This window comes from Streptomyces pimonensis, assembly GCF_041380215.1.
In the GTDB taxonomy this organism is placed as follows: domain Bacteria; phylum Actinomycetota; class Actinomycetes; order Streptomycetales; family Streptomycetaceae; genus Streptomyces; species Streptomyces pimonensis.
Window position 1 is genome coordinate 1 of the sequence record NZ_JAHWZY010000041.1, and the last position, 50,348, is coordinate 50,348.

General features: G+C 72.5%; 46 protein-coding genes and 2 pseudogenes. 23 read left to right on the plus strand and 25 right to left on the minus strand.

What is annotated here, in order from left to right:
• The 5 genes from KYY02_RS28655 to KYY02_RS28675 form a co-directional block, all read right to left on the minus strand.
• Entirely contained in the window at positions 1-657 is a 657-nt protein-coding gene (locus tag KYY02_RS28655) for a hypothetical protein (protein ID WP_371242937.1), read from the minus strand.
• Positions 658-740: 83 nt separating this feature from the next.
• Positions 741-2,216 (minus strand): GntP family permease, encoded by a 1,476-nt coding sequence (locus KYY02_RS28660; RefSeq protein ID WP_371242941.1) that lies wholly within the window; start codon positions 2,214-2,216, stop codon positions 741-743.
• A gap of 124 nt (positions 2,217-2,340) precedes the next feature.
• Positions 2,341-2,751: a RidA family protein gene (locus KYY02_RS28665; protein WP_371242944.1), complete on the minus strand. Its 411-nt coding sequence runs from the start codon at positions 2,749-2,751 to the stop codon at positions 2,341-2,343.
• The gene (locus KYY02_RS28670) at positions 2,748-3,512 is read right to left on the minus strand and encodes an IclR family transcriptional regulator (RefSeq protein ID WP_371242946.1); all 765 of its coding nucleotides are present in this window, start codon (positions 3,510-3,512) and stop codon (positions 2,748-2,750) included. The genes KYY02_RS28665 and KYY02_RS28670 overlap by 4 nt, the downstream gene beginning before the upstream one ends.
• The gene (locus KYY02_RS28675) at positions 3,509-4,753 is read right to left on the minus strand and encodes a sugar kinase (RefSeq protein WP_371242948.1); all 1,245 of its coding nucleotides are present in this window, start codon (positions 4,751-4,753) and stop codon (positions 3,509-3,511) included. Before KYY02_RS28675 ends, KYY02_RS28670 begins: the two co-directional genes overlap by 4 nt.
• Positions 4,754-4,886: 133 nt before the next feature.
• Between KYY02_RS28675 and KYY02_RS28680 the strand changes: the two genes are divergently transcribed.
• A complete protein-coding gene (locus KYY02_RS28680) occupies positions 4,887-6,152 on the plus strand; it encodes an amino acid deaminase (protein ID WP_371242951.1) in 1,266 nt (421 codons plus the stop codon).
• An 11-nt stretch (positions 6,153-6,163) separates the two neighbouring features.
• On the plus strand, positions 6,164-7,774 hold the full coding sequence (locus tag KYY02_RS28685) for an N-acyl-D-amino-acid deacylase family protein (RefSeq protein WP_371242953.1): 1,611 nt from the start codon (positions 6,164-6,166) through the stop codon (positions 7,772-7,774).
• A 25-nt stretch (positions 7,775-7,799) separates the two neighbouring features.
• Here KYY02_RS28685 and KYY02_RS28690 read toward each other — a convergent pair whose 3' ends face one another.
• Positions 7,800-8,714 carry a S1 family peptidase gene (locus tag KYY02_RS28690; RefSeq protein ID WP_371242955.1) on the minus strand — a complete coding sequence of 305 codons (915 nt, stop codon included), beginning with the start codon at positions 8,712-8,714 and terminating at the stop codon, positions 7,800-7,802.
• A 305-nt stretch (positions 8,715-9,019) separates the two neighbouring features.
• Between KYY02_RS28690 and KYY02_RS28695 the strand changes: the two genes are divergently transcribed.
• The 6 genes from KYY02_RS28695 (at position 9,020) to KYY02_RS28720 (ending at position 16,017) form a co-directional block, all read left to right on the plus strand.
• Positions 9,020-10,231, plus strand: coding sequence for a pyridoxal phosphate-dependent aminotransferase (locus tag KYY02_RS28695; protein WP_371242957.1), 1,212 nt, complete (start codon positions 9,020-9,022; stop codon positions 10,229-10,231).
• Between the two features lie 92 nt (positions 10,232-10,323).
• Complete coding sequence (locus tag KYY02_RS28700) at positions 10,324-10,749, plus strand: SCO4983 family protein (protein WP_371242959.1); 426 nt, start codon at positions 10,324-10,326, stop codon at positions 10,747-10,749.
• A gap of 865 nt (positions 10,750-11,614) precedes the next feature.
• Entirely contained in the window at positions 11,615-12,712 is a 1,098-nt protein-coding gene (locus KYY02_RS28705; protein ID WP_371242962.1) for a hypothetical protein, read from the plus strand.
• A complete protein-coding gene (locus KYY02_RS28710) occupies positions 12,709-13,884 on the plus strand; it encodes a toxic anion resistance protein (RefSeq protein WP_371242964.1) in 1,176 nt (391 codons plus the stop codon). Before KYY02_RS28705 ends, KYY02_RS28710 begins: the two co-directional genes overlap by 4 nt.
• Positions 13,881-15,428 carry a substrate-binding and vWA domain-containing protein gene (locus KYY02_RS28715; protein WP_371242967.1) on the plus strand — a complete coding sequence of 516 codons (1,548 nt, stop codon included), beginning with the start codon at positions 13,881-13,883 and terminating at the stop codon, positions 15,426-15,428. Before KYY02_RS28710 ends, KYY02_RS28715 begins: the two co-directional genes overlap by 4 nt.
• On the plus strand, positions 15,415-16,017 hold the full coding sequence (locus KYY02_RS28720) for a hypothetical protein (RefSeq protein ID WP_371242969.1): 603 nt from the start codon (positions 15,415-15,417) through the stop codon (positions 16,015-16,017). Before KYY02_RS28715 ends, KYY02_RS28720 begins: the two co-directional genes overlap by 14 nt.
• Before the next feature lie 184 nt (positions 16,018-16,201).
• Here the strand turns inward: KYY02_RS28720 and KYY02_RS28725 are convergent, their stop codons facing one another.
• Positions 16,202-18,022, minus strand: a complete 1,821-nt coding sequence (locus KYY02_RS28725) for a phosphoenolpyruvate carboxykinase (GTP) (RefSeq protein ID WP_371242973.1) — start codon at positions 18,020-18,022, stop codon at positions 16,202-16,204.
• Positions 18,023-18,347: 325 nt separating this feature from the next.
• Between KYY02_RS28725 and trhA the strand changes: the two genes are divergently transcribed.
• The 4 genes and pseudogenes from trhA (at position 18,348) to KYY02_RS28745 (ending at position 21,214) form a co-directional block, all read left to right on the plus strand.
• A complete protein-coding gene (gene trhA / locus KYY02_RS28730; protein ID WP_371242975.1) occupies positions 18,348-19,061 on the plus strand; it encodes a PAQR family membrane homeostasis protein TrhA in 714 nt (237 codons plus the stop codon).
• Between the two features lie 85 nt (positions 19,062-19,146).
• Positions 19,147-19,808 (plus strand): annotated as a pseudogene (locus KYY02_RS28735) (MFS transporter); the annotation flags it as partial.
• Positions 19,809-19,813: 5 nt separating this feature from the next.
• The gene (locus KYY02_RS28740) at positions 19,814-20,449 is read left to right on the plus strand and encodes a TetR/AcrR family transcriptional regulator (protein WP_442538172.1); all 636 of its coding nucleotides are present in this window, start codon (positions 19,814-19,816) and stop codon (positions 20,447-20,449) included.
• A gap of 33 nt (positions 20,450-20,482) precedes the next feature.
• The gene (locus KYY02_RS28745; protein WP_371242979.1) at positions 20,483-21,214 is read left to right on the plus strand and encodes a Mut7-C RNAse domain-containing protein; all 732 of its coding nucleotides are present in this window, start codon (positions 20,483-20,485) and stop codon (positions 21,212-21,214) included.
• A 279-nt stretch (positions 21,215-21,493) separates the two neighbouring features.
• On the opposite strand, the gene KYY02_RS28750 is transcribed toward KYY02_RS28745, so the two are convergent.
• The 3 genes from KYY02_RS28750 to mca form a co-directional block, all read right to left on the minus strand.
• On the minus strand, positions 21,494-23,527 hold the full coding sequence (locus KYY02_RS28750) for a thioredoxin domain-containing protein (protein ID WP_371242981.1): 2,034 nt from the start codon (positions 23,525-23,527) through the stop codon (positions 21,494-21,496).
• Positions 23,528-24,271: 744 nt separating this feature from the next.
• Positions 24,272-24,520 carry a hypothetical protein gene (locus KYY02_RS28755; protein WP_371242983.1) on the minus strand — a complete coding sequence of 83 codons (249 nt, stop codon included), beginning with the start codon at positions 24,518-24,520 and terminating at the stop codon, positions 24,272-24,274.
• Positions 24,513-25,394 (minus strand): mycothiol conjugate amidase Mca, encoded by an 882-nt coding sequence (mca, locus tag KYY02_RS28760; RefSeq protein WP_371242984.1) that lies wholly within the window; start codon positions 25,392-25,394, stop codon positions 24,513-24,515. Before mca ends, KYY02_RS28755 begins: the two co-directional genes overlap by 8 nt.
• 147 nt (positions 25,395-25,541) lie before the next feature.
• Here mca and KYY02_RS28765 point away from each other — a divergent pair, with 147 nt between their 5' ends.
• Positions 25,542-25,940, plus strand: coding sequence for a DUF4307 domain-containing protein (locus tag KYY02_RS28765; RefSeq protein ID WP_371242986.1), 399 nt, complete (start codon positions 25,542-25,544; stop codon positions 25,938-25,940).
• 169 nt (positions 25,941-26,109) lie between these two features.
• Positions 26,110-26,607, plus strand: a complete 498-nt coding sequence (greA, locus tag KYY02_RS28770; RefSeq protein ID WP_371242988.1) for a transcription elongation factor GreA — start codon at positions 26,110-26,112, stop codon at positions 26,605-26,607.
• Positions 26,608-26,663: 56 nt separating this feature from the next.
• Here greA and KYY02_RS28775 read toward each other — a convergent pair whose 3' ends face one another.
• The 3 genes from KYY02_RS28775 to ilvA form a co-directional block, all read right to left on the minus strand.
• Positions 26,664-27,509: an ABC transporter permease gene (locus KYY02_RS28775; protein WP_371242990.1), complete on the minus strand. Its 846-nt coding sequence runs from the start codon at positions 27,507-27,509 to the stop codon at positions 26,664-26,666.
• Positions 27,506-28,501 (minus strand): ATP-binding cassette domain-containing protein, encoded by a 996-nt coding sequence (locus tag KYY02_RS28780; protein WP_371242992.1) that lies wholly within the window; start codon positions 28,499-28,501, stop codon positions 27,506-27,508. Before KYY02_RS28780 ends, KYY02_RS28775 begins: the two co-directional genes overlap by 4 nt.
• Positions 28,502-28,685: 184 nt before the next feature.
• Positions 28,686-29,915, minus strand: coding sequence for a threonine ammonia-lyase (gene ilvA, locus KYY02_RS28785; RefSeq protein ID WP_371242994.1), 1,230 nt, complete (start codon positions 29,913-29,915; stop codon positions 28,686-28,688).
• Positions 29,916-30,089: 174 nt separating this feature from the next.
• Here ilvA and KYY02_RS28790 point away from each other — a divergent pair, with 174 nt between their 5' ends.
• The 3 genes from KYY02_RS28790 (at position 30,090) to KYY02_RS28800 (ending at position 31,588) form a co-directional block, all read left to right on the plus strand.
• The gene (locus KYY02_RS28790) at positions 30,090-30,578 is read left to right on the plus strand and encodes a MarR family winged helix-turn-helix transcriptional regulator (RefSeq protein WP_371243037.1); all 489 of its coding nucleotides are present in this window, start codon (positions 30,090-30,092) and stop codon (positions 30,576-30,578) included.
• 261 nt (positions 30,579-30,839) lie between these two features.
• Positions 30,840-31,343, plus strand: coding sequence for a sigma factor-like helix-turn-helix DNA-binding protein (locus KYY02_RS28795; RefSeq protein ID WP_371242996.1), 504 nt, complete (start codon positions 30,840-30,842; stop codon positions 31,341-31,343).
• Positions 31,340-31,588: a hypothetical protein gene (locus KYY02_RS28800; protein WP_371242999.1), complete on the plus strand. Its 249-nt coding sequence runs from the start codon at positions 31,340-31,342 to the stop codon at positions 31,586-31,588. The genes KYY02_RS28795 and KYY02_RS28800 overlap by 4 nt, the downstream gene beginning before the upstream one ends.
• A gap of 3 nt (positions 31,589-31,591) precedes the next feature.
• Here the strand turns inward: KYY02_RS28800 and KYY02_RS28805 are convergent, their stop codons facing one another.
• On the minus strand, positions 31,592-32,749 hold the full coding sequence (locus KYY02_RS28805) for a cystathionine gamma-synthase (RefSeq protein WP_371243001.1): 1,158 nt from the start codon (positions 32,747-32,749) through the stop codon (positions 31,592-31,594).
• Positions 32,750-32,892: 143 nt separating this feature from the next.
• On the opposite strand from KYY02_RS28805, the gene KYY02_RS28810 reads away from it, so the two are divergent.
• Entirely contained in the window at positions 32,893-34,011 is a 1,119-nt protein-coding gene (locus tag KYY02_RS28810) for a hypothetical protein (RefSeq protein WP_371243003.1), read from the plus strand.
• Between the two features lie 146 nt (positions 34,012-34,157).
• On the opposite strand, the gene KYY02_RS28815 is transcribed toward KYY02_RS28810, so the two are convergent.
• Positions 34,158-35,201, minus strand: coding sequence for an NAD(P)-dependent alcohol dehydrogenase (locus tag KYY02_RS28815; protein WP_371243006.1), 1,044 nt, complete (start codon positions 35,199-35,201; stop codon positions 34,158-34,160).
• A gap of 174 nt (positions 35,202-35,375) precedes the next feature.
• On the opposite strand from KYY02_RS28815, the gene KYY02_RS28820 reads away from it, so the two are divergent.
• Positions 35,376-36,293 carry a helix-turn-helix domain-containing protein gene (locus KYY02_RS28820; protein WP_371243008.1) on the plus strand — a complete coding sequence of 306 codons (918 nt, stop codon included), beginning with the start codon at positions 35,376-35,378 and terminating at the stop codon, positions 36,291-36,293.
• 69 nt (positions 36,294-36,362) lie between these two features.
• Here the strand turns inward: KYY02_RS28820 and KYY02_RS28825 are convergent.
• The 5 genes and pseudogenes from KYY02_RS28825 to KYY02_RS28845 all read right to left on the minus strand — a co-directional run.
• A pseudogene (locus tag KYY02_RS28825) lies at positions 36,363-36,545 on the minus strand (hypothetical protein); the annotation flags it as partial.
• A gap of 386 nt (positions 36,546-36,931) precedes the next feature.
• Positions 36,932-37,615: an ABC transporter ATP-binding protein gene (locus KYY02_RS28830; RefSeq protein ID WP_371243011.1), complete on the minus strand. Its 684-nt coding sequence runs from the start codon at positions 37,613-37,615 to the stop codon at positions 36,932-36,934.
• A 72-nt stretch (positions 37,616-37,687) separates the two neighbouring features.
• The gene (locus KYY02_RS28835) at positions 37,688-39,154 is read right to left on the minus strand and encodes an ABC transporter permease (protein WP_371243013.1); all 1,467 of its coding nucleotides are present in this window, start codon (positions 39,152-39,154) and stop codon (positions 37,688-37,690) included.
• 151 nt (positions 39,155-39,305) lie between these two features.
• Complete coding sequence (locus KYY02_RS28840; protein WP_371243015.1) at positions 39,306-40,559, minus strand: L,D-transpeptidase; 1,254 nt, start codon at positions 40,557-40,559, stop codon at positions 39,306-39,308.
• 243 nt (positions 40,560-40,802) lie between these two features.
• Complete coding sequence (locus tag KYY02_RS28845) at positions 40,803-41,159, minus strand: hypothetical protein (RefSeq protein ID WP_371243017.1); 357 nt, start codon at positions 41,157-41,159, stop codon at positions 40,803-40,805.
• A gap of 109 nt (positions 41,160-41,268) precedes the next feature.
• On the opposite strand from KYY02_RS28845, the gene KYY02_RS28850 reads away from it, so the two are divergent.
• Entirely contained in the window at positions 41,269-41,583 is a 315-nt protein-coding gene (locus KYY02_RS28850; protein ID WP_371243019.1) for a hypothetical protein, read from the plus strand.
• 45 nt (positions 41,584-41,628) lie between these two features.
• Here the strand turns inward: KYY02_RS28850 and hutH are convergent, their stop codons facing one another.
• The 3 genes from hutH to KYY02_RS28865 all read right to left on the minus strand — a co-directional run bounded on the left by hutH (position 41,629) and on the right by KYY02_RS28865 (position 45,295).
• A complete protein-coding gene (gene hutH, locus KYY02_RS28855) occupies positions 41,629-43,197 on the minus strand; it encodes a histidine ammonia-lyase (protein WP_371243039.1) in 1,569 nt (522 codons plus the stop codon).
• Positions 43,198-43,279: 82 nt separating this feature from the next.
• Positions 43,280-44,428 carry a GGDEF domain-containing protein gene (locus KYY02_RS28860; protein WP_371243021.1) on the minus strand — a complete coding sequence of 383 codons (1,149 nt, stop codon included), beginning with the start codon at positions 44,426-44,428 and terminating at the stop codon, positions 43,280-43,282.
• Positions 44,429-44,494: 66 nt separating this feature from the next.
• Positions 44,495-45,295 carry an enoyl-CoA hydratase/isomerase family protein gene (locus KYY02_RS28865; RefSeq protein WP_371243023.1) on the minus strand — a complete coding sequence of 267 codons (801 nt, stop codon included), beginning with the start codon at positions 45,293-45,295 and terminating at the stop codon, positions 44,495-44,497.
• 216 nt (positions 45,296-45,511) lie between these two features.
• Here KYY02_RS28865 and KYY02_RS28870 point away from each other — a divergent pair, with 216 nt between their 5' ends.
• The gene (locus KYY02_RS28870; RefSeq protein ID WP_371243025.1) at positions 45,512-46,126 is read left to right on the plus strand and encodes a hypothetical protein; all 615 of its coding nucleotides are present in this window, start codon (positions 45,512-45,514) and stop codon (positions 46,124-46,126) included.
• Here KYY02_RS28870 and KYY02_RS28875 read toward each other — a convergent pair.
• Together KYY02_RS28875 and KYY02_RS28880 are read right to left on the minus strand one after the other, a co-directional pair.
• Positions 46,123-47,229, minus strand: a complete 1,107-nt coding sequence (locus KYY02_RS28875) for an adenylate/guanylate cyclase domain-containing protein (protein ID WP_371243028.1) — start codon at positions 47,227-47,229, stop codon at positions 46,123-46,125. The two genes, KYY02_RS28870 and KYY02_RS28875, sit on opposite strands and share 4 nt — an antisense overlap.
• A 139-nt stretch (positions 47,230-47,368) precedes the next feature.
• A complete protein-coding gene (locus KYY02_RS28880; protein ID WP_371243030.1) occupies positions 47,369-48,232 on the minus strand; it encodes a biotin--[acetyl-CoA-carboxylase] ligase in 864 nt (287 codons plus the stop codon).
• Between the two features lie 315 nt (positions 48,233-48,547).
• On the opposite strand from KYY02_RS28880, the gene KYY02_RS28885 reads away from it, so the two are divergent.
• A complete protein-coding gene (locus KYY02_RS28885; RefSeq protein WP_371243033.1) occupies positions 48,548-50,137 on the plus strand; it encodes an acyl-CoA carboxylase subunit beta in 1,590 nt (529 codons plus the stop codon).
• A 9-nt stretch (positions 50,138-50,146) separates the two neighbouring features.
• Positions 50,147-50,348 (plus strand): acyl-CoA carboxylase epsilon subunit (locus tag KYY02_RS28890; RefSeq protein WP_371243035.1); only part of this gene is annotated, 202 nt, incomplete at its 3' end.

Consider the following 50,348-nt stretch of genomic DNA (forward strand, 5'->3'; position numbering starts at 1 on the left):
CTAGCCGCCGGACGCGCGCTGCTCGCCGTCGGCAGCGGTCTTCTCGGTGTCCGTGGCCTTCAGGGCATCCGTGGTCTGCGCGGCTTCGGGGGCGTCGGGGGTTCCGGGGGCGTCGTCGTCCCCGGGCTCGTCGGCGCCCTCGTCGAAGTACGCGTCCAGGACCGCGTCCAGAGCGGTGTCCCACTCGGCGAAGCGGCTCCTGGACGGGGCTTCGATCTCCAGGAAGTACCAGCGGCTGTCGGGGGTGTGGACGGTGACCGTCCAGCGCTTGGCGAAGCGGGCGGTCTCCGTCTCCACCGCGCCGATCTCGTCCCAGCGGAACTCGCACTCCTGGTCGTCCAGGCGCAGTCGTACGCCCCTGTGGTCGGCGACGACCCGGGCGCGGCGGTCGGACGCCTCGAAGACGGGGCCGTCGGGGGCCGCCTCCTCCCCCTCGGGGACGGACTCCCCCCCGGCCCCGGCTGCCGGCTCCGGGGCGGCGGACTCCTCCGGGGCCGTGCCCTCCGGGGCCGTGCCCTCCGGCTCCTCCGGTTCCTCCGGCTTCGCCTTCGCGTCCTCCCCCCGGCCGGACGCGGGCGCGGTGAGCCCGGGGATGAATGCCGGGTCGAACCCGGCGCCTTCCAGGGGCTGGCTGCTCGAACCTATGCGCTGCTCCACACCGCAGGAGTATGGTCGATAAACCTGTGCCGGACACAGCCAGCCCCGACTTCGTTATCGGACGCCTACACGGGCGTCACGGCTCACACCACGAGGCTGAGCGCGGCGGCGACCGCGAACCCGGCCACGGACAGCACGCTCTCCAGCACCGTCCACGTCCTGAGCGTGTCCCGCTCGCTGATGCCGAAGTACTTGGCGACCACCCAGAAGCCGCCGTCGTTGACGTGCGAGGCGAAGATCGAGCCCGCCGAGACGGCCACGATGACGAGCGCCGTGAACGCCTGGGAGTGGTCGCCCTCGGCCAGCAGCGGGGCCACGATGCCCGCCGTCGTCACGATCGCCACCGTCGCCGAGCCCTGCGCGACCCGCAGCACCACGGAGATCAGGTAGGAGAGGACGATCACCGGGAGGCCGACGCCGTTGAAGGTGTCGGACAGCGCCTGGGCGACCCCGCTGGCCTTGAGGACGGCGCCGAAGACGCCGCCCGCGCCGACCACCAGCAGGATGTTGCCGACCGGCTTGAGGGAGGACGTGGAGACGGTCTCCAGGGACCTGCGGGACCAGCCGCGCCGGATGCCCAGCAGGTAGTACGCGAGGAACAGGGCGAGGGTGAGCGCCACGAAGGGGTGGCCGAAGAACTCGACGACCGAGCGGAGGGTGGAGGGGTCCAGCGCGATCGAGGAGAAGGTGGCGGCGAGGATCAGCAGCAGCGGCGTACCGATGATGCCGAGGACCGTGCCGAGCGGCACCGGCGTCTCCCGCGGCTCGGCCCCGGATGCGCGCTGCTCGGCGACGACGGCGTCCTTGGCCTCCTGCGCGGCCTCGACCATGTCCTGCGGTACGGGGACGAAGATCCGCTTGCCGATCCAGGCGGAGTAGACCCAGGCGGCGGCGACGGCCGGCAGACCGCAGACGACGCCCATCAGGATGACCCGGCCCAGGTCCACGTGGAGCAGTCCGGCGGCGGCCACCGGGCCGGGGTGCGGGGGCAGGAAGGCGTGGGTGACCGAGAGACCGGCGAGGAGGGGGAGGCAGTAGAGCAGGATCGACTTGCCGGAGGACTTGGCGGCGGCGTACACGATCGGCGCGAGGACGAAGATGCCGACGTCGAAGAAGACCGGGATGCCGAAGATCAGACCGGTGAGGCCCATCGCGAGGGGCGCCCGCTTCTCGCCGAACAGGCCGAGCAGCCGGCCCGCCAGCACCTCCGCGCCACCGCTGACCTCCAGGATCGCGCCGAGCATCGTGCCCAGACCGATGATGATCGTGACGTGGCCGAGGATGCCGCCCATGCCGGACTCGATGGTGGACACCGCGTCCGAGCGCTGGACCGTGCCGAAGAGTTCGGTGACCGACAGGCCCGCCATCAGGCCGACGGCTATGGAGACGGCGAGCAGCGCGACGAACGGCTGGAGCCGGACCTTGATGATCAGGAAGAGCAGGAGCGCGATACCGAGGGCGGCGACGGTCAGCAGGCCCGCCGTGCCGTCGAGGAGGAGGAGCAGGCCTCCGGTGTGCGGTGGTGCGGAGGCGGCGAGCGGGAGGGACGGGTGGAACATGCGGGGGTCCTCTGGGTAAGGGCATGGGGCTTTCGGGCAGGGGGGATCGCGGCACGGCGGCCCGGGGGACGGGGGGCGCCGTGCCGTGACGACGTACGGTGTGCGGGTGCGGAGGAGGCGCGGGTCAGCCGAGGACGGCGAGCGCGTCGATCTCGATGAGGAGGCCGGCGGGAAGACCGACGTAGACGGTCGTGCGGGCGGCGGGCGGCTGGGTGAGGCCCTGTTCCTCGAAGTAGGCGTCGTAGATCTCGTTCATCTCCGCGAAGTGGTCCACGTCGGTGAGGTAGACGCGGATCATCATCACGTCGTCCCAGCCCGCGCCGCCCTCTTCGAGGATCGCCTTGACGTTGGCGAGGGTCTGGAGGGTCTGCTCGCGCAGGGTCGGGCCGGCGGGGGTGGGGGCCTTGCCCTCCTCGTGCGGGAGGAAGCCCACCTGGCCGGCGACCTGGAGGATGTTGCCCTTGCGGACGCCGTGGGAGAACTGGGCGGGCGGGGTGGTGTGGGTCGCGGGGGTGAGCGCGGTCTTCTCGGTCATGCGGGGGTGTCCTTCGCTGGGGTTCTGCCGGAGTACTCGCCGCTGATCGCGTCCGCCGTACGGCGCACCAGCGGGAGCAGGGTGAGGAGTTCGTCGGCGGTGACGACGACGTTCGGCGCGGAGAGCGACATCGCGGCGACCACCCGGCCGTCGGCGCCGCGGATCGGCGCGGCGACGCAGTTGATGGACTCCTCGTGGCCGCCGAGGTCGGTGGCCCAGCCCTGTTCGCGCACCTTGGCCAGTTCCTGGAGGAACGCGGTGGCGTGGGGCGTCGAACGGGACGTGTACATGGGGTAGTCGAGCTTCTCCGCGAGGGCGTGGCGCTCGTGCTCGGGCAGGTCGGCGAGGAGCAGTTTGGCGACGGCCGCGACGGTGACGGCGACCGGTTTGCCGATCCGTGAGTACATGCGGACCGGGTAGCGGCTCTCCACCTTGTCGATGTAGAGGACCTCGTTCTCCTCGTACACGGCGAGGTGGACGGTGTGTCCGCACTTCTCGTTGAGGCGTACGAGGTGGGGGTGGGCGATCTCGCGGACGTCGAGGTTCTCCATCGCCTCCTGGGCGAGGGCGAAGAGGCGGGCGCCGAGGCGGTAGCGCTGGTCGGACTGGCGGTAGACCAGGCCGTGCTCGTGGAGGGTGCGCAGGAGGCGGAGGGCGGTGGACTTGTGCACGTCCAGGCGGTCGGCGACCTGGCCGAGGTCGGCGGGGCCCTCCGCGAGCAGCGGGAGGATGCTCAGGGCGCGGTCTACGGTCTGGCTCATGGGGTGCGTGCCTCCTCGTCGGCCTCTTCATCGGCTCGGGTCCAGCCGGGGCCGAGTCGCAGTCTCCCCCACGCGGTGTCGTCGAGGGCGGCGAGGCGGTCGGCGTGGGCGCGGGCGGGGGGCGCCGCCAGGTCGCCGGGGGCGGTGAGGGCGGCGGCGGCCATGAGGTGGCCGTGCCTGAGCCGGTCCCGTAGCGACAGGTCGCGCAGGGTCGCGGAGAGGAAGCCCGCGGCGAAGGCGTCGCCGGCGCCGGTGGTGGCGACCACGTCGACGTTCGGAGCGGGTTCGTAGGCGTCCTGTGCCGGTGCCGGGCGGGGGTGGACCGCGCGGTCCGGCGCCTGCGGGGCGCCTCCCCCGCTCCCGGCCTCGCCCGGACGGGAGGCGCCCCCGCCGCCCGCCCTCCCCCGCTCCCGGCTCCGCTCGAGCGGGGGGACCCCCGTCGCCCCGGGGACGCCTGCCAGGCCCCTTCGGGCTCCGGGAGAGGCACGGCTGTCCGCGGGGTGGCGAAGTACGACCGCCCCTCGTGCCCCCTGCTTGACGACCAGGGTCTCCGGCTCGGGCAGTGCCTCCCTGATCCGGGACGGGCCGCCCGTGACGCCCCACGCCTGCTCCGCCTCGTCCTCTCCCACGAAGACGATGTCCGCCCCGCGCGCCAGGTCCAGGAGGACCTCCGGCCCGTGGGGGCCGCGCCACAGGGACGGGCGGTGGTTGACGTCGAAGGAGATCAGGGGGCGGGCGGGGTGGGGGGCGGTCAGTTCCCGTATCAGGGCCAGGCACCCCGCGGAGAGCGCCGGCGTGATGCCGGACAGGTGCAGGACGCGCCCCGCGCGCACCGCCTCCAGGTCGAGATCCGCGGACGTCATCGCGGACGCCGCCGAGCCCGCCCGGTAGTACGCGACCTCGTGGGCGTCCGTGGCGCGGTCGCCGGCCGTGCGGAAGTAGACGCCGGTGGGACGGGCCGGGTCGCGGCGGACGTGCGACACGTCGACGCCGTATCCGCCGATCGCCTCGACGAGGTGGTCGCCGAAGCCGTCGGCGCCGACCCGGCTGATCCACCGGGTGGTGTGGCCCGCCGCCGCGAGCACGCACGCCACGTTGGACTCCGCACCGCCGATGCCCCGGTCGAAGGAGGGGACGTCGGCGAGGCGGCCCGGCCGGGAGGGCAGGAACGTCACCATGGACTCGCCGAGCGCGACGACGTCCACGACGTCGGGGGCGTTGCGGGGTCCCGTGGCGGTCACGATGGCGGGGCTCCTCGTCGGGTGCGGGGGTGCGGTGTCCGTTGACCGCGCGTGGCCGAGATGTTAGACAGCGTTAAGCGATATACGCAACGAGTGTTGCAAGTAATGCAACGCAACTGATCAGGGAGGCTCCATGGTCCTCGACGCTCTCGCCCGCCTCACCGAGGAACGGGTCGACCACCGCTTCAAGGGCCTCCCTCCGGACGCCGAGGGGCTGACCGTCGGCGAGCTGGCCGCACAGCGCCGGAACCTCTTCGCCGACGGCTTCACCACGCCCGTCCTCACGCTCCGCGCGGAGCGTCTGGAGCACAACCTGAAGCTGATGGAGACGTACGCCGCCCGGCACGGGCTCGCCTTCGCGCCGCACGGCAAGACCTCCATGGCCCCGCAGCTCTTCCGGCGTCAGATCGAGCACGGGGCGTGGGGCGTCACGCTGGCCGTTCCGCACCAGGTGCGGGTGGCGCGGGCGTTCGGGATCCAGCGGGTCTTCCTCGCCAACGAGCTGGTCGACGCGGCGGCCCTGCGGTGGATCGCCGCCGAGCTGGACGCCGACCCCGGGTTCCGGTTCGTCTGTTACGCCGACTCCGTACGCGGGGTCGAGCTGATGGACGCGGCGCTGAGCGGGGCCTCCCGCCCCGTGGACGTGGTCGTCGAGCTGGCCGCCGGGGAGGGCGCCCGCACCGGCGTGCGGACGGAGGCCGAGTGCGCCGCCGTCGCCGACGCCGTGGCCGGAGCCCGGTCGCTGCGGCTGGTCGGGGTGGCCGGGTACGAGGGCGAGGTGCCTCGGGCGGACCCGGAGCGGGTGCGCGCCTGGCTGCGGCGGCTGGTGTCGCTCGCCGTGGACTTCGACGGGGCGGGGCGCTTCGCGGGCCTCGACGAGATCGTGGTGAGCGCGGGCGGCAGCGCCTGGTTCGACGCGGTGGCGGACGTGTTCGCCGAGGTCCCCGGACTCTCCGCACCCGTCCTGAAGCTGCTGCGCTCGGGCGCGTACGTCTCGCACGACGACGGCCGCTACCGCGAACTGACCCCCTTCAACCGGATCCCGGAGGAGGGCGCGCTGGAGCCGGCGTTCCGGCTGTGGACGCAGGTGGTCTCCCGCCCGTCCGCCGCGCAGGCGTTCACCAACGCGGGCAAGCGGGACGCGGCCCACGACCTCGACCTGCCGTCCGCCCAGGTGGTGCGCCGGGACGGGGCCGAACGTCCGGCCACCGGGATCTCGGTGACCGGCCTGTCCGACCAGCACGCCTGGCTGCGCACCACCGGGGAGGCCGATCTGGAGGTGGGGGACTGGGTGGGCCTCGGGCTCTCCCACCCGTGCACGTCGTTCGACAAGTGGGTGCTCATCCCCGTGGCGGAGGCGGACGGCACGGTGGTCGACTACATCCGCACCTTCTTCTAGGAGGCCGGACCGTGGAAGAGCTCGTCATCCGGGACGCGGACGTCGTCGACGGCTCCGGCGACCCCTCGTACCGCGCGGACGTCGTGGTGGACGGCGGTCGCGTCGTCTCCGTCGTCAAGGAGGCGGCGGACTCGGGCTGTCAGCGTCCGAAGGCCCGCCGTGAGCTGGACGCCGAGGGCCTGGTGCTGGCCCCCGGCTTCATCGACATGCACGCCCACAGCGATCTGGCGCTGCTGCGCGACCCCGACCACGGCGCCAAGGCCGCGCAGGGCGTCACCCTCGAGGTCCTCGGCCAGGACGGGCTGTCGTACGCGCCGGTCGACGACCGGACGCTGGGCGAGGTGCGCCGGGCGATCGCCGGCTGGAACGGCCCGGGCGACGACATCGACTTCGACTGGCGGTCGGTGGGCGGGTACCTGGACCGGCTCGATGCGGGCGTCGCGGTCAACGCCGCGTACCTGATCCCGCAGGGCACGGTCCGCGCGCTCGCCGTCGGCTGGGAGGACCGGGAGGCCACGCCCGAAGAGCTGGACCGGATGCGGCGGTTGGTCGCGGAGGGTATGGAGCAGGGCGCGGTCGGAATGTCGTCGGGGCTGACGTACACGCCCGGCATGTACGCCGCGGACGCCGAACTCACCGAGCTGTGCCGGGTGGTGGCGTCGTACGGCGGCTACTACTGCCCGCACCACCGCTCGTACGGCGCCGGCGCGCTGGAGGCGTACGAGCAGATGGTGGCGCTGACGCGGGAGGCGGGCTGCCCGCTGCACCTCGCGCACGCCACCATGAACTTCGGCGTGAACAAGGGCCGGGCGCCCGAACTGCTGTCGCTCCTGGACGACGCCCTGGACGCGGGTGCGGACATCAGCCTCGACACCTATCCCTACACCCCCGGCTGCACCACCCTCGTGGCGCTGCTGCCGAGCTGGGCGAGCGAGGGCGGTCCGCAGGAGGTCCTGCGGCGGCTCGCGGACGGGGGGACCGCCGAACGGATCCGGCACCACCTGGAGGTCACCGGCTCGGACGGCTGCCACGGGGTGCCCGTGGAGTGGGAGACCGTCGAGATCTCGGGGGTCGGCGATCCCGCGCTGGGCGAGTACGTGGGCCGTACGGTCCTGGAGTCGGCACGGGCGCGCGGCGAGGCACCCTGGGCGGTCGCCCGGGAGCTGCTGCTGAAGGACAGGCTCGCCCCGACGATCCTCCAGCACGTCGGCCACGAGGGGAACGTCCGGGCGATCATGCGGCACCGGGTGCACACCGGCGGCTCGGACGGCATCCTGCAGGGCGCGAAGCCGCATCCGCGTGCGTACGGGACGTTCCCGCACTACCTCGGGCACTACGTGCGGGAGTTGGGGGTGCTGTCGCTCGAGGAGTGCGTCGCGCACCTGACCGCGCGTCCTGCGGCGCGGCTGCGACTGCCGGACCGGGGACTGGTCCGTGAGGGGTACAGGGCGGACCTGGTGCTGTTCGACCCGGCGACGGTGGCCGCGGGGTCGACCTTCGCCGAACCGCGGACGCTCCCGACGGGCATCCCGTACGTGCTGGTCGACGGGCGGTTCGTGATCGAGGACGGGCGGCGCACGGACGTGCTCGCGGGGCGGGCGGTCCGCAGGACTCCCCGCTGACCGCCCGCCCCCCCTGCCGGGCCCTTCACGGCTTGGGCAGGACGCAGCCGCTCGCGCTCAGGTCGAGCTTGTTGTCCACGCCGAAGCAGGCGGGGAACAGGTGGGTCTGCTGGGCGTAGTTGATGCCCTGGCGGACCGTGACCCGCCCGTTCTCGTCGACCTCGCACGGGTTGTTGACCGTGCAGCGCCCGCCGTCCGTGTTGCCGGTGTTGTTGACGGCGACCACCTGGCCGGTGGCTCCGTCGACGACCGGTGAACCGGAGGTGCCGCCGATGGTGTTGCAGGCGGAGGTGTAACGGACCGAGTCCTTCCAGGTCCAGTCCCCCTCCTTCATGCGGTACGCGAACCCGTCGATGGAGCAGTTGTAGATCCGCTTCCAGTAGCCGGACACCACGCTGATGGACGTGCCGGCCGCCGGGCGGGTGGCGCTCAGGGGCAGGGCGTCGATGCCGTACGCGCTCTTGATCCGCGCGTACGTCGTGCTCAGCCGGTAGATCGCCGCGTCCGTGTCGGTCATGGTCGCGTAGAGGAGCCGGTCGGCACGCAGGGTGGCGACCCTGGAGCCGGCGGAGTTCAGCAGTCCGAAGGTGCGGCTGGACGCCCGGTCGACGAGGACCTGGCCGGGTGCGGGGAAGCCGCTCTCCAGGCAGTGGCCGTTGGTGAGGACGAGCGCCGGGTCGTCGTCCGCCGAGCCGGGCATGCGGACGACGGATCCGGAGCAGTTGCTGAGCGAGACGGCGCCGGCGAAGCCCACCGCGCCCTCCTTCGGCGCGGTGGGTCCGGGCAGGGTGTCCGCCGCGGTCCCGGCCACGCCGTCGACGACGTCCGTCAGCCTGGCCGTGTCCGCGCCCGTGGGGGAAGGCGCGGCGGCGACCGCGGGAGTCGCGCCCGCCCCGGTGAGGGCCAGGGCACAGAGCGCGACGACGAGAGGTTTTCTCATGGGGTCCCCTCTTGCGGCGTCGGGTGGCCGGAGGACCTCCGGCCACCCACGGAATTGTCATGCGCATTCTCATCACAGGGGCGACGAGGGAGCAAGGCTCCGTTTCCGGCCGGTGGCGGGGCGCGGCGAGGCGAGGCGGCCCCCGGGACCGCCCGGACCCGCGGAGGGAACGGGGGCGCGGAGGGGAGGGCCGGCGCGAAGGCGACGAAGGCGCGCCCCCCGGCGGACACAACCACCCGGATCGACGCGTCTCACGTGGCGGAGAACACGGCCCGAGGGACCGCACCGGCCCGTAAGCTCCCAGCATGCAGGTGATCCAGTCGACCAAGCTCGCCAACGTCTGTTACGAGATCCGGGGCCCGGTGCTCGAGGAGGCGATGCGGCTGGAAGCTGCCGGTCACCGCATCCTCAAACTGAACACCGGCAACCCGGCGGCGTTCGGCTTCGAGTGCCCGCCCGAGATCCTGGAGGACATCCTCCGCAACGTGTCGACGGCGCACGGCTACGGCGACGCGAAGGGCCTGCTGGCCGCGCGCCGGGCGGTCGTCATGCACAACCAGACCCTCGGCATCGAGACCGACGTCGAGCACGTCTTCATCGGCAACGGCGTGTCCGAGCTGATCGTGATGGCGATGCAGGGACTGCTGGACGACGGCGACGAGGTGCTCGTGCCCGCGCCCGACTACCCGCTGTGGACGGCGGCCGTCTCGCTCTCCGGCGGCACTGCGGTGCACTACCGCTGCGACGAGCAGTCCGACTGGATGCCGGACCTCGCCGACGTGGAGCGCAAGGTCACCGACCGCACCAAGGCGATCGTCATCATCAACCCGAACAACCCGACCGGCGCCGTCTACGACGAGGCGGTCCTCAAGGGCCTGACGGACATCGCCCGCCGCCACAACCTGCTGGTCTGCTCGGACGAGATCTACGACAAGATCCTCTACGACGACGCGAAGCACGTGCCCACCGCCTCCGTCGCCCCCGATCTGCTCACCCTCACCTTCAACGGCATGTCGAAGGCGTACCGGGTGGCCGGCTACCGGGTGGGCTGGGTGTCGATCTCGGGCCCGCGCGCCCACGCCGACTCCTACATCGAGGGCCTGACGATCCTGGCGAACATGCGCCTGTGCGCGAACATGCCGGGGCAGCACGGCGTGGTCGCGGCGCTCAGCGGACGCCAGACGATCAACGACCTGGTGCTGCCCGGCGGGCGGCTGCACGAGCAGCGGGACACCGCGTACGAACTGCTGACCCGGATCCCCGGCGTGAGCTGTGTGAAGCCGAAGGGGGCGCTGTACCTCTTCCCGCGGCTCGACCCCGACGTCTTCAAGATCAAGGACGACCGGCGGATGGTGCTGGACCTGCTGCGCCGCGAGAAGATCATGGTCGTCCAGGGCACCGGCTTCAACTGGCCGGAGCCGGACCACTTCCGGGTGGTGACCCTGCCGTCGGTCACCGACCTGCGGGACGCGGTCGGGCGGATCGCCCGCTTCCTGGACGGCTACGGCCAGCCCTGAGGCCTTCGCGCGGACGGCTTCCCTGTGAACGACTCAACTTTAGACTGAATCCAAGCTAGGATGGTTTCCTGTTGCACCACAGGAGGCCATCCATGTACGAACCGATCCGTGCCAAGTCGGTCCACAGCACGATGGCCGGCACCCCCCACGACTTCCCCCACCGTTCCCGCGAGGAAGAGCTGGACATCCAGCTCGCGGGTCATCTCGCCGCGCTGCTCGCCGTCACCGACGAGCTGCGCACGGCGGCGCCCTCGGCCGATCTGGACACCGCGGCCGAGCGGCTCGCCGGGGAGGTGGCCCGCCTGCGGGGAGGGCGTGCGCCGGCCCGTGCGTCGGCGGCCACGAGGGGCCGCGAGCCGGACGCGGCGGCCCTGCACCGGCGGGCACACGCGCTCGCCGGCCGCGCCCTGGTCGTCGCCGCCTCCCGCGCCGACACGGCGGCGGCGATCCTCGCCGCCGAGCGGATGGACGCGCACACCGCGGCCCTGGAGCCGCGCACCCTCGCGTCCTCCCACTGAGCCCCCGCGGGGGCTCCCCCGACGGCCCCGGTCCGCGTGCATCCGCAGCGACGCGCGGACCGGGCGCCACACACCCCGCCACCGACGGGGTGCCCCGGGCAACGTGCCCGGAGTGCCCCGTCGGCGTTTCCCGCGCGGTCAGCGCGTGGATCGGGAGAGTGCACCGGCACGTCTCGCACCGCGGCAGGTTTCCGACGGCGTGGCGGCGCGCCGGCCCGCACGCGGGAACGGCGCTGTCAGCGGCCGGCCCCCGGGATCGCCTGCACCTTCGTGGACGGGCACGGTCCGTTCGAAGCGCACCTCGAGGTGGGTGGTACGGCGGCCTGGGCACACTGCCCCGAGCACTGCCGGTGCGTGTGCGGCGCGGAGACGGCGTCCGTCTGCCGGATACCGGCGTACCGGGAGTCCGGTGTCCGCCCCGGGGCCCCGGCGCAGCCCCACGGCGTCCGGGACGACGCCTCCCCCGTCCCCCGGCAACGAGGTCTGCCCCTGCCGGCCTGCCCGAAGCGTTGCGATCCGGCGGCCGTCCTGCGGTGAACCCGCACTGGCCTCTCCGCCTCCGGCACCCGTTCGAAGCAGCTCTCCTCTTCGGCGTGGCCGTCGCCGCCCCGGTCACCGCCACCGGATCCGGGGCGGTCCCGGAGCCTCTGTGCGACAGCCTGCGCACCGTCGACGACCTGGCGGACGTCCGCGCGGTCGCCGGCCTGTTCCACGCCATCCGGCCCGGCTCGCCCCCGGATTCCGGGGACGGACGCACGGGCCGGCTGCGGAGTGACCGGTTCCCGTTGCGTACCGGTATCACGCGGACACCGGCCGTTCACCCGGGCCGCCCTGGAACGTTGGATTCCGCAGGGATGCTCCGGGCGTGAGACGGATTATGGGAATCGTCCTCGCGGTACTGCTGACGGCCGGCGTGGCGGCCGCCGTCGTCGCGGGCCGGGACAGCGGGGAGACGGGCACGGCAACGAAGACCGTGCGCATGGTGATCGGATCGGAGAAGGCGGAGTTCTTCGCCGATCCGGACGTGGTGGAGGCCCTCGCCGCCAAGGGCTACACCGTCGAGGCCGAGACCTCCGGGTCCTGGGCCATGGAAGGGATGGACCTCGCCGGGTACGACCTGGCGTTCCCGTCCAGTCGGGCGCCCGCCGCCGAACTGGCCGAGAAGCACGGGGTGCGGGGGATCCTTCCGCGCCCGTTCTACTCGCCCCTCGTCGTCGTGTCCCGCCGCGGTGCCGCCGAGGTGCTCGCCGCCAACGGGCTGGCCGAGCTCGACGGGAAGAACCCGGGCACGCTGAGGATGGACGCCTACCTCGACGCGGCCGGACGCGACCGCACCTGGCAGCAGCTGAAGGGGGCCGAGGAGTACGGGGAGCTGACCGGCACCCTCTACATCTCCAGCACCGACCCGAAGACCTCCAACTCCGGCGCGCTGTACCTGGCCGCCGCCTCCTACGTCGCCAACGGCGGCAAGGTGGTCGCCAACGACGCCGAGGTCGGGCGCACCGCTCCCCTGCTGCGCAAGCTGGTCGGCGTGCAGGGCGCCCAGCAGTCCAGCACGGACGCGGCGTTCCGGGACTTCGTCAGCGGGGCCGGCAACCCGCTCGTCCTCGTCTACGAGTCCCAGGTGGCCACGCTCCTGGACGAGCAGCAGAACGCGGACGATCTCGCCGTCCTCTACCCGGACACCACGGTCAACAGCGACCACACCGTCGTCCCGCTCACCGAGAACGGCCGAAAAATCGCCGAACTCCTAGGCAGCGACCCGGCGTTGCGCAAGCTGGCCGTCCGGCACGGCTTCCGCCCGCAGGGCGACGTCGCCGAGTTCGCGGCGGCCGCCGTGGGCCGCACCGCCTACCTCAAACAACGACTGACCGGCGTCCGCCAGGCGCCCGTGCCCACCTCCGCGGTGCTGCACGAGCTGGCGCTACGGGCGCACGGACAAGGGGGGAACAGCAGCAGATGAACAGCGCTGACGGAGACTTCGTCCTCACGCCGCCCGAGGCCGTCGCTCCCGTGCCCCGGGAGAAGGCCGGCGGGCTCGTGCCCGTCGACGAGGGCGTGCGCGCCGACATGGCGGCCAGGGCCGCCGCGTACGTCGAGGGGCTGGCCGCCCTCGACGCCCGCTCGCCCGAGTTCGCGGGCAAGGTCGGCGAGATCACCGCACTGGGCGCCGGCGAGATGCGCACCGCCACCGCGCAGTCCAACCGCATGCTGGAGCGCACGGTCCGCAGCCTGCCCGGCAAGGGCCAGGACGCCCAGTCCAAGGTCGCGGGCTCACTCGTGGAACTGCGGCGCGTGGTCGAGGACCTGGATCCGCGCGACCTGCCGGGAAAGAAGGGCCGCACGTTCCTCTCCCGGCTGCCCGGCGGCAACAAGCTGCGCGACCACGTCGCCAAGTACGCGTCCGCGCAGGGCACCCTGAACGGCATCGTGGGCGCGCTGCGCGGTGGGCAGGACGAACTACGCCGCGACAACGCGGCGTTGCAGACGGAGCGGGTCCGGCTGTGGGAGACCATGGGCAAGCTGCAGGAGTACGTCGTCCTGACGGAGTCCCTGGACACGGCCGTGGAGCGGCACATCACGGACGTGGAGGCTGCCGACCCCGCGCAGGCCGACTCGCTCCGTGCCGACGTCCTCTTCCCCGTCCGGCAGAAGCACCAGGACCTGCTGACCCAGCTCGCCGTGTGCGCGCAGGGCTACCTCGCCATGGACGTCGTACGCCGTAACAACGACGAGCTGATCAAGGGCGTGGACCGGGCGGCCACGACGACCGTGTCGGCGCTGCGGATCTCCGTGATGCTGGCGTCCGCGCTCGACCACCAGAAGAAGGTCGTCGAGCAGGTCAACGCGTTGCGCGGGACCACCGAGGAACTGATCCGCGGCAACGCGGAGATGCTGGCGACGCAGAGCGGGGAGATCCAGCGCATCGCCGCCGACCCGGCGGTCGGGGCCGAGACCCTGCGCACCGCGTTCCAGCAGATCTACCGCACCCTCGACGCCATCGACACCTACAAGGCGCGGGCGACCGAGGCGATGGCGGCGACGGTGGAGAACCTGACCTCCGAACTCCAGAACGCCAGTGGTTACTTGGAGCGCAGCCGGTCGCAGGGCGCGCTGGAAGGAGGACTCGGATGAGAAGAGGACGGTCCCTGGCCGCGCTGCTCGCCGCCGGCGCGGCCCTGCTGGGCGCGTGCACCACCGCACCGGAGAAGGAGAAGGAGGCGGACCCGTACGCCGCCGCGCCGGGCACGCTCCGGGTGCTGGCCTCCAGCGAGCTCAGCGACATGGCGCCGGTCCTGGAACGGGTCGAGAAGGACACCGGGGTCACGGTCCGGCCGACCTACATCGGCACGCTCGACGCCGTGGACATGCTGGCCACGGGGAAGACGGACGGCCGGTACGACGCCGTGTGGCTGTCCTCCAACGACTATCTGCGGCTGCGCCCGGAGGCGGCGGAGAAGGTCGTCTCGGAGACGCCCGTGATGTCCAGCCCGGTCGCCATCGGCGTGCGGTCCGCCGTCGTCGAGGAGCTGGGCTGGAACCCCCAGGACGTCACCTGGTCCGCGATCGAGCGGGCCGTCCGGGACGGCGGGCTCACCTACGGCATGACCGACCCGACCCGCTCCAACTCCGGTTTCTCCACGCTGATCTCCGTCGCCTCGGCGCTCTCCGGAGCGCAGTCCGCGCTCACCGACGCCGACGTGACGAAGGCGACGCCGCGGCTGAAGGGGTTCTTCGAGGGACAGAAGCTCACCTCGGGTTCGTCGGGCTGGCTGGCTGGCGCGTACAACCGTCGCGGTGACGTCGACGCGCTCCTCAACTACGAGTCCGTCCTCAAGGGCTTCAAGGGCCTGACGGTGATCCGCCCGAAGGACGGGGTGGTCACCGCCGACTATCCGCTGTCCTCCCTCGCCGCCACCGACGCGGCCACCCGCGACGACGTGCGCCGGGTGGCCGAGGCGCTGCGCTCGGACGCCGTCCAGCGGCTGATCACCGACCACACGCACCGCCGCCCGGTCGTCGCCTCGGTTCCGCCCGCGGCCGGACTGGACACCGGCCGCCGGCGCGAGCTGCCCTTCCCCGGCAGCCGTTCCGTCGCCGACGGGCTGCTCGACGCGTACGAGAACCAGCTGCGCCGCCCCTCCCGGACGGTGTACGTCCTCGACACCTCCGGCTCGATGGAGGGCGAGCGGATCGACCGGCTGAAGCGGGCCCTCACCGACCTCACCGACGACTTCCGCGACCGGGAGGAGGTCACCCTGATGCCGTTCGGCACGGACGTGAAGAGCGTGCGCACCCATGTCGTCCGCCCCGACGACCCGCAGCGGGGGATCGCCGCGATCCGCCGGGACACCGGGAAGCTGCGCGCCGAGGGCGACACCGCGATCTACACGTCCCTGCGGAAGGCATACGACCACCTGGGCGGCGGCGAGGACACGTTCACGTCGATCGTGCTGATGACGGACGGCGAGAACACGGCGGGCGACGAGGCCGGCGACTTCGACGACTTCTACGCGGGGCTGTCCCGCGAGCGGCAGGAGATCCCCGTCTTCTCCATCCTGTTCGGCGACTCCGACCGGGCCGAGCTGGAGCACATCGCCGAGCTGACCGGCGGCCGGCTGTTCGACGGGCAGGGCTCGCTGGACGGGGCGTTCGAGGAGATCCGTGGCTACCAGTAGGGCGATGGCGTACCTGGAGTCCCGCAAGAACCTCGCCGGGTGCGCGGGCGGGCTGGCGGGGCTGGTGCTGACGTTCACGGACGTGGCGGGCCCGTACTGGCCGGTCGTGGTGGCCGGGCTGTACGGGGCGGGCGCACTGGCCGCACCGCCCGAGCGGCCCGCTCCGCCCGCCTTCCCGGACCCGTCCGCGCAGCTCGACGAGGTACGGGCGGACTTCGAGCGGCTGCGGAACTACCTCACGGACGTCGATCTGCCGCCCGCGGCGCGGGGCCGGCTCACCGAGCTGACGGACCTGCTGGCCGCGCTGCTGGACCCCGGGTGGGTGACCGAGATCCTCGCCGAGGACCCGGACGCCGTGCACACCCTGTCCCGGGCCGTGCGGCAGGACGTGCCGGAGGCCGTCGACGTCTACGTACGGACCCGCTGGTGGACGCGGCTGACCCCCGGGCAGGTGCCTCCGGAGCAGCACCTGGTGCGTCAGCTGGAGCTGCTGCACGCGGAGGCGGAGCGGCTGGCGCAGGGCCTGCGGGAGACGGAGGCGCGGCGCCAGGAGTCGCACACCCGGTACCTGGAGGACCGGTCCCCGTGAGCCCGGCACGGGCGAGGGCCCGCCCTCGCCCCTTCCGCCGGGGCGGACGAAAGGGGTGACGACGGGCCCATGGGCCCGCACGCCGTCGTGCGGGCCCCGCCGGTGTGTTCCGCGGCCGGTCGTGACGTGACGATCGCTGGTCAGGGCATCCTCGTACCGACCGGCCGCGGGGTCTGTGCGGGCGTCAGCCCAGGCGCTCCACCAGCGCGTGGTACTGGTCCCACAGCTCCCCCGGCGTGCGGTCGCCGAAGGTGCCCAGGTGGTCGGGGATCAGGGCGGCCTCCTCGCGCCACACGTCCTTGTCTACGGTGAGCAGGAAGTCCAGGTCGGCGTCGGAGAGGTCCAGTCCTTCGGTGTCCAGCGCGGTCTTGGCCGGGAGCACGCCGATGGGGGTCTCGACACCCTCCGCCCTGCCCTCCAGGCGCTCCACGATCCACTTCAGGACGCGGGAGTTCTCGCCGAAGCCGGGCCAGACGAACTCGCCGTCGTCGTTCTTGCGGAACCAGTTGACGTAGTAGATCCTCGGCAGCTTGGACTGGTCCCTGCCCTTGGCCACGTCGATCCAGTGCGCCATGTAGTCGCCCATGTTGTAGCCGCAGAACGGCAGCATGGCGAACGGGTCGCGGCGCAGCTCCCCGACCCTGCCCTCGGCGGCGGCGGTCTTCTCGGAGGCCACGTTGGCACCCAGGAAGACGCCGTGGTTCCAGTCGAAGGACTCGGTCACCAGCGGTACGGCGCTGGCTCGGCGCCCGCCGAAGAGGATCGCGGAGATCGGCACGCCCCCCGGGTCCTCCCACTCGGGCGCGATGATCGGGCACTGCGCCGCTGGGGTGGTGAAGCGGGCGTTGGGGTGGGCGGCGGGCGTACCGGACTCGGGGGTCCAGTCGTTGCCCTTCCAGTCGGTGAGGTGGGCCGGGATCTCCTCGGTCATGCCCTCCCACCACACGTCGTTGTCGTCGGTGAGGGCGACGTTGGTGAAGACCGAGTTGCCCCAGAGGGTCTTCATGGCGTTGGCGTTGGTGTGCTCGCCGGTGCCGGGGGCGACGCCGAAGAAGCCGGCCTCGGGGTTGATGGCGTACAGGCGGCCGTCCTCGCCGAAGCGCATCCAGGCGATGTCGTCGCCGATCGTCTCGACCGTCCAGCCGGAGATCGTCGGCTCGAGCATGGCCAGGTTGGTCTTGCCGCAGGCCGACGGGAAGGCGGCGGCGACGTACCTCGCCCCACCGGTGGGCGGGGTGAGCTTGAGGATGAGCATGTGCTCGGCGAGCCAGCCCTCGTCGCGGGCCATGACCGAGGCGATGCGCAGGGCGTAGCACTTCTTGCCGAGCAGGGCGTTGCCGCCGTAGCCGGAGCCGTAGGACCAGATCTCGCGGTCCTCGGGGAAGTGCGAGATGTACTTGGTGCTGTTGCAGGGCCAGGGGACGTCCTCCTGGCCGGGTTCCAGCGGGGCGCCGACCGAGTGCACGGCCTTGACGAAGAAGCCGTCGGAACCGAGCTCGTCCAGGACCTGCTGACCCATCCGGGTCATGGTGCGCATGGAGACGGCGACGTACGCCGAGTCGGTGATCTCGACGCCGATGGCGGACAGCGGCGAGCCGAGCGGGCCCATGCAGAAGGGCACGACGTACATGGTGCGGCCCTTCATCGAGCCGCGGAAGACGCCCTTCTCGCCCTGGAAGACGTTCCGCATCTCGGCGGGGTCCCTCCAGTGGTTGGTCGGGCCGGCGTCCTCCTCCTTCTCGGAGCAGATGAAGGTCCGGTCCTCGACGCGGGCGACGTCGGTGGGGTCGGAGGCCGCGTAGTAGGAGTTGGGGCGCTTGATCGGGTCGAGTGCGCGGAAGGTGCCCTTGCCGACGAGTTCCTCGCACAGACGTTCGTACTCAGCCTCCGAGCCGTCGCACCAGACCACCCGGTCCGGCTGCGTCAGGTCTGCGATCTCGTCGACCCAGGAGATCAGTCCCCGGTGGGTGGTGGGGACGCCGTGTTCCTCGATGCCGCGCGCCACGATTGCTCCTAAATGAGGGTTTTTGTCTGGGAGGCCCCGTGGGGGCTGCGACCCGGATGCTTCACGGTGGTGCGCTGCGCGCTCATCCGGTGCCGACCGCACTCATTTGATCATCCGACGAGAGCGCCCATCTGTCCAGAGGGCGGCACAAGTGAGCAGCGTGACGATGGCCACGGTTTTTCGTGGGCTTTTACGTGCACGTTGGGTACATCTGACGATTTCTTTGCGTGACGCCCCGACGGGCGGCGTGAGAAGATGACCGCCCGACGGACCCAACCGGTCACCGCGAGGCATAACTTACGGCTCCGTAGGTACCATGCGAGACATGACTGCGTTCGCCCCCGACGCGCCCACGGACCCGCCGGCCGACGGCCGCGGTCCGGTGGCGACCTCCCTCCCGCATCCGGTCAAGCCCAAGCTCCGCGGCTGGCTGCACCTGGGCATGTTCCCCGCCGCCCTGGTCGCCGGACTGGTGCTGACCGCCTTCGCCGACTCGACCCGGGGCCGCCTGGCCTGCGGGGTCTACGCCCTGACCGCCTGCCTGCTGTTCGGCGTGAGCGCGCTCTACCACCGGGGCGACTGGAGTCCCCGCATGGACGGGGTGCTGCGCCGCCTCGACCACGCCAACATCTTCCTGATCATCGCGGGCACCTACACCCCGCTGACCATCCTGCTGCTGCCGGACTCCAAGGGGCGGTGGCTGCTGTGGGGCATCTGGGCCGCCGCGGCGGCCGGGATCGTCTTCCGGGTGTTCTGGGTCGGCGCCCCCCGCTGGCTCTACACACCCTGCTACATCGCCATGGGCTGGGCGGCCGTCTTCTTCCTGCCGGACTTCATGCGCACGGGCGGCGTCGCCGTGCTCGTCCTGGTGGTCGTCGGCGGGCTGCTCTACAGCGTGGGCGGGGTGATCTACGGCCTCAAGAAGCCCAACCCGTCACCGCGCTGGTTCGGCTTCCACGAAGTCTTCCACTCCCTCACCCTGGCCGCCTTCATCGCCCACTACGTGGGGATCTCCCTGGTGGCGTACCGGCACGGATAGCGCCCCCCGGACTCCCGGACCCCGTGAACGGCCACGGCTCGACGAGTCGTGGCCGTTCTCGTGCGCCCGGAGCGCCGGCACGTCCCGGCTGCTGCCGATGACGGGCGGTCTGCTCGTCGCCGCGCGGGCCGCGCAACCGCTGACCGCCCGGTTCGGGTCCCGGGCCGTGGTGAGCGCGGGCCTGGCGGTCCTCGCCTTCGCCGCCGTCCTCGGCAGCCGTACGACGGTGGACTCCGGTTACGGCTTCACCGCGCTGTGGTTGTCGATCACCGGCGTCGGCTTCGGCTTCGGCTTCGGCTTCGGCTTCGGCTTCGGCTTCTCGATGATCCCGGCGATGGACGGCGCCCTCGCCGCGCTCCCCGCCGACCGGGCGGGCAGCGGGTCGGGGCTGCTGATGGCGCTGCGCCAGGTCGGCGGCGCGACCGGCATCGCCCTGCTGGGCAGTCTGCTCACCGCCGCCTACCGCGACCGGCTCGGCGTCACCGGGCTGCCGCCCGGCGCCGTCGACACCGCCGGGGAGTCCGTGGTCGCGGCGCACCCCGTCGCCGACCGTGCGGGCGCGGCCGACCTGGCCGTCTCCGCGAACGGCGCGTACGCGCACGGCATGGGCGTCGTCCTGCTGGTGTGCGGCGTCGCCGCGCCGGTCGCCGCCCTGGCGGCGGGGCGCTGCTGCCGGGCGGGCAACCGACTGCGGAAGCGGGCACCGCACCGGCCGTGGCCCCGCCCCCGAAGGATGCCCGACAATGATCCGCATGACGGCCGCACGCTCCCCCCTCTCCCCCGCCGAGCGCCCACAGCTGAGCCTGCGGGAGCGGAAGAAGATCAAGACCCGCGAGGCGATCCGCACCGCGGCCTACGGGCTGGTCCGGGAGCAGGGATACGACGCCACGACGATCGAGCAGATCGCCGACCGCGCCGAGGTGTCGCCGTCGACCGTCTTCCGCTACTTCCCGGCCAAGGAGGACATCGTCCTCACGGACGAGTACGACGCGGCCCTCATGGAGGAGTTCTCGGCCCGGCCCGCCGACGAACCGTGGACGGTCTCCCTGCGGCACGTCGTGCGCAGGGCCATCGAGCTCGGGGCCGGCGAGGAACGCGAGGTGACCCGGCTGCGGACACAGCTGCTGGCCGAGGTCCCCGCGGTGCGCTCGCGGATGCTGGAGAGCATGTCGGGCACCGGCCGCATGCTCGCCAGGGCCATCGCCGGACGCACCGGCCTCGACCCCGACGGCCTGGAGGTCCGGGTCCTGTCGATGTCGCTGATCGGCGGCCTGATGGAAACCTCCCAGTACTGGGCCGAGCACGGCCACCGCGACGACCTGGCCGACCTGGTCGACCGCGCCCTGGACGTCCTGGAGAACGGTCTGTCCGACACCGGGAAAGCCTGAGGCCGTGCCCCCGCGCCATGGCATCCTGACCGGGTGAACGGTCCCGAGATCCACGTCGAGTTCGATCCCGAGCTCCTCCTCTTCGTCCCCCAGGCGCGGCCTACCGGCGCCACGAGGACCGCCACCGACGGCGTCTGCGGCCTCGGCCACGTCGTCGAGTCCCTCGGAGTCCCGCTGACCGAGGTCGGCGCGCTGCTCGTGGACGGCCGCGAGGTGCCCGTCGGCCACGTACCCGCCGCGGGCGAGTCGGTGACCGTGCGCGCGGTCTCCCGCCCCCAGCGGGTGCCGGGCGCTCCCCTGCGCTTCCTGCTCGACGTGCACCTCGGCACGCTGGCACGCCGGCTGCGGCTGCTGGGCGTGGACACGGCGTACGAGTCGACGGACATCGGCGATCCGGCGCTGGCCGCGCGGTCGGCGGCGGAGCGGCGGGTGATGCTCAGCCGCGACCGGGGGCTGCTGCGGCGGCGGGAGCTGTGGGCGGGGGCGTTCGTGTACAGCACGCAGCCGGAGGAACAACTCCAGTACGTGCTCGACCGGTTCCGGCCCGAGCTGCGGCCGTGGAGCCGGTGCACCGCCTGCAACGGACTGCTGCGCCGGGCCACCAAGGAGGAGGTGGCCGACCAGTTGAAGAGCGGGACGCACCGTACGTACGACGTGTTCGCGCAGTGCGGCGAGTGCGGGCGCGCGTACTGGAAGGGCGCGCACCACGAGCGGCTGGTCGCGATCGTGGAACGGGCGCTGGCGTCGCGCACCGGGCGTCCCTGACGGTACCGCGCCGTGGTGGACCGCGGGACCGCCGCGGCCGGTCGCGCCCGCGCGGCGAAACCGCGCACCGGCACGGCCCGGCGCCCCCGGGTCCTTCCTGCCGCAGGGCCGTGCCGTCCTCGTCGCGGCCGAGGCGCAGCGGCCCGGTGTCGTCGGCTTCCCCTTCCGCGGAGAGCGCGGCCGGGACGCGGACGCGGGCCGAGGCGTCCCCGGTGCTCAGGTCCGCGGGCCCCGAAGGCGCACGCACGTCGCCGCCGGGGACTCCCCACGGCCGCCGGTTCAGCCGCCCAGCGCCGTTCGCAACCGGTCGGGATCGGTCGTCGGCGCGTCACAGGTGAAGTTGCGGCAGACGTAGGCGGCCGGTTCGCCCCGGACCAGGGGACGGTCGGCGAGCAGCGGGAACTCGTCGCTGCCCGGGGTCCCGACGGCGACCACCGCGCCGGGCGCGGACCCCAGCAGCGCCGTGCGGTGCAGGATGGCGGTGGCCGGGTCGTCGAGCGCCGGGCCGACCACCGCGACCTCCCGCGGGCCGTCCAGCACGGCCTCGGCGACCGCGAGCCCCCACCCGACGAACCGCGGGACCCGCGGGCCGAGCGCCTTCACCACGCCCAGCGCCCGTTCGGCTGCCGTGCGGTGCGGCGCGGAGCCGGTGTGCGCGGCGTAGCCCAGCAGGGCGCCCGCGGCGGCGGTCCAGCCGGACGGGGTGGCGTTGTCGGTCGGGTCCTGCGGACGCCTGATCAGCCGCTCCGCGTCGGACGCCGTGTCGTACAGGGCGCCCGACCCGGGGTCGGTGAAGCGGGCCAGGACGTGGTCGAGCAGCAGTCCGGCGAACTCCAGCCAGACGCCCTCGCCGGTCACCGACGCCAGCGCCAGGAAGCCCTCGGCGACATCGGCGTAGTCCTCCAGCACCCCCGCATTGGCCCCGACACGGCCGTCCTTGCTGGTGCGGGCGATCCGGGCCTGGTCGTCCAGGTGCAGCCGGACCAGCAGGTCACCGGCGGCGACGGCGGCCTCCGTCAGGTCCGGCCGGTCGAAGTAGGCGCCGGTCTCGGCGAGCGCGGCGATCGCCAGTCCGTTCCAGGCGGCGACCACCTTGTCGTCCCGGCCGGGCGCGGGCCGCGCGGAACGCGCCGCGAGCAGCCGCTCCCTGATGCCGGCGATCCGCCCGGCGTCGACCACCTCCTCCCGCTGCGGCAGTTGCAGCACCGAGGCGCCCTCCTCGAAGGTGCCCTCCTCGGTCACGCCGAAGTACCGCGCGGCGAGCTCCGCGTCCTCGTCCCCGAGGACCTCGCGCAGCTGCCCGGGCGTCCACACGTAGTACGCGCCCTCGACGTGGCGCCCCGTTCCGTCGTCGCTGTCGGCGTCCAGCGCGGACGCGAAACCTCCCTCGGCGGTGCGCAGCTCGCGCACCATGAAGTCGGCGGTCTCCAGCGCGACCCGGCGGGCCAGCTCGCTGCCGGTGGCCCGCCACAGGTGCGCGTACACCCGGCACAGCAGCGCGTTGTCGTAGAGCATCTTCTCGAAGTGCGGCACCACCCACTCCCGGTCCACGGAGTACCGGGCGAAGCCGCCGCCGAGCTGGTCGTAGATCCCGCCGCGCGCCATGCGCTCGCAGGTGTCCACCGCCATCTGCAGCGCGCCCTCGGCGCCGGTGCGGGCGTGGTGGCGCAGCAGGAACTCGGTCACCATGGACGGCGGGAACTTCGGCGCCCCGCCGAACCCGCCGCGCTGCGGGTCGTACTCCCTGGTCAGCCCGAGCAGCGCCTGCGAGAGCTCCTGCTCGCCGGGCAGCCGGTCGTCGCCGTAGGACAGCTCCCGGCCGGCCAGGTCCCGGGCGATCTTCCCCGCCACCTCGTCGACCTCGCCGCGCCGCTCCTCCCACGCCTGACGGACGCCCTGGAGCACCTGCCGGAACGACGGCATCCCGTGCCGGGGGGCGGGCGGGAAGTACGTGCCGAAGTAGAAGGGCTCCGCGTCCGGGGTGAGGAACACGGTCATGGGCCAGCCGCCCTGCCCGGTCGCCGCCTGCACCGCCTCCATGTAGACGGCGTCGACGTCCGGGCGCTCCTCGCGGTCCACCTTGACGCTGACGAAGTGCGCGTTCATGTCGTCGGCGGTGGCCTGGTCCTCGAAGGACTCGTGCGCCATGACGTGACACCAGTGACAGCTCGAGTAGCCGACGCTCAGCAGCACCGGCACATCGCGCCGCCGCGCCTCGGCGAAGGCCTCCTCGGACCAGGACCACCAGTCGACGGGGTTGTCGGCGTGCTGGAGGAGGTAGGGGGACGTGGCCTGCGCAAGTCGGTTCGCCATTCCTCCATCCTCCCGCACCCGGGCCGCGCAGGCGGGCAGGCGACCGGCCGGCGTCCCGGACCGGTGCGGACCGGTGGCGGAGGGCGTCGCCGTCGCCGGGCCCGGGGACACACGCTTCGGAGTCGTCGGCCGGGCCCGACGGCCCGGGCCCGTGCGGGCGGGCCGCCATGGGAGGAGCGCCGTGGGAGGAGCGCCGTCCCCGTCCCTCTCGTCAAGGTCGCTGGTCGCCGCCCCCTCGCGCCGGCGCCCCGTCCGCGGCACACGCGTACGCGAAGGAGTCGCCGCGGGAGGGGGACATGTCATAGGAGGACGGTCAGCGGGCGGGCGCCGAGGGGCTGCCGGCGCGGGCCGTGGAGGAGGGCTGTCCCGGCCGGGCCGGCCACGCCTCGTGCGACGGGGGACCGGCCGACCGCGCGGAGGCGTACCGGCTCCTCCTGGAGCGGGGCGTCGGCCGGAGGCGGGCCGGCAGGCCTGGCACCTGGACACGGTCCCGGACCGCCACGCCCGGCGGGCGATGGGGGGCGCCGGTGGACGGGAGGGCACAAGGGCCCCGCTCCCCGCGGGCAGTCGTGCCGCGGGGCGACGGGGGCGCGCCCCCTTGCGTCTCGGGCCGTGAGGGGAGGGGGAAGGGCGCGACGGCGCCCCGAGGGCGCCGGGCTGCGCGAACGCCCCGGCCCGCACCGGCACCGGGCGCTCGGACCACACGTCCGTACGGCCCTCCGGCGGCTCCGGAGGGCCGTACGGTCAGCCCTGCTTCTCGGCGGCGCCCGCCGCCTCCGCCTTCTCGGTCCCGGTCCCCTCGGACTCCTCCGGGAAGTCCACGCGGCCCATGTGGCGGTTCATGGACTTCATCAGGGCCCACACCGCCAGAGCCATCACCGCGAAGACGATGAAGCCGAGAACACCGGGGGTGACCTTGTCCTCGTCGAGTTCCTTGGCGAGGGGGACCAGGTGGGTCAATGCCAGGCTTGCGCTTGCGCTCATGTCAGGCATTGTCCCGGATGCCCGCGAAGAGGTCGTCCTCGGGGATGGAGGTGTCGACGAGGGACTTCGCGAGCTCGTACTCCTCCGTCGGCCAGACCTCCCGCTGGACGTCCATCGGCACCCGGAACCAGCCCCCGTCGGGGTCGATCTGCGTCGCGTGCGCGATCAGCGCCTTGTCGCGGATCTCGAAGAAGTCGGCGCACGGCACGTGCGTGGTGAGCGTGCGCTCCTTGCGCTCGAACTCGTTCCAGCGCTTCAGCCAGTCCCCGTACGGCGACTCCAGGCCGCGGTCCAGCATCGCCCGGTGCAGCGCCTCGGTGCGGGGACGGTTGAACCCCTGGTTGTAGTACAACTTCAGCGGCTGGTACGCCGGGCCGTACTCGCTCTCCGGGTACTTCACGGCGTCCGCCGCGCCCTCGAACGCCACCATCGTGATCTTGTGGGTCATGATGTGGTCGGGATGCGGGTAGCCGCCGTTCTCGTCGTAGGTGGTGATCACCTGGGGACGGAACGCGCGGATCTTGCGGACCAGCTCACCGGCCGCCTTGTCGACGTCCTCCAGGGCGAAGCAGCCCTCCGGCAGCGGCGGCAGCGGGTCGCCCTCGGGCAGCCCGGAGTCGACGAACCCGAGCCACTCCTGCTTCACCCCCAGGATCTCCCGGGCCTCGTCCATCTCCTTCTTGCGCACCTCGTGGATGTTCTCCTCGATGTACGCGTCACCCTGCAGTTTCGGGTTGAGGATGGAGCCGCGCTCCCCGCCCGTGCAGGTCACCACCAGCACGTCCACCCCCTCGGACACGTACTTCGCCATGGTGGCCGCGCCCTTGCTCGACTCGTCGTCGGGGTGGGCGTGCACGGCCATCAGTCGCAGCTGGTCAGTCAAGACTCAATCCTCAAGTCGGTAGGCGCCCTCAGTGCGGCGGCGCAGTCGCAGGCTTCTATAGTGACCGAATCGGGGGACGAATAATTCCGGGGTTTCCGCCCCGGGACCCGCCGGGGACACCGGTCCCCCTCTGCCGAGGAGACGATCATGAGTACGTCGAGCACGCGGCCGCCCGAGGGGCGTTACGGCCGCTCCTCGGACGAGCGTGCCGACCGCACCCTCAAGGTCGTCGGCGCCGTGCTGTCGGTGCTGATGCTCGCGCTGATCGGCTGGTTCGGCTACCACCACGTGGCCCAGAACGAGATCAGCGCGGAGCTGATCGGTTTCGACACCGCCGAGGACTCCGTGAAGGTGCACCTCGAGGTGCACAAGGACGCGGGGATCACCGGCTACTGCACGGTCCGCTCCCAGTCCGAGGACGGCGCCGAGGTGGGCCGCGCCGACTTCCGCTTCGACAAGGACGCCACGCGGATCGACGAGGTCGTCACGCTCCGCACCACCTCCCGGGGCACCTCGGCCGAGCTCGTCGGCTGCCACGCCGACTGACGCCACGGGGAATACCTCGCCACTGACCTGCACCGACATGAGTCCGGTGGCTTATGTCCTCCCTCTGCGGGCACTCAATTGTTAGGCTCGTGGTTTCGCCCGTCCCCGGAGGAACATCCTTCCGGGTAGGGCGATGCTTTGTACTTCCCAGTACCTACGAGGAGCACCTGTGACCCAGACCAGCGAGAACGTCACCTGGCTGACCCAGGAGGCGTACAACAAGCTCAAGGACGAGCTTGAGTACCTTACTGGTCCCGCGCGCACGGAGATCGCCGCCAAGATCGCCGCCGCGCGCGAGGAGGGCGACCTGCGGGAGAACGGCGGGTACCACGCGGCCAAGGAGGAGCAGGGCAAGCAGGAACTCCGTGTGCGCCAGCTCACCCAGCTCCTCGAGAACGCCAAGGTCGGCGAGGCCCCGGCGGCCGACGGTATCGTGGCGCCCGGCATGGTCGTGACGATCGCCTTCGACGGTGACGAGGACGACACGCTGTCCTTCCTGCTCGCCTCCCGCGAGTACGCGAGCGCCGACATCGAGACCTACTCGCCGCAGTCCCCGCTCGGCTCGGGCGTCATCGGCCACAAGGTCGGCGAGGACGCGGAGTACGAGCTGCCGAACGGCAAGAAGGCCTCGGTGAGGATCCTGGAGGCGAAGCCGTACACCGGCTGACCCGTCCCGTCGGTCCCCACGGACCCCCGGCACCTTGTACGGTGCCGGGGGCTTCGTCATGCGGCCGCCGAGCGGTACTTGCGCACCGCGAGCGTACGGAAGAACGCGATGATCAGGACCGAGTAGATCAGCGACGCCCACACCGGGTGCTGCATGGGCCAGGCGTCCGAGGTGGAGACCCCGGGGTTGCCGAAGAGCTCGCGGCAGGCCTGCACCGTGGCGCTGAACGGGTTCCAGTCGGCGATGTGGCGCAGCCAGGGCGTCATGTTGCCGGAGTCCACGAACGCGTTCGACACGAAGGTGACCGGGAAGAGCCAGACCAGTCCGCCGGAGGTGGCCGCCTCCGGGGTGCGCACCGACAGGCCGATGAGCGCGCCGATCCAGGTGAACGCGTACCCGGCCAGGAGGAGCAGGGCGAACGCGCCGAGCACCTCGCCGGCGCCGGTGTGGGTGCGCCAGCCGACCAGGAGGGCGACGACGGCGAGCACGAGCAGGGTGAGCGCCGTCTGCACCATGTCGGCGAGGGTGCGGCCGGTGAGCACCGCGCCGCGCGCCATGGGCAGGGAGCGGAACCGGTCGATGAGTCCCTTGTGCATGTCCTCGGCGATGCCCGCCCCGGCGCCGGCGGTGGCGAAGGTGACGGTCTGGGCGAAGATGCCGGCCATCAGGAACTCGCGGTAGACCTGCGGACTCGTACTGCCGCCGATGTCCATGGACCCGCCGAACACGTACGAGAACAGCACCACGAACATGATGGGCTGGATGAGCCCGAAGATGACCACTTCGGGAATCCGGGCCATGCGGATCAGATTGCGTTTGGCGACGACCAGGGAGTCCCGGATCGACCGGCCGATGGGGTTGCCGGGGGCCGTGACCCGGGCGGTGTCGGTGACGGCACTCATTTCACGGTCTCCTTGGTGTCCTCGCTCCCGGCCCCGGCCTCGGCGACACGGCCGGTGAGGGAGAGGAAGACGTCGTCGAGGGTGGGGCGGCGCAGACCGATGTCGTCGATCTCGATGCCGTCGGTGTCGAGGTCGCGGATGATCTCGGCGAGGAGCTTCGCGCCGCCGGAGACCGGTGTGGTGATCTTGCGCATGTGGTCCTCGACCGTGGTGTCGCCCTGGCCGGCACCGCGCAGGCTGTACTTGTCGAGGAGGGCGGACGCGGCCCGGATGTCCTCGCGGTCGTGCACCACGACCTCGACGCGTTCACCGCCGGTGCGGGCCTTGAGCTGGTCGGACGTGCCCTGGGCGATGACCCGGCCGTGGTCGACGACCGCGATGTCGTGGGCCAGGTGGTCGGCCTCCTCCAGGTACTGGGTGGTGAGCAGCAGCGTCGTACCGCCGGAGACGAGCTGCTTGATCACCTCCCACAGCTGCTGGCGGTTGCGCGGGTCGAGGCCGGTCGTCGGCTCGTCCATGAACATCACGGGCGGCGAGACGACCAGGGCGGCGGCGAGGTCGAGCCGGCGGCGCATGCCCCCGGAGTAGGTCTTGGCGGTGCGGTCCGCGGCGTCCGCGAGGTTGAACTGCTCCAGCAGTTCGTCCGCTCGGGCCTTCGCCGCCTTCGCCTTCATCTGGTAGAGCTGTCCGACCATCTGCAGGTTCTCGCGGCCGGTCAGATACTCGTCGACGGCGGCGAACTGACCGGACAGACCGATGGAGCGGCGTACGGCGTCGGGCTGCTTCAGCACGTCGAGACCGGCCACGACCGCCCTGCCGCTGTCGGGCCGCAGCAGGGTGGTCAGGCAGCGGACGGTGGTGGTCTTGCCCGCGCCGTTCGGCCCGAGCAGGCCCAGGACGGTGCCCTCGGGGACATCGAGGTCGACGCCGTCCAGCGCCCTGACTTTTCCGAAGGTCTTCACCAGACCTTCGGCATGGATGGCGCTTGGCATATGAGTCTCCACGTCGTCGTGATTCTTCGGAAAGCCTAGGTTCACCCGCTTCGGCGTGCTGGGGTTTTTCACCGCGCGAAGGCGGCGGGGCGCACGGTGGAACACCCGGCGACGGGACACACCATAACGCGATGTATCGCGTCTCACAACGGGTTCACCCGCCGGAGTGACGCTTCGTCGGACGTCAGTCCATGACCGTGTAACCCGCCTCCCACAGGGCCCGTTCGACCTCCGCGCAGTGCTCCGGGCCCTTGGTCTCCAGGTGCAGCTCGACCTCCGCCTCCGTGAGCCCGAGCCGGGGGTCGGTCCGCACGTGGCTCACGTCGAGGACGTTGGCGTCGGCCGCCGACAACGACCCCAGCAGAGAGGCGAGGGCGCCCGGCCGGTCCGTCAGGCGCAGCCGGACGGCCAGGTAGCGGCCCTGTGCGGCCATGCCGTGCCGCAGCACCCGCTCCATCAGCACCGGGTCCACGTTGCCGCCGGAGAGCACCGCGACGACCGGCCCCTCGAAGGCGCCGGGCCGGCTCAGCAGCGCCGCGACCGGGCTCGCCCCGGCCGGCTCGACGACCAGCTTGGCCCGCTCCAGGCACAGCAGCAGCGCGGCCGACAGCTCGTCCTCGGTGACCGTGCGCACCTCGTCCACCAGCTCGTCGACGATCCCGAACGGCACGTCGCCGGGCCGCCCCACCCTGATCCCGTCGGCCATCGTCGCCGGGTCGCGCACCGGCACCGGACGCCCGGCCGCCAGCGAGGGCGGGTACGCCGCCGCGCCCGCCGCCTGCACGCCGACGATCCGCACGTCGGGCCGCAGCGCCTTCACCGCGACCGCGATCCCGGCGGCCAGCCCGCCCCCGCCGACCCCGACGACGATCGTGCGCACCTCGGGGCACTGCTCCAGGATCTCCAGACCCACCGTGCCCTGGCCCGCGATGACGTCCGGGTGGTCGAAGGGGTGGATGAACACGGCGCCCGTCCCGTGCGCGTACTCCGTCGCCGCGGTCAGCGTCTCGTCGACCACCTGGCCCTGCAGGCGCACCTCGGCGCCGTACTCCCGGGTCGCGCTGATCTTCGGCAGCGGGGCGCCCTTCGGCATGAACACCGTGGACCGCACCCCGAGCAGCGACGACGCCAGCGCGACACCCTGCGCGTGGTTGCCGGCGCTCGCCGCGACGACACCGGCGGCCCGCTCCTCGGGCAGCAGCCCGGCGATCCGGACGTACGCGCCGCGCAGCTTGAACGACCCCGTCCGCTGCAGGTTCTCGCACTTCAGGTGCACCGGCGCGCCCACCCGCCGGGACAGGTGCCTGCTGCCCTCCAGCGCGGTCGTCCGGGCCACGCCCGAGAGCATCTTCCGGGCGCCGCGCACATCGTCGAGGGTGACGGTCCGCAGGGATCCGGCCGTGCTGTGGCTCATGACTCCAGGATCGCAGTTCACCGTCGGCGGCGACCGGTGTGACCAACCCGCGGACTCGGCTTTGCGCAGCGCCGGTACGGGCCGTCGTCCGGCCGCGTACCCTGTCCCCCAATCAGCAGCCCTCCACGAAGTGAGTCCCCGGCCATGCCCACAACACCTGATATGTCGATGGACATGAGGACGGACCTGACGGCCGTCGGTGACACCGGTCTTCTCGACACGCTGCAGCACGAGGTGGCGTTGTTCGCCCGCCGTGCCGAACAGACGCGTCTGGGCGGGGTCGGCCAGGTGCGCAACTCGATGGACCGCGCCGCGTACCTGCTGCTCAACCGTCTCGACAAGGAAGGCCCGATGGGCGTCAAGGCGCTCGCCGCGAGCATGGGCATCGACTCCTCGACGGTCACCCGGCAGGTCGCCCCGCTCGTGGACACCGGCCTGGTCAAGCGGACCTCGCATCCCGAGGACGGGCGCGCGGTCGTGCTCCAGCTGTCCCCGCGCGGGCAGTCGCGCCTGGAGGAGGTGCGCTCCTCGCGGCGCCGGTTGATGGCCGAGCTGACACAGGAGTGGGCGCCGGAGGAGCGCGAGGCGTTCTGCACCCTCCTGGCGCGCTTCAACGACGCGCTGTCGGCGCGGATGTCCGCGCAGGACCAGTCGGACTCCTGATCCCCAGGGACTGCGCCCCGCACCCCTTCGGCCCTGAACGGGCCTCGCCCTCGGACGCCGGGCGGACCGATCCGGCCCACCCGGTGTGCGTCGGCCCCTCCTGCGCTTGGGAGCGGGGCCCCGGAGCAGCGCCCCGGGGGACGGGAAGGGGCGGCGGGAGGGCGAGAAACCGGAGCATCGCGTGCGCACGTCTCTTGACCGAGCGGCGCCCCCTGGCCTGATATGGGAGCCGAGGGCTCTCAGGGACGACGGGAGGCGCGGTTGCGACCACGGCACACGTCCCGGGACGACCTCCGCGCCCACGCGTTCGAGGCGTACGTCGCGGGTGCCGGCGCCCGGCTGCTGCACACCGCGACCCTGCTCACCGCCGAGGCCCCGGACGACAACCCGTACGCGCGGCGCCTGCTGACCCTGGCGCTGGCCCACACGTACGCGGACTGGGACCGGCTGCACGGCGGGGACCCCTACGCCCACACCCGCCGGCGCCTGGCGACCCGCTTCGCGAACGGCTCCTGGCACCGGCGCTGCGGACCGCTCCGCCCCCGCCCCCGCCCGGCGGGCCTGCTGGCCCGGCTCTCCCCGCAGGAACGCCTGGTCCTGGTGCTGCGGCTGTACGAAGGGATCGCCGAGGAACAGACGGCGGCCCTGCTCGGCCTGTCCGCGGAGCGCGTGCGGACCGTCTTCCACCGCGCGACGGCCGTCGTGCTGCGTCCGCCCCCGGGAGCGGCCTCCGCGGCGGGCGGCGTCGAGGCGGTGCCGTCGTGACCCGGATGAGGCGTGAGGCGACCGTACGGCGGATGCTGGAGCAGTCGCCGCCGCGCGTGCCGCCCGAGCTCCACGCGGAGGCGGCGCGCCGCGGGGCCCGTCTCCTGCGCCGCAGGACGCTCGCCCGCCGCGTGATGTGGCTGCTGTTGCTGGCGGGGGCCGTGGCGTTCGTGGTGTGGGCGCTGACGGCCCGCCCCTGGGTGGAGCCGCCGTCGGGGACGACTCCACCGCTCACCGGCTGGTGACCGTCACCGTCCGAGCGCCTGCTGGAGGTCCTCGAGCAGGTCGTCGACGTTCTCGATGCCCACGGAGAGGCGCACCAGGTCGGCGGGGACCTCGAGCGCGGAGCCGGCCGCGGACGCGTGCGTCATCCGCCCGGGGTGCTCGATCAGCGACTCGACGCCGCCCAGGGACTCGCCGAGCGTGAACACCTCCGCCCGGTTGCAGACCTCGACGGCCGCCTCCTCACCGCCCTCCACGCGGAAGGAGACCATGCCGCCGAAGGCCCTCATCTGCTTGGCGGCGACCTCGTGGCCGGGGTGGTCGGGCAGCCCCGGGTACAGGACGCCCGTCACGCGCGCGTGGCCGGTGAGCATGTCGGCGATCCTGGTGGCGTTCTCGCTGTGCCGGTCCATGCGGACCGAGAGCGTCTTGGTGCCGCGCAGCACCAGCCAGGAGTCGAAGGGTCCGGCGACCGCGCCCATCGCGTTCTGGTGGTAGGCGAGCTCCTCGCCCAGCTCCGCGTCGCCGGTGATCAGGGCGCCGCCGACCACGTCGGAGTGGCCGCCCATGTACTTGGTGAGGGAGTGCACGACGACGTCCGCGCCGAGCGCGAGCGGCTGCTGGAGGTACGGCGTGGCGAAGGTGTTGTCGACGACGAGCCGGACGCCGGCGTCCTGGGCCACCTGGGCCACGGCGGCGATGTCGGTGATGCCGAGCAGCGGGTTGGAGGGGGTCTCCGCCCAGACGACCTTGGTGTTCGGGGTGATCGCGGCCCGGACGGCGGCCGGGTCGGAGGTGTCGGCCACGGACCACGCCACGCCCCACCGGGCGACGACCTTGGCGAAGAGGCGGAACGTGCCGCCGTACGCGTCGTTCGGGATCACCACGTGGTCGCCGGGGCTGAGCAGCGTGCGCAACAGGCAGTCCTCGGCCGCCAGTCCGGAAGCGAACGCGAGTCCGCGGCAACCGCCCTCCAGGGCGGCGAGGTTCTCCTCCAGCGCGGTCCTGGTCGGATTGGCGCTGCGGCTGTACTCGTAGCCGCCGCGCAGGCCGCCGACGCCGTCCTGCTTGTAGGTGGACACCTGGTAGATCGGCGGGACGACCGCGCCTGTCAGGGGGTCGGCGGTGTTGCCCGCGTGGATCGCGAGCGTCTCGAAATGCTGACTGATGTGCCTGTCGCTCATGGGAACCGAGGGTAGTGCGCGCACGGTGCGGATGACGGTCGCGGAGCGGGCGGCATGGGCGGAGCGGGCCGACGCCGGGAGTTTTCCACAGGAGCCGGCAGCGGGTTGGCCAATTGCCGGCGCGGTCTGGTTCGCTTGGTGGCATGGAGATTCTCTGGGTCCTGCTCGCGCTCGTCATGCTCGGCTTCGTGGTGGTGCCGTATCTGAGGCGCGGGCGCGGGACGATCACGCAGGTCCCCGCCGGTCACCCGGACGCGGCGGACCCGGTGAACTACGGCTTCGCCCGCGAGGAGGAGCTGGACGTCCGCATGCCGGGTCCCGACCAGGACCTGCTGGACGTCCTGGACCTGGTGCAGCGCACGCAGGACTACCGCGCGGCGCAGCAGTTGCTGGCCGGCACGGGCGCGGAGGGCGAGCGACGCTGGCAGCGCGTCCAGGCGTTCGCGGGCGCGGCCTCGCTGGAGTTGCAGCAGCGGCCCGGCGGGGCGGGCGAGGCGCCGGGCGGGCAGTGGCTGCGGGTGTGGCGGACGGAGATGCCCAAGGACGCGGGCGGCGCCGCGGTGCACGCCGAGTTCCTGGTGCAGCAGGCGTGGCGTACGGCGGCACCCGGGACGGACGAGTTCCGGATCATCATGGAGGAGGCGAGAGCGGCGTGCGGCGAGGCCGCGCTGCTGGCTCCCGGCGACCCCGTCCCGTACCTCGTGGAGCTGGCGGTGGCCCGTGGACTCGGGTACTCGCAGCAGGACTTCGAGCAGGTCTGGCTGAAGATCCTGGACCGCGCCCCGGCCCACATGGGGGCGCACCTGGCCGCGCTGCACTACTGGTGCGAGAAGTGGCACGGCTCGCGGCAGCAGGCGTACGCGTTCGCGGAGGCCGCGGCGGCGCGGGCGCCCCAGGGCTCCCTGCTCGCCGCCATGCCGCTCTTCGCGGTGTTCGAGCACCTGCCCGAGGTGAACCTGGTCGCCGGTTTCCACCAGAGCGAGACCGTCACCAAGGCGGTCCACGGCGCGCTGCACGCGGTGCACTCGGCCCGCCCCGACGACCCGATGACGGCGCACGTACGGCACCTGCTGGTCTTCTTCCTGGTCCGCGGCGAGCGCTGGGCGGAGGCCATGAGCCAGCTCGTACACATCGACGGCCACGTGGGCGCCCTGCCCTGGACCCTCTCCCCCGACCCGGCCGCCGAGTTCGCCGTCTACCGCGCCCTGGCGGTGGCCGGCTACGAGGCGAACGGCGGCAGCCCGGCGACACTGCCGCACTGACCGCCGCCGGCCCGGGTCCCGGCCGGCGGCCGGTTCCCCCTCCCCGGGAGGGCGCCCCGTGAGCCGCCGGCGGCGTCCGGATCGTGCCCCCGGCCGAGGCGCTGGGACCGGTGCCCGCCGTCGGCGACCAGGTGGGACGGCCGGTGTCAGATCGTCGCCGTGTCGATCACGAAGCGGTAGCGGACGTCGCTGTTCAGGACGCGCTCGTACGCCTCGTTGATCTCGGCCGCGCCGATCAGCTCGATCTCCGCGCCGATGCCGTGCTCGGCGCAGAAGTCCAGCATCTCCTGGGTCTCGGCGATGCCGCCGATCATCGAACCGGCGAGGGTCTTGCCGCCCCCGAGCAGCGAGAAGAGGTTGAGGGCGACCGGCTCCTCGGGAGCGCCCACGTTCGCCAGCGTGCCCTCCGTCTTCAGCAGGGACAGGTAGGCGCCGAAGTCCAGCGGGGCCGACACCGTCGACACGATCAGGTCGAAGGTGCCCCGCAGCTCCTCGAAGGTCCTCGGGTCGCTGGTGGCGTGGTAGCGGTCGGCGCCCAGTTTGAGGCCGTCGTCCTTCTTGCGCAGGGACTGCGACAGCACCGTCACCTCGGCGCCCAGCGCGTGTGCGATCTTGACGCCCATGTGGCCGAGGCCGCCCATGCCGAGGACCGCGACCTTCTTGCCGGGACCGGCGCCCCAGCGCTTCAGCGGGGAGTACAGGGTGATGCCGGCGCACAGCAGGGGCGCGGCGACGTCGAGGGCCAGCCCGTCAGGGATGCGGACGACGTAGTTCTCGTCGACGACGATCTTCTCCGCATAGCCGCCGTAGGTGGGCTCGCCGTTCCTGTCCAGGGCGTTGTACGTGCCGACCATGCCGCTTCCGGTGCAGTACTGCTCCCGTCCGGCCCTGCAGTTGTCGCACTCGCGGCAGGAGTCGACCATGCAGCCGACGCCCACGCGGTCGCCCACCTGGTAGCGGGTGACGCCGGGGCCGACCTCGGAGACCACACCGGCGATCTCGTGGCCGGGGACCATCGGGAAGATCGCCTCGCCCCAGCCCTCACGGACCTGGTGGATGTCGGAGTGACAGATGCCGGCGAACTTGATGTCGATCAGGACGTCGTGCTCGCGGACCGCGCGCCGCTCGATGGTCGTCCGCTCCAGCGGAGCCTTGGCGGCGGGTGCGGCGTATGCGGCAACAGTGGTCATACCGGGAGTTCTCCTCGTGGGGTCGTGCGCCCGGCTGTCTCCTGTCCGGCCGGGCACGACCTCCAGCCTGCCCCGGTGTTCCGGACTTACCCAGGCCACGGCTCCGCCTACGTTGGCTGTGCGTACCACTGGCGGGGACAGGATGCTGTACGTACGACCAGGAATACTGGGACCATGGACGAGCAGCACACCCACCCGGCCGGCCCCACGAGCGGCGGCCTCGACCCGCGGGCGGAGCTCAGCGAGTTCCTGCGCACCCGGCGGGCCCGGCTGAAGCCGGAGGACGTGGGGCTGCCGGACTTCGGACGGCACCGCCGGGTGCCCGGCCTGCGCCGCGAGGAGCTGGCCCAGCTCGCCGGGGTGTCCGTGGCCTACTACACGCGCCTGGAGCAGGGCAACGGGCGGAACGTGTCGGCGGAGGTGCTGGACGCGATCGCGTGCGCCCTGCGCCTCACCGACGCCGAGCGGTCCCACCTCACGCATCTGGCGAAGCCCAAGCGGCAGAAGCGGAAGCCGGCGGCCCGGGCCCAGCAGGTCCGCACCCCGCTGCGGCATCTGCTGGAGTCGATGGACGCGGTCCCGGCGTACGTGGTGGGCCGGCGCTCGGAGATCCTCGCCTGGAACCGGATGGCGGCGGCGGTCTTCGGGGACTGGGGGCTGCTCCCGGCGCAGGAACGGAACTGGGCGCGGCTGGTGTTCCTGAACCCGGACTACCGCGAGCTGTTCGTGGAGTGGGAGCAGAAGGCGTACGACATGGTCGCCTATCTCCGCATGGACGCGGGCTGCCACCCGGACGACCCGCAGCTGTCCTCGCTGGTGGGCGAGCTGTCCGTGAAGAGCGAGGAGTTCCGCAGGCTGTGGGCGGCGCACGACGTCAAGGAGAAGAGCCACGGCGTCAAGCACGTGAGGCATCCGCTGGTCGGTGGGCTGACGCTGCTGTGGGAGTCGTTCCGTCAGGCCGGCGACGACACCGGGCAGTCGCTGGTCACGTACTTCGCGGAGCCGGGTTCGTCGTCGGCGGAGGCACTGCGGCTGCTGGCCAGCTGGGGCACGGACGCGAGGCGGTCCGGGGCAAACGCCACGGCGCCGTGACGCGGAAGTCCCCCGGCCGCAGGACGGCCCGCCGGAAGCAGCGCTTCCGGCGGGCCGTCCGCTCACGGACTACGTGCCGTGGTACGCGTTGCAGATCGTGACCGTCGACGTGTTGCCCTTCTTGTCGGCGATCCTGGCGCGGAAGGAGACGGCCTTCCCCTTCGCCGGGTTCTTGACGGTGGTCTTCCCCTTCGTGACCGTGGTCTTCTTCCAGGTCCTGCCGTGGTCGTAGGACACGTACACCGACACGGCGACCCGGTCACCCGTGATCAGCGTGATCCGGTGCTTGGCCTTCAGCGCGGACGCCTCCGTCACGGAGGCTGCGACCGTGCGTTCGCCGACGCCGGGCCGGCCATGCCCGCCGCGAGCGCCACGGCGGTCGCCGCGGCGACCGTGGCCGCGCACGCTCTCTTCGCCTGTCTGCGCAAGGTTCCCCCTGGCGGAGTCGCCGGGCGAACTCGACATCACCCGGCCGGGGGTGGTCTCGTACACATGCGCGCACCCCCCGGATCACGCAGTATGCCGAGGGGCGATCAAGCGTCTCGAGGGACACCGGAGAGGGTGCCGAAGTCGACGGGCGGCTGTGACGCCACCGCCGGAACTCCGTTGCACAACCGCGCGGTCGGCCCCTCTCCCGGTCAGACTCCCGTGTTCTCCTTCACGGTGATCCGCCCCTTGCGGATCGTCGCCAGGCGCGGGGCCGCCTTCGCGATCGACGAGTCGTGGGTGACCATGACGAAGGTCAGCCCCAGCTCCTTCCACATGCGGATGAGCACGTCCATGATCTCGTCGCGCGTCGACTCGTCGAGGTTTCCGGTGGGTTCGTCGGCGAGCAGCACCTTCGGCTCCTTCACCAGCGCCCGCGCGATGGCCACGCGCTGCTGCTGGCCGCCGGACATCTCGCCGGGCAGGTGCCCGAGCCGCTCGCCCAGACCGACCGACGCCAGCGCCTCGGCGGCCTTCTCCCGGCGCTCCCTGGCCTTCAGGCCGAGCGGGACGAGCGCGGTCTCGACGTTCTCCTGCGCGGTGAGCGTGGGGATCAGGTTGAACGACTGGAAGACGAAGCCGATGTTCTCGCTGCGGACCCGGGTGAGCCGGGCCTCGGGCAGCTTGGCCAGGTCGGTGCCGTCCAGGACGATCTCGCCGGAGCTGGGCCGGTCGAGGCCGCCGAGCATCTGCAGCAGCGTGGACTTGCCGCCGCCGGTGGGTCCCTGGATGACGAGCCGGTCGCCGTCGGGGATGGTCAGGTCGACACCGTCGAGGGCGTCGACGGTCTCCTTGCCGCGCGTGTAGCGCCGGGTGACGCCTCTGAGTTCGTACATGGGTCTGCTCCTGGATCGCGTACGAGGGTGGGGGCCCGTCCGCTGCGGGCGGGCCCCGGGGCCGGGCGGGTGCTACTCGACGCGGCGGAGCGCGTCGGCCGGCCGCAGCCGGGAGGCGCGCCAGCCGCCGAAGGCGCCGGCGACGAGACCGCCGGCCACGGCGAGACCGACCGCGAGGGCGAGGGTGGTGAGGCTGACCGGCGCGGTCAGCGCGACCTCGAGGGTCTGGGCGGCGGTCTGCCGTCCGGGTCCGCCCACACCGCCACCACCGGGTCCGCCCATACCACCGCCACCACCGCTGCCACCGCCGAGCTGGGCCTGCAGGGTGGGGCTGACAGCGGTGACGGCGTACGCGCCCGCCAGGCCGAGCGCGATGCCGAGGGCGCCGCCTATCAGGCCCTGGACCACGGACTCGCCGACCACCTGCCGGGTCACCCGGCCGGACTTCCAGCCCAGTGCCTTGAGGGTGCCGAACTCGCGCACCCGGCGGGAGACCGCCGAGGAGGTGAGCAGACCGGCGACGAGGAACGCGGCCACGAGCACCACGGCCGACAGCCACGTGCCGACGCCGGCGGCGAGCGAGGAGGCGGTGGACAGGGAGCCGGAGACGGTGTCCGCGAGGTCGGCGGAGGTCGTCACGGTCGTACCGGAGATGTTCTTCTGGATACCGGACTTGACGCTGTCGATCTGCTGGGAGTCGGTCGCCTTGACGTAGATCGTGGTGACCTTGTCCTCGGCGTCGGCGAGGGTCTGCGCCTGCTTCAGCGGCAGGTAGAGGTCGGCCGCGGCGTCCCCGCTGGTGGCGGTGGCGATGCCGATGACCTTGTACCCGGTGCCCTTGACGGTGACGGTGTCACCGGTCTCGAGCTCCTTCTCCTTGGCGTAGGCGGAGTCGGCGACCGCGACCTTCGCGTCGGTCTCGGTCGTCCTGAAGGTGCGCCCGTCGGTGATCTCGGAGGAGGTCAGCGGGCCGAGGGCAGGCTCGGTGACGTCGGTGCCGTAGGCGGTGTAGCTGTTGACGTCGAAGTCGGCGCCGCCGCCCTCGACCCGGCCCTGCGGGGAGGACTGGCCGCCACCGGGGCCGCCGCCCTGGCCGCCCCCGCCGCCCTGGCCTTCCTGCTGGAACCGACCCCGGGTGAACTCACCGCTCACCTTCATGACCTGGAGGCTCAGTCCGCCCACCGCGTCGGCGACGCCCTCCTGCTCGCCGACCTCGGTCACGGTGGAGCTCGCCAGGGTCTGGAAGCCCTGCACCATGACGCGGTCGCTGCTCTGTTCCCCGCCGGAGCCGTCGTCCTGGGCGTCGAACCGGAACCGGGGGCGTTCACCGGAGGCCTGGGCCTCCGCGGCCTTGGTGACCGTCATGTCCGTGCCGAGCCCGTACAGGGACTGCAGGACCTTCTCCTGCGCCTTGCTCATCCCGGAGGACACGGAGTCGACCACGACGACCAGCGCGATGCCGAGCGCGAGCCCGGAGGCGACGACGAGGGCCGCCTTTCTGCGGCGGCGCAGCTCGCGCCTCAGGTAGGTGAAGAACATGGCCGCAAGCTAGGGACGCCGGGTGATGAAGCGATAAGCGCTCCATAAGAGCCCGATGAGAAGAAGGCCGATGCCGCCGCCCGCTCCCCGGAAGGGGCGGACGGCGGCATCGGTCGGGTGGTGGGGTGGGGTGCCTCGTGCGCGGCCGGCGTCAGACCGCCGAGCCCGCCTTCCACTGCTCCCAGTCCATGTTCCAGCCGTTGAGGCCGTTGTCCGGGGCGATGGTCTTGTCACCGGTGTTCTGGACGACGACCACGTCGCCGATGATCGAGTTGTTGTAGAACCAGGCGCCCGGCGTGCTCGGGTCGTTCGCGCCCTTGGTGTCGGACAGGCCCACGCAGCCGTGGCTGGTGTTGGCGCTGCCGAAGATGGACTTGGCGCCCCAGTAGTTGCCGTGGATGAAGGTGCCGGAGGTGCTCAGCCGCATGGCGTGCGGCACGTCGTCGATGTCGTACTCGCCCTTGCCGTCGGCGTCGGTGAAGCCGACCGTCGCGCCGTTCATCCGGGTCTCCTTGAACTTCTCGGAGATCACCATCTGGCCCTCGTAGGTCTTGGTCTCGGGCGCCCCGGCGGAGATCGGGATGGTGCGGACGGTCTTGCCGTCCTGCGTGACCTTCATCTGCTTGGTCTTGGCGTCGACGTAGGAGACCTGATTGCGGCCGATCTTGAAGGTGACCGTCTTCTGCTGGACGCCGTAGACGCCCTTGACGCCCTCGACACCGTCGAGCGCCAGCTTCAGCGTGACGGTGGAGTTCTCCTGCCAGTACTCGTCGGGCCGGCAGTCCATGCGGTTGGCGTCGAACCAGTGGCAGACGACCTCCTGACCGCTGCTGCTGGTGACGGTGACGCCCTTCTGCACCGCGGCCTTGTTGGTGATCGACTTGTCGAATTTGATCGACACCGGCATGCCGACGCCGACGGTGGTGCCGTTGTCCGGGGTGAAGGTGCCGATGAAGCTGTTGTCCGGGGCGACCGTGGTGAACGAGGCGTTCTCGTGGGCGGCGCGGCCCTCGGAGTCCTCGGCGGTGGCCGACACCTTGTAGGTGGTGGCCCGCTCCAGCTGGGCGCTGGGCTTCCAGCTCTTCTTGTCGGCGGATATCTCGCCGGCGACGGCGGTGCCGTCGACGGCGGTCATCTTCACCTCGGTGAGCGTGCCCTTGGCCACGGTGACGGTGGCGGAGTTGTTGATGGAGGCGTTGTTGGAGCCGTCCTTCGGCGTGATCTCGATCTGCGCCTCGGAGGACTTCTTGGCCGCCGCCTCGTCCACCTGGGCCTGCGAGTCGCCCTTGCCGCCGTCGCCCGGGGCTCCTGCGCCGTCACCGCCGGAACACGCCGAGAGCACCAGCACTCCGCCGAGCAGAGCGGACGCGGCCGCCAGACCCCTGCGCCGCTTACCGTCCGTCATCACACGTTTCTCCATCGTTGCCGAATCCCGACCCCACGAGTCCTCGGCCGGGGGCCGAAGAACCTCGTCCACAACTTTCAACGCTACGACCGGCTTCCCCCGTTCCCCACGGCCCGAAGGTGTGGGGCTCACCACGTCCACCGGGGCGGACGTGGTGAGGATGCGGGCCGGTGGCGCCTTCGCTTGAGACGTTCCGACCCCCGCGGCGGTTGCCGTCCGGGGTCACGATTTCCCCAAAACGCCTCAGCCGGCCCCGCCCGCCCCCTCCTCGTCGTCATAGGGCTCGCCGTCATCGTCCTCGTCGAGGTCCCACTCCGGCGAGTCGGGGTCGTAGTCGACCTCCTCGCCGCTCCAGGAGGCCTGCAGCAGTTCCACGCCGGGCACCTCGTCGATCAGGGTGAACGGGTCGACGAGCCGGGCGAGGGCCTCCGCGGTGTCCTCCGTCACGGCGCTCTCGGCGTGTACCCGTTCCTCGTCCGGCATATCGCCCTCGTCCGCGATCCTGCGCAACGCGGCCCCGGTCACCGCCTCCTCGTCGTCGATCTCGAGGACGAGCTCCACGCGAAGCCGCACAAACCGTGATGTCTCTGTGGTGTTCATGCCCGGAGCGTACGGCCCCGGCCCCCTGTGGCTTTCCCGTGACCCGCGCTGTTCACTAACATCGCCCCACACGGCCAATTCGCCAGCGCCACAAGGGGATCGATATTCCGTGTCATCCGCGCTCCGTCCGTTGCTGACCACCACCGCCGCGGGCACCCTGCTGTGCGCCCTGTGGTTCGTCCCGTCCGCGAACGCGACCTCGAACACACCGGTGGCCGACACGGTCTCGGCACGTCCGTCTCCACAGGTCACGGAGCAGGCGAGAGCCATGTCGACGTCCGTCGACGGCACCGGCGGGGACGTCCGTCTCGCGGACACCGGCAGCTTCGACAGCGCCCCGTACATCGCCGGCGGCACGGTCTGCCTCGCCCTGGGCGCCGGTTTCGTCGTCTACTCGGTGCGCCGGGAGCGCCTGGGTCCGTAGACCCGCCCGGGGGCCCGGCGGAACGGCCGCCGGACCCCGGCCCGTTCAGCTCAGCGGCCCGGTGACCGTCTCCACGGCCGCCACCAGCCGCCCGTCCCGCACGAACGCCTCCGCCGCGGCGAGGTCGGGGGCGAGGTGACGGTCGGGTCCGGGACCGCCCACACCCGCCGCCCGCACGGCCTCGACGACCGCCCGCGTGGCCGGCGCCGGGGTCAGCCCCTCGCGCAGTTCCACGGCCCGCGTGGCCGCGTACAGTTCGATCGCGACGACCCGGGTGAGGTGGTCGACGGCCGTCCGCAGTTTCCGCGCCGCCGACCAGCCCATGGAGACGTGGTCCTCCTGCATCGCGGAGGACGGGATCGAGTCCGCCGACGCCGGCACGGCGAGCCGCTTCAGCTCGCCGACCAGGGCGGCCTGCGTGTACTGGGCGATCATCAGCCCGGAGTCCACACCGGGGTCGTCGGCGAGGAAGGGCGGCAGCCCGTGGCTGCGGTTCCTGTCCAGCAGCCGGTCGGTGCGGCGCTCGGTGATGGAGGCGAGGTCGGCGACGGCGATGGCGAGGAAGTCCAGCACGTAGGCGACCGGGGCCCCGTGGAAGTTGCCGTTGGATTCGACCCGTCCTCCCCCGGAGCCGAGAGCCTGGGAGGCGTCCCCGGGAAGCACCACCGGATTGTCCACGGCTGACGCGAGTTCGCGCTCGGCGACCAGCCGGGCGTGGGCCAGGGTGTCCCGTCCCGCGCCGGCGACCTGCGGGGCGCAGCGCACCGAGTAGGCGTCCTGGACGCGGGGCGCGTCGTCCTGGTGATGCCCCGTCAGGCCCGACCCCTCCAGCACGGCCAGCATGTTGGCGGCGCTGGCGGCCTGGCCGGGGTGCGGGCGGATGGCGTGCAGTTCGGGGGCGAGCACCTTGTCGGTGCCGAGCAGCGCCTCCAGGCTCAGGGCCGCCGTGACGTCGGCGGACGTGTAGAGGAGGTCCAGGTCGGCGAGGGCCATGACCAGCATGCCGAGCATGCCGTCGGTGCCGTTGAGGAGGGCGAGCCCCTCCTTCTCGCGCAGTGCGACGGGGCGGATGCCGTGCTCGGCGAGCAGTTCGCCGGCCGGCCGCACACTGCCGTCGGGCCCCTCCGCCTCCCCCTCGCCCATCAGCGTGAGGGCGCAGTGGGACAGCGGGGCGAGGTCCCCGGAGCAGCCGAGGGAGCCGTACTCGTGCACGACCGGGGTGATCCCGGCGTTCAGCACGTCGGCCATCGTCCGCGCGACCTCGGGCCGGACACCGGTGCGCCCGGAGCAGAGGGTCTTCAGTCGCAGGAACATCAGCGCCCGTACCACCTCGTGCTCCACCCGGGGCCCCATGCCCGCGGCGTGCGAGCGGACGATGTTGCGCTGCAGCCGGCCGCGGAGCTCGGGGCTGATGTGCCGGGTCGCCAGGGCGCCGAAGCCGGTGCTCACCCCGTACACGGGGTCCGGCTTCGCGGCCAGGGCGTCCACGATCCCGCGGGACGCGGCGAGGGCGGCCACCGCCTCCGCGGACAGTTCCACGAGGGCGCCGCCGCGCGCCACGGCGAGCACGTCGGACGCGGTCACGCCGGCGGTCCCCACCACCACAGTGTGCATACTCATATTCAGGAGCGTACGCACTGAATTCAGCGATGTCACCACCGGGTCGGCGCCTCACCCCTTACCGGCAGGCCGCGCGTTACGGCGAATGCCGCCCCCGGAACCGGCGCCGCTCCCCGTCCGCCGCCCGTGACGGCTCGTCCGCGAGCCGAATGACGGGGTCGTCCGGCCCCTCCCGTCCGGCCACGACGGGATGCGCGGCACGCTCGGCCTTGGCCCGGTACTGCGCCGCGTCGGCCAGCCGGAACAGCCGCCGGGCGGAGTGCACCGGTCCGACGGGATCCTCGGTGGACGCCACCCCGCAGGCGACGCCGTCCCCGATCCCCAGCTCCGCGGCCCGCCGGCACACCTCGTCGGCGGCCTTGACGACCTCGTCGGCCGGCGGCCCCACCGCCAGCAGACAGAACTCGTCCCCCCCGAGCCGCGCCGCCAGGGCCCCCGGCACCATGGCCCCGCACAGCGACAGCACGGTTCCGAACCGCTCCAGGAGCCGGTCCCCCACGGCGTGCCCCAGCGTGTCGTTGACCCGCTTCAGCCCGTTCAGGTCGCACACCACGAGGCTGACGACGGCCCCGTCGCGCCGGTGCCGGTCGACGGCCTCGTCGAGCCGGGCGTCCACGGCACGCCGGTTGGCCAGCCCGGTCAACGAGTCCGTGTACGCCAGCCGCCGGGCCTCCTCCAGCCGCTCGGTCTGCGCGATCCCGGCGGCCACGACGGCGGCCAGGACCGTCGCGAAGTCGGCGTCGCCCCGCCCGAAGACGGGCGCACCGGCCGGCCGGGCCACGTACAGCTCGCCCCAGGCCCGTCCGTGCAGCACGACCGGCGCGACCACACAGCACCCGCGCCCCCGCCGCCTGAGCGCGGCCGCCCGCTGCCCGCAGTACCCGGAGCGCCCCGCCGAGGCCCCCTCCGCGGTCTCCACCCACGCGTCGGGCTCGCCGCCCCCCGCCCACCTCTCGTGCAGGAACTCGGTGATCTCGGCGAACTGGTGCACCGGATAGGACTCGTCCTCCGGGAACTCCTCCTCGTCCTCGGCCAGCTCCCCGACGTTCACCAGCACCCGCAGCCGCCCGAGTTCCCGCTCCCACACCGACAGCGCGGCGAAGCTCCCGCCCAGCGCCCGGCAGGCCCCGCCGGCCGCGGCCCGCCAGGCGTCCCGGGAACCGTGTGCGGCGGCCATGCCCTGGGCCAGCGCCACCACGGCCACCAGCCGGCTCTCCTCACCCATCTCTCCAGGTTAGGAAGGTTCAGGTCGAACCGGGATATTAAAGGAGCGAACGGGGCTCATCGGACCTTACTCCCCGGGCCACTCCGGTCTGCGCTTCTCGTTGAAGGCGGCGACCCCCTCCGCCCGGTCCCCCGAGAACGCCACCGACCGCCAGGCGGCGTCCTCGACCTCCAGCCCGGCGGACAGGTCCAGCCCGTGCCCGAGCCGCAGCGCCCGCTTGGCCGCCCGCAGCCCCACCGGCGAGTTCCCGGCGATCCGGGACGCCATGGCGAGGGCCGCCTCCCGGTCCCGCCCCTTCTCCACCAGCTCGTCGACCAGTCCCAGCTCCCGGGCCTCACCGGCCTCCACCCGCCGCGCCGTGAAGATCAGCTCAGCGGCCCGCGCCGCCCCCACCCGCCGGGGCAGCAACTGCGTACCACCCCCGCCCGGAATCACCCCGACCGACACCTCGGGCAACCCCATGACCGCCGTACGGTCGGCGACGATCACATCACACGACAGGGCCAGCTCGAACCCGCCGCCGAGCGCGAACCCGTGCACCGCCGCCACCGTCGGCACGGGCAGTTCGAGCACCCCGGTGTACGCCCCGCGCGCCACGGGCCGCTGGCGCACCAGGTCCGCGTCGCTGAAGGAGTTGCGCTCCTTCAGGTCGGCCCCCACGCAGAACGCCCGCTCGTGCGAGGAGCTCAGCACCACCACCCGCACGCTCCGGTCCTCCCCCAGCGCCGCACAGGCGCCGGCGAGGGAGCGGGCCATCCCGGTCGACACGGCGTTCATGGCTTCGGGCCGGTCGAGGACGAGCTCCGCGACATGTCCCCGTTCGTGCCGGCGCACCAGCACGAACTCCCCGAACCGTTCCTCACTCATCGACACCCTCCGGTTAACGTGGGTTAACTCCCGCTCGTCCCGATCATCGCAGCCCGCGCCCACCGGAGAAAAGGGCGCACGCCCGGTTCCCCTGTCACCCCCCGTCCACCCGTTCGAGTGACATCGCCCCGGCTCCCGGTCCGACCCCCCGTAGGAGCGCATAACGTGCGCACACCGCGGCACACCGGAGGCGCGCCCGCAGGGGAGGGAATCGCGATGACACCGACCACACCGACGGAGGGGCCACCGGCAGGCGCCTCCCGCTCCCGGGGCCGCCACCGCAAGCCCCGCCCCCGCAGGGTCCTGCTGGCTGCGGGAAGCCTGGTCGTGGCCGCCTGCGCCGTGGCCCTGGTCCGCCTGGCCGCCCCTCAGGGCGGCGGCGCGGACATCGGAACGGAGGCGGGCCCCCACCCCGTCCCCCGCACGGACACCGGCGTCCCCACCGCTTCCCCGACCGCGCCCGGGACCGTCGCCCCCGCCCCCGAGGCGCGTCCCTCCTCCCCCACGGCCCTGGGCGGCAAGGCACCGGCCCCGCTCGCGACGTCCGAGCCGTCGGTGCCGGCCCGACCCGCCACGACCGCCACGACCGCCACGACCGCCCCGGACACGGAGGACGCGGCGGACGCCCCGACCGCACCACCCGCCACCACGCCCGCGACCAGCCGTGGACCGCGCTCGCCCACGCCCCGGCAGCCCCCGCGCGACACACCGGAACCACCCTCGCCGGCCCCCCACGGCCCGCCGCCGCCCCAGCCGGACGACCGCACCCCGGCCCCCCGTCCCGGCCTGTGCGTACCGGTCATCGGCATCTGTGTGGGCGGCCGGGGCTAGGACGGGACGGCAGCCCCGTTCCGGCGCGTGAGCAGCCAGGGTTCCACCACGCCCAGACCACGCACCGGCCGCTGCCACATCGGCTGGAGCGCGAACCGGTAGCCCGGCGGCTCCTCGCCCTCCTTCTCCGCCGCGGCCACCGCCTCGGCCGCCGCCGCCTCGGAGGCGGGCGCGTCACCGGTGTGGATCAGCTCCTCGGCGAAGGCGCTGTCGACCAGCACCGCGTCCCGGGGGGCTATGGACGTGAGCCGGGAGGCCAGGTTCACGGTCGTGCCGAACACATCGCCCATCCGGGTGGTCACCGTGCCGAACGCCATGCCGACCCGCAGCTCCGGCATGGTCTCGTCGTTCGCCATGGTCTCGATCAGCCGCATCGCGATGTCCGCGGCGATACCGGCGTCGTCGGCGACGTAGAGCACCTCGTCGCCCAGCGTCTTGATGAGCCGCCCGCCGCGCGCGGCGACCAGATCGGCGGCGGTGGTCTCGAAGGCCTCGACGAGTTCGCCGAGCTCCTCCTCCTCCATCCGCCGGGTCAGCCGCGTGAACCCCACCAGGTCCGCGAAGGCGACGGCGAGCCGCCGGTCGACCATCTCCTCGTCGTCGGCGACCTGCACGACCCGCCCGGCCGACGCGGCGAGCTGCCGCCGCCAGACGTACACGAGGAACTCCTCCAACTCGGGCAGGAGCAGCTCGACGATCGGATACGTCACCTCGGTGCGGGTCATGCCCGGCTCGGGCGGCTCGGTCAGCCCCTCCAGGAACGAGTCGATCTGCCACTCGGCCAGCCGGGCGGTGGTCTGCCCGGTGGACCGCGCCACCTGCACCGCCATGGCCTCGCTCAGCAGGCCCGCCTCCACCAGGCCGGCGAGCCGGCGCAGCGCGAGGACATCGGCCTCGGTGAGGGCCTTGGCCTGGCCGACGTCGGCGAACCCCATCGCCCGCCAGAAGCGGGTGGCCAGTTCCATGGTGACGCCGGCGCTGCGGGCCGCCTGGAACGGCGTGTAACGGCGCTCGGCGCCCAGGATGAGATGCTCGAGGCGCAGGGCAAGCGGATCCTCGCCGGCGCCCTGCGCGTCCGTGGAACCCGAGTCGTCGACGGTCACGCGTGCCCTTCCGATCTGCCATGGCCAGGTATCGACCGCGCTCAACTCTACGGCAGGTGTGCGCCAGCTCACTCCGTTCTGTTGGGCCGTGGGGTGAGGTCGCAGGAGGCCGTGGCCATCCCCCGCCGAAGCCGTGGCCTCACTTCGCGCGCACGTGGATGATGTCGCCCGCGCCCACCGGTTCCTGCACGCCCTCCCTCGTGGCCAGGACCAGGCGGCCGTCGCCGTCCACCGCGACCGCCTCCCCCACCAGCTCCCGGTCCCCGGGCAGCTCCGCCCGCACCACCCGGCCCAGCGTCGCGCACCCCGCCGCGTAGGTCTCCTGCAGGCCGCTCGCCCCCGGGTCGCCCCCCGCCGCCCGCCACCGCCCGTACCAGTCCTCCAGCGAGCGCAGCACCCCCCGCAGCAACGGATCCCGGTCCGTGCTCACCGCTCCCGCCAGCGCCAGCGATCCCGCGGTCGGCACCGGCAGCTCATCGCCCCGGAGGCTCACATTGACGCCGACCCCGATCACCACCCCGTCGTCCCCGGCCCGTTCCACCAGGATCCCGCCGGCCTTGCGCTCCTCTCCCCCCACCGTGACCAGCAGGTCGTTGGGCCACTTCAAGGCCGTGTCGACGCCCGCGGCCCGTGACAGCCCGGTCGCCACCGCGACACCGGTCAGCAACGGCAGCCAGCCCCACCGCGCCACCGGCACCTCGGCGGGCCGCAGCAGCACGGAGAAGAACAGCCCCGACCGGGCCGGCGCGGTCCACTGCCGGTCGAGGCGCCCCCGCGCGGCGGTCTGCTCCTCGGCGACGAGGACGACGCCCTCCTCCAGGCCGCCCGCGCCGGCCCGGGCCACGAGGTCGGAGTTGGTGGAACCGGTGCGCTGCACCACGTCCACCTGCGTCCACAGTCCGCCCGCGCGCACGAGCCCCCGACGCAGACCGGCGGCGTTCAACGGCGGGCGGTCGAGGTCGGACCATCGTCCCGGACTCGGCTCACTGGGCCCGTCGGGCATACCTTCACCATGGGGTGTCATGCGCCCCACCCTAGGTTCGGCCTCCTCCGCCCCGCGCAGGGGACGGGTTCCGGCCCGGGGCCGAGGCGCACGGCGCTCGGCCGTTTCCCGGCACCGTCCCCGGCGTCCCCCGCCACGGCGCCTCGGCCGTACCCACGGGCGAGGTGACGGCGTGGGCCCTTCGAGGATCCCCTTCCCGCGCCTGTGAAGAGGAAGGCGGTGTGGGAAACACCGCACTGCCGATGCGGAGGGCCCCCATTACGCTACGGATGAGTAACCGTCCCCCCTTTTGAGCAGGCAGGGAGCCGCATCCCGATGTCCGAGCCGGAAGAGCAGCAGCCTGACATTCGTACGACCGCGGGCAAGCTCGCGGACCTGAAGCGCCGCACCGACGAGGCGACGCACGCCGGCTCCGCACGCGCGGTCGAGAAGCAGCACGCCAAGGGCAAGCTGACGGCCCGTGAGCGGATCGGCCTCCTGCTCGACGAAGGGTCCTTCGTCGAGCTGGACGAGTTCGCCCGGCACCGCTCCACCAACTTCGGCCTCGACACCAACCGTCCCTACGGCGACGGTGTCGTGACCGGTTACGGCACCGTCGACGGCCGCCCGGTCGCCGTCTTCTCCCAGGACTTCACCGTCTTCGGCGGGGCGCTGGGCGAGGTCTACGGCCAGAAGATCGTCAAGGTGATGGACTTCGCGCTGAGGACCGGATGCCCGGTCATCGGCATCAACGACTCCGGCGGCGCCCGCATCCAGGAGGGCGTGGCCTCGCTGGGCGCGTACGGCGAGATCTTCCGCCGCAACACCCACGCCTCCGGCGTGATCCCGCAGATCAGCCTGGTCGTCGGCCCCTGCGCGGGCGGCGCGGTGTACTCCCCCGCGATCACCGACTTCACGGTCATGGTCGACCAGACGTCCCACATGTTCATCACCGGACCGGACGTCATCAAGACGGTCACCGGCGAGGACGTCGGCTTCGAGGAACTCGGCGGCGCCCGCACCCACAACACCGCCTCCGGCGTCGCCCACCACATGGCCGGCGACGAGAAGGACGCGATCGAGTACGTCAAGCAGCTCCTGTCCTACCTGCCGTCGAACAACCTCTCCGAACCCCCGGCGTTCCCGGAGGAGGCGGACCTGACGGTCACCGAAGAGGACCGCGAACTGGACACGCTCGTCCCGGACTCGGCGAACCAGCCCTACGACATGCACACGGTGATCGAACACGTTCTCGACGACGCCGAGTTCCTCGAGACGCAGCCGCTGTTCGCACCGAACGTCCTCACCGGCTACGGCCGCGTGGAGGGCCGCCCCGTCGGCATCGTCGCCAACCAGCCGATGCAGTTCGCCGGCTGCCTGGACATCACCGCCTCCGAGAAGGCGGCCCGCTTCGTGCGCACCTGCGACGCCTTCAACGTCCCGGTGATCACCTTCGTCGACGTCCCCGGTTTCCTGCCCGGCGTGGACCAGGAGCACGACGGCATCATCCGCCGCGGTGCCAAGCTGATCTACGCCTACGCCGAGGCCACCGTCCCCCTCATCACCGTGATCACCCGCAAGGCCTTCGGCGGCGCCTACGACGTCATGGGCTCCAAGCACCTGGGCGCCGACCTCAACCTGGCCTGGCCCACCGCCCAGATCGCGGTGATGGGCGCGCAGGGCGCCGTCAACATCCTGCACCGCCGCACCATCGCCGAATCGGACGATCCGGAGGCGGCCCGCGCCCGTCTGATGCGGGAGTACGAGGACACGCTCCTCAACCCCTACGTCGCGGCCGAGCGCGGCTACGTCGACGCGGTGATCATGCCGTCCGACACCCGCCGGCACCTCGTCCGCGGGCTGCGTCAGCTGCGTACGAAGCGGGAATCCCTGCCCCCGAAGAAGCACGGCAACATCCCCCTGTGAGGAGCCGACGTGATCAAGGTCGTACGGGGCAACCCCACCCCGGAGGAGCTGGCCGCCGCACTGGCGGTGGTCCGGGCGCGCGCAGCGGCGGCGTCAGTCGTGCCGTCCGGCGCGCCCGCACCCCGCGACGCGTGGTCCGACCCGTCCCGGATCGCAGCCCGCCACGTCCCCCGCCCGGGCCCGGCATCGTGGACGCGCACGTACTGGCCGA

What these genes read in the sequence shown, in the direction of transcription:
- KYY02_RS28820 (WP_371243008.1), top strand. Translation starts at nt 35,376, where the DNA reads ATGGACGAGCAGCACACCCACCCGGCCGGCCCCACGAGCGGCGGCCTC.
- hutH (WP_371243039.1), bottom strand. Translation starts at nt 43,197, where the DNA reads ATGCACACTGTGGTGGTGGGGACCGCCGGCGTGACCGCGTCCGACGTG.
- KYY02_RS28715 (WP_371242967.1), top strand. Translation starts at nt 13,881, where the DNA reads ATGAGAAGAGGACGGTCCCTGGCCGCGCTGCTCGCCGCCGGCGCGGCC.
- KYY02_RS28805 (WP_371243001.1), bottom strand. Translation starts at nt 32,749, where the DNA reads ATGAGCGACAGGCACATCAGTCAGCATTTCGAGACGCTCGCGATCCAC.
- KYY02_RS28755 (WP_371242983.1), bottom strand. Translation starts at nt 24,520, where the DNA reads ATGCCTGACATGAGCGCAAGCGCAAGCCTGGCATTGACCCACCTGGTC.
- KYY02_RS28880 (WP_371243030.1), bottom strand. Translation starts at nt 48,232, where the DNA reads ATGCCCGACGGGCCCAGTGAGCCGAGTCCGGGACGATGGTCCGACCTC.
- KYY02_RS28750 (WP_371242981.1), bottom strand. Translation starts at nt 23,527, where the DNA reads ATGGCGAACCGACTTGCGCAGGCCACGTCCCCCTACCTCCTCCAGCAC.
- KYY02_RS28775 (WP_371242990.1), bottom strand. Translation starts at nt 27,509, where the DNA reads ATGAGTGCCGTCACCGACACCGCCCGGGTCACGGCCCCCGGCAACCCC.
- KYY02_RS28845 (WP_371243017.1), bottom strand. Translation starts at nt 41,159, where the DNA reads ATGAACACCACAGAGACATCACGGTTTGTGCGGCTTCGCGTGGAGCTC.
- KYY02_RS28815 (WP_371243006.1), bottom strand. Translation starts at nt 35,201, where the DNA reads ATGACCACTGTTGCCGCATACGCCGCACCCGCCGCCAAGGCTCCGCTG.
- KYY02_RS28870 (WP_371243025.1), top strand. Translation starts at nt 45,512, where the DNA reads ATGACACCGACCACACCGACGGAGGGGCCACCGGCAGGCGCCTCCCGC.
- KYY02_RS28885 (WP_371243033.1), top strand. Translation starts at nt 48,548, where the DNA reads ATGTCCGAGCCGGAAGAGCAGCAGCCTGACATTCGTACGACCGCGGGC.
- KYY02_RS28695 (WP_371242957.1), top strand. Translation starts at nt 9,020, where the DNA reads ATGCAGGTGATCCAGTCGACCAAGCTCGCCAACGTCTGTTACGAGATC.
- KYY02_RS28680 (WP_371242951.1), top strand. Translation starts at nt 4,887, where the DNA reads ATGGTCCTCGACGCTCTCGCCCGCCTCACCGAGGAACGGGTCGACCAC.
- KYY02_RS28810 (WP_371243003.1), top strand. Translation starts at nt 32,893, where the DNA reads ATGGAGATTCTCTGGGTCCTGCTCGCGCTCGTCATGCTCGGCTTCGTG.
- KYY02_RS28865 (WP_371243023.1), bottom strand. Translation starts at nt 45,295, where the DNA reads ATGAGTGAGGAACGGTTCGGGGAGTTCGTGCTGGTGCGCCGGCACGAA.
- KYY02_RS28670 (WP_371242946.1), bottom strand. Translation starts at nt 3,512, where the DNA reads ATGAGCCAGACCGTAGACCGCGCCCTGAGCATCCTCCCGCTGCTCGCG.
- KYY02_RS28860 (WP_371243021.1), bottom strand. Translation starts at nt 44,428, where the DNA reads ATGGGTGAGGAGAGCCGGCTGGTGGCCGTGGTGGCGCTGGCCCAGGGC.
- KYY02_RS28690 (WP_371242955.1), bottom strand. Translation starts at nt 8,714, where the DNA reads ATGAGAAAACCTCTCGTCGTCGCGCTCTGTGCCCTGGCCCTCACCGGG.
- KYY02_RS28740 (WP_442538172.1), top strand. Translation starts at nt 19,814, where the DNA reads ATGACGGCCGCACGCTCCCCCCTCTCCCCCGCCGAGCGCCCACAGCTG.
- KYY02_RS28765 (WP_371242986.1), top strand. Translation starts at nt 25,542, where the DNA reads ATGAGTACGTCGAGCACGCGGCCGCCCGAGGGGCGTTACGGCCGCTCC.
- KYY02_RS28840 (WP_371243015.1), bottom strand. Translation starts at nt 40,559, where the DNA reads ATGACGGACGGTAAGCGGCGCAGGGGTCTGGCGGCCGCGTCCGCTCTG.
- KYY02_RS28665 (WP_371242944.1), bottom strand. Translation starts at nt 2,751, where the DNA reads ATGACCGAGAAGACCGCGCTCACCCCCGCGACCCACACCACCCCGCCC.
- trhA (WP_371242975.1), top strand. Translation starts at nt 18,348, where the DNA reads ATGACTGCGTTCGCCCCCGACGCGCCCACGGACCCGCCGGCCGACGGC.
- KYY02_RS28700 (WP_371242959.1), top strand. Translation starts at nt 10,324, where the DNA reads ATGTACGAACCGATCCGTGCCAAGTCGGTCCACAGCACGATGGCCGGC.
- KYY02_RS28710 (WP_371242964.1), top strand. Translation starts at nt 12,709, where the DNA reads ATGAACAGCGCTGACGGAGACTTCGTCCTCACGCCGCCCGAGGCCGTC.
- KYY02_RS28790 (WP_371243037.1), top strand. Translation starts at nt 30,090, where the DNA reads ATGAGGACGGACCTGACGGCCGTCGGTGACACCGGTCTTCTCGACACG.
- KYY02_RS28660 (WP_371242941.1), bottom strand. Translation starts at nt 2,216, where the DNA reads ATGTTCCACCCGTCCCTCCCGCTCGCCGCCTCCGCACCACCGCACACC.
- KYY02_RS28835 (WP_371243013.1), bottom strand. Translation starts at nt 39,154, where the DNA reads ATGTTCTTCACCTACCTGAGGCGCGAGCTGCGCCGCCGCAGAAAGGCG.
- KYY02_RS28780 (WP_371242992.1), bottom strand. Translation starts at nt 28,501, where the DNA reads ATGCCAAGCGCCATCCATGCCGAAGGTCTGGTGAAGACCTTCGGAAAA.
- ilvA (WP_371242994.1), bottom strand. Translation starts at nt 29,915, where the DNA reads ATGAGCCACAGCACGGCCGGATCCCTGCGGACCGTCACCCTCGACGAT.
- KYY02_RS28830 (WP_371243011.1), bottom strand. Translation starts at nt 37,615, where the DNA reads ATGTACGAACTCAGAGGCGTCACCCGGCGCTACACGCGCGGCAAGGAG.